The organism is Pseudoalteromonas sp. SG43-1 (assembly GCF_014164415.1).
Taxonomy (GTDB): domain Bacteria; phylum Pseudomonadota; class Gammaproteobacteria; order Enterobacterales; family Alteromonadaceae; genus Pseudoalteromonas; species Pseudoalteromonas distincta.
Genome location: NZ_JACJFD010000004.1, coordinates 114808 through 172478, shown reverse-complemented (window position 1 = coordinate 172478; position 57671 = coordinate 114808). Strand labels below are relative to the sequence as shown.

Annotated in this window: 43 protein-coding genes and 1 riboswitch (1 of these 44 running past the window's edge); of the genes, 17 read left to right on the top strand and 26 right to left on the bottom strand. The window is 39.4% G+C overall.

Annotated features, from left to right (window positions below; all coding sequences use genetic code 11):
• The 8 genes from H5159_RS05605 to H5159_RS05570 all read left to right on the top strand — a co-directional run.
• Positions 1–523: the 3' portion of an alkene reductase gene (locus tag H5159_RS05605; RefSeq protein WP_182779915.1), read on the top strand. The gene continues 521 nt to the left of window position 1, outside the view; the window shows 523 of its 1044 coding nt (coding positions 522–1044); the start codon falls outside the window, past its left edge; it ends in the stop codon at positions 521–523.
• A 202-nt stretch (positions 524–725) separates the two neighbouring features.
• Positions 726–3095: a TonB-dependent receptor domain-containing protein gene (locus H5159_RS05600; protein WP_182779912.1), complete on the top strand. Its 2370-nt coding sequence runs from the start codon at positions 726–728 to the stop codon at positions 3093–3095.
• 162 nt (positions 3096–3257) lie between these two features.
• The gene (gene recC, locus H5159_RS05595; protein WP_182779911.1) at positions 3258–6557 is read left to right on the top strand and encodes an exodeoxyribonuclease V subunit gamma; all 3300 of its coding nucleotides are present in this window, start codon (positions 3258–3260) and stop codon (positions 6555–6557) included.
• A complete protein-coding gene (recB, locus tag H5159_RS05590; RefSeq protein WP_182779909.1) occupies positions 6544–10122 on the top strand; it encodes an exodeoxyribonuclease V subunit beta in 3579 nt (1192 codons plus the stop codon). Before recC ends, recB begins: the two co-directional genes overlap by 14 nt.
• Positions 10119–12167 (top strand): exodeoxyribonuclease V subunit alpha, encoded by a 2049-nt coding sequence (gene recD / locus H5159_RS05585; protein ID WP_182768916.1) that lies wholly within the window; start codon positions 10119–10121, stop codon positions 12165–12167. Before recB ends, recD begins: the two co-directional genes overlap by 4 nt.
• A gap of 430 nt (positions 12168–12597) precedes the next feature.
• On the top strand, positions 12598–13923 hold the full coding sequence (locus tag H5159_RS21180) for a PAS domain-containing methyl-accepting chemotaxis protein (RefSeq protein WP_182694117.1): 1326 nt from the start codon (positions 12598–12600) through the stop codon (positions 13921–13923).
• 286 nt (positions 13924–14209) lie between these two features.
• Positions 14210–15280 (top strand): hypothetical protein, encoded by a 1071-nt coding sequence (locus tag H5159_RS05575; protein WP_182779907.1) that lies wholly within the window; start codon positions 14210–14212, stop codon positions 15278–15280.
• Positions 15281–15544: 264 nt separating this feature from the next.
• Entirely contained in the window at positions 15545–16606 is a 1062-nt protein-coding gene (locus tag H5159_RS05570; protein ID WP_182779905.1) for a hypothetical protein, read from the top strand.
• 82 nt (positions 16607–16688) lie between these two features.
• On the opposite strand, the gene ttcA is transcribed toward H5159_RS05570, so the two are convergent.
• From ttcA to ccoN, 11 genes are all read right to left on the bottom strand, one after another.
• The gene (gene ttcA, locus H5159_RS05565; protein ID WP_002963067.1) at positions 16689–17603 is read right to left on the bottom strand and encodes a tRNA 2-thiocytidine(32) synthetase TtcA; all 915 of its coding nucleotides are present in this window, start codon (positions 17601–17603) and stop codon (positions 16689–16691) included.
• 153 nt (positions 17604–17756) lie between these two features.
• The gene (gene uspE, locus H5159_RS05560) at positions 17757–18689 is read right to left on the bottom strand and encodes a universal stress protein UspE (RefSeq protein ID WP_182716156.1); all 933 of its coding nucleotides are present in this window, start codon (positions 18687–18689) and stop codon (positions 17757–17759) included.
• 103 nt (positions 18690–18792) lie between these two features.
• The gene (locus H5159_RS05555) at positions 18793–19530 is read right to left on the bottom strand and encodes an FNR family transcription factor (protein ID WP_002963069.1); all 738 of its coding nucleotides are present in this window, start codon (positions 19528–19530) and stop codon (positions 18793–18795) included.
• A gap of 70 nt (positions 19531–19600) precedes the next feature.
• Positions 19601–20272, bottom strand: a complete 672-nt coding sequence (locus tag H5159_RS05550) for a sulfite exporter TauE/SafE family protein (protein WP_039490095.1) — start codon at positions 20270–20272, stop codon at positions 19601–19603.
• Positions 20265–20432, bottom strand: a complete 168-nt coding sequence (gene ccoS, locus H5159_RS05545; protein WP_002963071.1) for a cbb3-type cytochrome oxidase assembly protein CcoS — start codon at positions 20430–20432, stop codon at positions 20265–20267. Before ccoS ends, H5159_RS05550 begins: the two co-directional genes overlap by 8 nt.
• Positions 20429–22804 carry a heavy metal translocating P-type ATPase gene (locus tag H5159_RS05540; RefSeq protein ID WP_182779903.1) on the bottom strand — a complete coding sequence of 792 codons (2376 nt, stop codon included), beginning with the start codon at positions 22802–22804 and terminating at the stop codon, positions 20429–20431. Before H5159_RS05540 ends, ccoS begins: the two co-directional genes overlap by 4 nt.
• Before the next feature lie 8 nt (positions 22805–22812).
• Positions 22813–23304 carry a FixH family protein gene (locus H5159_RS05535; protein WP_002963075.1) on the bottom strand — a complete coding sequence of 164 codons (492 nt, stop codon included), beginning with the start codon at positions 23302–23304 and terminating at the stop codon, positions 22813–22815.
• A gap of 149 nt (positions 23305–23453) precedes the next feature.
• Positions 23454–24488: a cytochrome-c oxidase, cbb3-type subunit III gene (ccoP, locus tag H5159_RS05530; RefSeq protein ID WP_138488889.1), complete on the bottom strand. Its 1035-nt coding sequence runs from the start codon at positions 24486–24488 to the stop codon at positions 23454–23456.
• A complete protein-coding gene (locus tag H5159_RS05525) occupies positions 24485–24670 on the bottom strand; it encodes a CcoQ/FixQ family Cbb3-type cytochrome c oxidase assembly chaperone (protein WP_024597380.1) in 186 nt (61 codons plus the stop codon). The genes ccoP and H5159_RS05525 overlap by 4 nt, the downstream gene beginning before the upstream one ends.
• A gap of 6 nt (positions 24671–24676) precedes the next feature.
• A complete protein-coding gene (gene ccoO, locus H5159_RS05520; protein ID WP_165723947.1) occupies positions 24677–25351 on the bottom strand; it encodes a cytochrome-c oxidase, cbb3-type subunit II in 675 nt (224 codons plus the stop codon).
• A gap of 12 nt (positions 25352–25363) precedes the next feature.
• Complete coding sequence (gene ccoN, locus H5159_RS05515) at positions 25364–26797, bottom strand: cytochrome-c oxidase, cbb3-type subunit I (protein WP_002961515.1); 1434 nt, start codon at positions 26795–26797, stop codon at positions 25364–25366.
• A gap of 340 nt (positions 26798–27137) precedes the next feature.
• Here ccoN and H5159_RS05510 point away from each other — a divergent pair, with 340 nt between their 5' ends.
• From H5159_RS05510 to H5159_RS05500, 3 genes are all read left to right on the top strand, one after another.
• On the top strand, positions 27138–27563 hold the full coding sequence (locus H5159_RS05510; protein WP_039490088.1) for a hypothetical protein: 426 nt from the start codon (positions 27138–27140) through the stop codon (positions 27561–27563).
• A gap of 622 nt (positions 27564–28185) precedes the next feature.
• Positions 28186–30768 carry a TonB-dependent receptor gene (locus H5159_RS05505; protein ID WP_182768921.1) on the top strand — a complete coding sequence of 861 codons (2583 nt, stop codon included), beginning with the start codon at positions 28186–28188 and terminating at the stop codon, positions 30766–30768.
• A gap of 104 nt (positions 30769–30872) precedes the next feature.
• The gene (locus tag H5159_RS05500; RefSeq protein ID WP_182725174.1) at positions 30873–32225 is read left to right on the top strand and encodes a hypothetical protein; all 1353 of its coding nucleotides are present in this window, start codon (positions 30873–30875) and stop codon (positions 32223–32225) included.
• A gap of 50 nt (positions 32226–32275) precedes the next feature.
• On the opposite strand, the gene H5159_RS05495 is transcribed toward H5159_RS05500, so the two are convergent.
• The 8 genes from H5159_RS05495 to H5159_RS05460 all read right to left on the bottom strand — a co-directional run bounded on the left by H5159_RS05495 (position 32276) and on the right by H5159_RS05460 (position 41168).
• Positions 32276–32530 carry a DUF3862 domain-containing protein gene (locus tag H5159_RS05495; RefSeq protein WP_182779901.1) on the bottom strand — a complete coding sequence of 85 codons (255 nt, stop codon included), beginning with the start codon at positions 32528–32530 and terminating at the stop codon, positions 32276–32278.
• Positions 32531–32549: 19 nt separating this feature from the next.
• Positions 32550–33386 (bottom strand): peptidoglycan binding protein CsiV, encoded by an 837-nt coding sequence (locus tag H5159_RS05490; protein ID WP_182779900.1) that lies wholly within the window; start codon positions 33384–33386, stop codon positions 32550–32552.
• The gene (mfd, locus tag H5159_RS05485) at positions 33386–36859 is read right to left on the bottom strand and encodes a transcription-repair coupling factor (RefSeq protein ID WP_182749084.1); all 3474 of its coding nucleotides are present in this window, start codon (positions 36857–36859) and stop codon (positions 33386–33388) included. The genes H5159_RS05490 and mfd overlap by 1 nt, the downstream gene beginning before the upstream one ends.
• 59 nt (positions 36860–36918) lie before the next feature.
• Positions 36919–37812 carry a carbon-nitrogen hydrolase gene (locus tag H5159_RS05480; RefSeq protein ID WP_024597239.1) on the bottom strand — a complete coding sequence of 298 codons (894 nt, stop codon included), beginning with the start codon at positions 37810–37812 and terminating at the stop codon, positions 36919–36921.
• Positions 37809–38864 (bottom strand): agmatine/peptidylarginine deiminase, encoded by a 1056-nt coding sequence (locus tag H5159_RS05475; RefSeq protein WP_182720766.1) that lies wholly within the window; start codon positions 38862–38864, stop codon positions 37809–37811. The genes H5159_RS05480 and H5159_RS05475 overlap by 4 nt, the downstream gene beginning before the upstream one ends.
• Positions 38865–38921: 57 nt before the next feature.
• On the bottom strand, positions 38922–39530 hold the full coding sequence (locus tag H5159_RS05470; RefSeq protein ID WP_002961502.1) for a PilZ domain-containing protein: 609 nt from the start codon (positions 39528–39530) through the stop codon (positions 38922–38924).
• 220 nt (positions 39531–39750) lie between these two features.
• Positions 39751–40518, bottom strand: a complete 768-nt coding sequence (locus tag H5159_RS05465) for a haloacid dehalogenase type II (RefSeq protein WP_182725170.1) — start codon at positions 40516–40518, stop codon at positions 39751–39753.
• Positions 40518–41168: a peroxiredoxin-like family protein gene (locus tag H5159_RS05460; protein ID WP_182779898.1), complete on the bottom strand. Its 651-nt coding sequence runs from the start codon at positions 41166–41168 to the stop codon at positions 40518–40520. Before H5159_RS05460 ends, H5159_RS05465 begins: the two co-directional genes overlap by 1 nt.
• 122 nt (positions 41169–41290) lie before the next feature.
• Here H5159_RS05460 and H5159_RS05455 point away from each other — a divergent pair, with 122 nt between their 5' ends.
• Complete coding sequence (locus H5159_RS05455; protein WP_002961497.1) at positions 41291–42178, top strand: LysR family transcriptional regulator; 888 nt, start codon at positions 41291–41293, stop codon at positions 42176–42178.
• On the opposite strand, the gene H5159_RS05450 is transcribed toward H5159_RS05455, so the two are convergent.
• Positions 42158–42673 (bottom strand): DUF2937 family protein, encoded by a 516-nt coding sequence (locus H5159_RS05450; RefSeq protein ID WP_165723945.1) that lies wholly within the window; start codon positions 42671–42673, stop codon positions 42158–42160. The two genes, H5159_RS05455 and H5159_RS05450, sit on opposite strands and share 21 nt — an antisense overlap.
• Before the next feature lie 272 nt (positions 42674–42945).
• Here H5159_RS05450 and H5159_RS05445 point away from each other — a divergent pair, with 272 nt between their 5' ends.
• The 4 genes from H5159_RS05445 (at position 42946) to H5159_RS05430 (ending at position 49698) form a co-directional block, all read left to right on the top strand.
• Positions 42946–43512 (top strand): RNA polymerase sigma factor, encoded by a 567-nt coding sequence (locus tag H5159_RS05445; RefSeq protein WP_024597233.1) that lies wholly within the window; start codon positions 42946–42948, stop codon positions 43510–43512.
• Positions 43509–44588, top strand: coding sequence for a FecR family protein (locus H5159_RS05440; protein WP_024603563.1), 1080 nt, complete (start codon positions 43509–43511; stop codon positions 44586–44588). Before H5159_RS05445 ends, H5159_RS05440 begins: the two co-directional genes overlap by 4 nt.
• Before the next feature lie 9 nt (positions 44589–44597).
• Positions 44598–47633, top strand: coding sequence for a TonB-dependent siderophore receptor (locus tag H5159_RS05435; protein WP_182695105.1), 3036 nt, complete (start codon positions 44598–44600; stop codon positions 47631–47633).
• Between the two features lie 192 nt (positions 47634–47825).
• Positions 47826–47909: riboswitch (cyclic di-GMP riboswitch) on the top strand.
• A gap of 52 nt (positions 47910–47961) precedes the next feature.
• Entirely contained in the window at positions 47962–49698 is a 1737-nt protein-coding gene (locus H5159_RS05430) for a hypothetical protein (RefSeq protein ID WP_182671746.1), read from the top strand.
• Positions 49699–49744: 46 nt separating this feature from the next.
• Here the strand turns inward: H5159_RS05430 and H5159_RS05425 are convergent, their stop codons facing one another.
• The 6 genes from H5159_RS05425 to H5159_RS05400 form a co-directional block, all read right to left on the bottom strand.
• Positions 49745–50188, bottom strand: coding sequence for a PA2169 family four-helix-bundle protein (locus H5159_RS05425; RefSeq protein ID WP_182779896.1), 444 nt, complete (start codon positions 50186–50188; stop codon positions 49745–49747).
• 177 nt (positions 50189–50365) lie between these two features.
• Positions 50366–51304, bottom strand: a complete 939-nt coding sequence (locus H5159_RS05420; RefSeq protein ID WP_002961484.1) for a LysR family transcriptional regulator — start codon at positions 51302–51304, stop codon at positions 50366–50368.
• Between the two features lie 19 nt (positions 51305–51323).
• Complete coding sequence (gene aceK / locus H5159_RS05415; RefSeq protein ID WP_182779894.1) at positions 51324–53042, bottom strand: bifunctional isocitrate dehydrogenase kinase/phosphatase; 1719 nt, start codon at positions 53040–53042, stop codon at positions 51324–51326.
• Positions 53043–53145: 103 nt separating this feature from the next.
• Positions 53146–53625: a DUF4124 domain-containing protein gene (locus tag H5159_RS05410; protein ID WP_182779892.1), complete on the bottom strand. Its 480-nt coding sequence runs from the start codon at positions 53623–53625 to the stop codon at positions 53146–53148.
• An 86-nt stretch (positions 53626–53711) separates the two neighbouring features.
• Complete coding sequence (locus H5159_RS05405) at positions 53712–55208, bottom strand: DUF3413 domain-containing protein (RefSeq protein ID WP_024596962.1); 1497 nt, start codon at positions 55206–55208, stop codon at positions 53712–53714.
• Positions 55209–55213: 5 nt separating this feature from the next.
• Positions 55214–55426: a DUF1414 domain-containing protein gene (locus H5159_RS05400; RefSeq protein ID WP_002961475.1), complete on the bottom strand. Its 213-nt coding sequence runs from the start codon at positions 55424–55426 to the stop codon at positions 55214–55216.
• Positions 55427–55488: 62 nt separating this feature from the next.
• On the opposite strand from H5159_RS05400, the gene yejK reads away from it, so the two are divergent.
• On the top strand, positions 55489–56505 hold the full coding sequence (gene yejK / locus H5159_RS05395; protein ID WP_182779890.1) for a nucleoid-associated protein YejK: 1017 nt from the start codon (positions 55489–55491) through the stop codon (positions 56503–56505).
• Positions 56506–57671 lie beyond the last annotated feature (1166 nt).

Genomic DNA, 57671 nt, shown 5'->3' with positions numbered 1-57671 from the left:
TGCTAACGGGTATTTGATTGACCAGTTTTTACATTACGCTGCAAATACACGCAGCGACGAATACGGTCAAATGCCTGAAAATATGTCGCGTTTTGCACTAGAAGTAACCGATGCAGTTATCGCCGCTGTAGGTAATGAGCGTACTGCTTTACGTGTTACACCGGGTGCTTATTTTAATATGAGCGAAGATAACCGTGATAAAGCGGTATTTGATTACTTATTACCAGAGCTTGAGAAGAGAGATTTAGCATACTTACACGGCGGTATTTTTGACGACAGTACAGCGTTTGAGTCGCTTGAAGGTAAAACGACGTCTGAATTTTTACGTGCAGGCTACAAAGGTACATTAGTAGGCGTAGGCAGCTATACTTTTGAGTCAGCAAAAGAAGCAATTAACGATGCTAAGTTTGATTTAATCGCTATTGGTCGCCCACTTATCGCAAACCCAGATTACATTAGCAAAATTGCAAACGGTGAAGAGTTAGTACCTTACAGCGATGAAATGCTAGCTGAATTAAAATAAATTACTATTTGTAATGAGTTCTAGAAAATAATTAAGGCACCCAAAGCTAAACCTTTGGGTGTCTTTTTTTGTACATATTCTCGCCATAAATCTTCCATATTTGTTTAACCTTTATGTAAATAAAGTTCATCCTCGTTGTCATGTTTAAAATCCATACTGTGCTCGTTTTCATATTACATAATTAAAACTAAACGGGACAACAATGTACGCTTTAAAAAACAAATCGCTATTGAGCATGGCTATTGCCATGGCGGTATCAACATCTACTTATGCTAACGACAACACCATAGAAGAAGTAACCGTTGTAGCTAAACCAACGAGCTACGCTAACAATGTTATTGAGCCTGCAATGCTTGAGCAGCAAAGTTCGGTATCGAGCATATTATCGGTTATTGATAACTTACCAGGTATTAGCATAAACGAAGGTGATGCATTTGGTGGCGACGATTGGTCTACTACAATCACTATGCGTGGTTTTAGTATTGATGGAAACCAACAACAATTAGGTATGACCGTTGATGGCATTCCCAATGGTGGCTCTAATTACGGCGGTGGTGCTAAAGCTAACCGTTACTTGGAGAGTGAAAATTTAGCAACGGTAGAAGTAGGTCAAGGTACCTCTGATATTAAGTCGGCTTCACTTGAAGCACTAGGCGGGACATTTAACTTTGTAAGTAAAGACCCAAGCCTTGAAAAAGGCACTACCTTTGCTTATACATCAGGCAGCCACGATGCCACGCGTTATTATATTAAACACGAAACAGGCACTGTTTTTAATAACACACAAGCGTACGTAAGTTACTCGCAAACAGATACAAGCCGCTGGATTGGTTCAGGCAGTAATGGGGGCAAAGACAACCAACACGCTGAGCTTAAGTTTGTATCTAATTTTGACGATTTAACACTTACTGGTCGTTTATCTTACGATGATGTAAGCGAGACAAACTATAACAGCGTAAGCCTTGAGCAGTTTGAACAAACTCCAGACTGGGATCAGCTAACATGGAATTGGACGGGAGTTCCGCACTTTGACCAAATGTTTGCAGAAGGTTGGGGAACGCTTCGTGAAAATACCTTAGGCTATTTAAAATTTGAATACGCTATTTCACCAACTTCATTATTAACTGTGAGCCCTTATTATCATAAAAATTCAGGTCGCGGCGATTGGATCCCACCTTATTTAACAACACCTGTTGATGAAAATGGTGACCCAACAACCGAGGGTGGCACTAATGCAGGCTCTTATGGTTTTGCTGATAGTGAAGGCAACCCGCTTGCACCCAATGCCGATTGTACGCAAAGTTTGAGCTGGCCATGGGAGTCGGGTCCTGGTTTAAATCCTGCGTGTTACGATGCAACAGCAACGCCGGTTATGTCTTACCGCCATACGCATTACAACAAAGATCGTTTAGGTGTAACGGCAAATTACCAAGCTACATTTGGTGATCACGATATCGAAGCGGGCTTTTGGTATGAGCAAAGCGAGCGTGACGAGTCGCGTGATTGGCACAAAGTAATTGACGCGCGTATTTATCATCACTTTGATAGCACGCCTTACTGGACACAATACAAAAACACTTTTGATACCGATACATTCAAATGGTACTTACAAGACTCGATTAATTTTGGTGACTTAACATTAAATATTGGTGCAAAACAGTATTTAGTTGAATTACAAAAGTATGACCACTTTGCTAACGAAAGATCAGATAAAGTAGATAGCGACTCAGACGTGTTATTTAGCGGTGGCGTATTGTATCAACTAAATAACAGCACAGAATTATTTGCTAGTTACAGCGAGAATTTTTCAGCAATAAAAGACGGTGTGCTTGAGCGAGATAGCTCAACACTTACAAACATAGAGCCAGAAACTGCCGACAACATCGACTTTGGTGTACGTTACCAAGCCGACAGATTAACCCTTACAGCAACGGCTTACAGTGTTAAGTTTGATAACCGCATTACCTTTATTGCCCCTGGTAGTGGCACAGACGGCATTGATTACACCATTGGTACAAATGGCTCGTACGTAAATGTAGGGGGTATTGACTCAAATGGGCTTGAGCTTGCAGCAAGCTATATGTTAACACCAAGCTGGAGCGTGTACTCGTCGTATACTAATAGCAGTTCTGAGTATTCATCCGATGATCCAAATGCATACGATTCACAGGGTGTAATATTAAGAGATGAAAGTGGTAATGAGGTAGCACCGAGCTTTAGAAAAGGCGACAGCATAATAGATTCATCAGAAGATTTATTTGTGGTATCTACCGATTACTTTAGCGATGGCTTTCGTGTTGGTTTATCGGCTAAATACACTGGTGAGCGCTTAGGTGCATGGCAAGACGAAGACACTCGCACGCGTAATAAAGTAGACGGCTACACCGTACTTGATTTTAATGCAGGTTATTCAACTGACGTAGATGCAGGTCCGTTTAAAGCCATTGACGTATCGTTTGTTGTTTATAACGTTACTGACAAAAGCTACTTAGCAGGTGGTACTGGTAACGGCGCTACTTATTACATTGGCGCGCCACGCACCGCAGCAGTTACATTTACCGCTGACTTTTAATTAAGTTTTAGTAATTGAATTAAAATAAAGCCCATCACTGATGGGCTTTTTGACTGTTTAATGACTAACGTATTGATTTATTAGAACCAAATTCAGTGAATAGCTACCCCTAATATTGAAAATATCTTACACTGGTTTTATCTCAAGCAAGGCCAGTGTTATATGCTAAATATTATTCAATCAAACCGGATGGAAGCCCTGCAAGCGCAGTTCCACCAGCTGTTAAAAATAAACCCATTGCAAAGCCCGTTCGACAAAGAAGTGGTGCTAGTGCAATCGCCGGGTATGTCGCAGTGGTTAAAAATAGGTTTGAGCGAAAACTTAGGGGTCGCAGCGCAGGTAGATTTTCCGCTGCCGTCGAGCTTTATTTGGCAGTTGTATCAGCAATTACTGCCAAATGTCCCTAAAGAGTCGGCATTTAATAAGCCCAACCTTGCTTGGAAACTGTTTGCAATTTTACCAACCTGCATTGATGAACCGCTTTATTTGCCGCTAAAAACCTATTTAGAGGGCGATATTGACGGGCAAAAAACCTTTGCGCTATGCGAAAAAATAGCCGATGTGTACGACCAATATTTAATGTACCGACCGCACTGGATAGCCACATGGGATAGCGGCAAAGATGAGCTTGATGACGTAGATGTAGCCATTGCCCCATGGCAACCTGATTTATGGCGACGCATTGTAAAGCTAAGCCAAGAACTTGGGCAAAGCCAATTTCATCGCGCTAACATGCAAGGGCAATTACTTGCAGCACTTGAGACCATGGACAATAGCTTACTGCCACAACGCATTAGTTTATTTGGTATATCGGCGATTGCCAGCTCCCAGCTTGAGGTGTTTGAAGCACTGAGTAAAAAAACAGAGGTTATATTATTCTTTTTTAACCCAAGTGAGCACTACTGGGGCGATATCATAGATGAAAAAACAGCAGCTAAAATAAGCGCTAAATACGCCAAAATGCCGCTGGTGGAAGCGCAACAAAAAAAACAAACCAATCCAGATGAAGAATACTACTTTATTGGTAATCCGTTGTTATCGTCGTGGGGTAAATTAGGCCGCGACTATTTTGAACAACTTGTACAGTTAGATGCCCGTTGGATTGATGGTTTTATTGATGTGTTTGACGACACCTTACTAGGGCAAGTACAAAGCGAGATTTATCAGCTTGCGTTTAAAGGCGAATCGCTGACCGATAACAAAGAGTGGTTTATAAACGACGAAGGTAAGTTACCAATCAGCGCAACCGACACCAGTATTACGCTCAGCGATTGCCATACACCGCTCAGAGAAGTTGAGCGCTTGCACGACTACTTACTTAACTTATTTAATCAAAACCCAACGCTTACTCCCAAAGACATAATTGTCATGATGCCCGATGTAGGCACTTACAGCCCTTATATTGAAGCTGTATTTGGCGGGGCGCAAGGCAGCCGTTTTATTCCGTACGCATTAGCCGATTTAGCCATAGAGGAAGAAAAGCCCGTGCTTAGTTCATTTGCGAGTTTAGCTAACTTACCGTTTTCGCGCTTTGGTGTGTCGGATATTCTCGATTTATTACAAGTGACGCAAATAGCCGAAAAGTTTGGGCTTGAAGCGCACGAATACGAGCAAATTCAATATTGGCTTGAACGTGTAGGGGTAAAATGGGGTATAAACGCAGCGCATAAAAGCAGCTTTGATTTACCCGCTATCGATTTAAATACCTGGCAACATGGGCTCAACCGTTTACTGCTTGGTATAGCCATGCGCGACGAACAATGCCCGTTTAACGGTATTTACAGCGCTGATGAAGTAGAAGGCATGGCGCTTGATACGCTCAACAAGCTCGTGCATTTTATTGATGTACTGCAAAGCTTTAAAGAGCAGCTAACGCCCGATGATACGCTCACTAATAAAGCGCATATTTTAAGCGAGCTATTAAACGCCATATACGAAAGTGAAAGCGACGACAGCTGGGATTTATTAGTACTTCAAAACGTGCTCGAAGAGTTACAAAAACACCACGACAACGGCGATTACAGTAAAGCAGTTTCGCAGCGTATTGTTAGTTATTTAATTAAACAAGGCATTCAAGAAAAAGGCGTAGGGCAGCGATTTTTGGTCGGGCAAGTAAACTTTTGTACGCTTATGCCCATGCGCGCCGTACCATTTAAAGTGGTATGCATGCTGGGCTTAAACGATGCCGACTACCCGCGTAACGTACAACCCATTGGTTTTGACTTAGTGCCTTATTCTAAAAAGCAAAAAGGTGACCGATCACGTAAATTAGATGACCGCTACTTATTTTTAGAAGCGCTACTGAGTGCCCGCGACAACCTATACATGAGTTACATTGGTCGCTCGTGTTTTGATAACCAACCGCGCATGCCATCAACCCTTGTAAGCGAGCTGTTAGAATATATTGGGCGCAGCTTTGTATTAAACGATAAAAGCGAAAAAACGCTGCCCGCATGTTTAATCAATCAGCAGCATTTACAGCCCTTTAATAGCCATTATTATTTAGCCGATGAGCAAGCCAATACTGTGCTGAGTAACCACAGTTACAACCCAATTTGGCTGCCAAGTGAGTCAATTAAACCAGAGCCAGTTATTGCACTTGATGTGACTGTGCCAGATCAGCTAGATCTCGATGTGTTTATTAGAAGTGTGTGCAGCGCACAAGAGAGCTTTTATCAACAAACATTAGGTTTACGCCTGCCACAATTTAACGAAGTGGCAAAAGACGAAGAGCCATTTAGTTTAGATGCGCTGCGCCGTTATTTTTACCTTGATGAAATACTTAAAGCCAACATAAACGAGCAACCACTGAGTACCGAGCAAATACTGCAGCGAGGTGAGTTACCTCAAGCCAATGTAGGCAGCCTCATATTTGAGAGTATGGAGCACCGAGTTGACGCGCTTGCAGGGCAAGTAAAAGAGCAGATTAAAGGCGGAAAAAGTGAGCCGATAGAAGTTTTGCTTACCATTGAAGGCACCAAAATAGAGGGCTGGCTCAATCATGTGTATTTGCAAAAACAAGTGTTTTACCGCAGTGCGAGTATTAAAGCGAAAGATTTAATTAAAGGCTTTATTTATCACCTCGCAGCGCAAAGTATGGATCAACAAGTAGAAACATTGTTACTTGGGCTCGATAAGCAAATTACCTTTGCGCCAATTAATAAAGCTGATGCCGATGCATTGTTACTTGATTGGTTTGAGTTATACAAAGCGCTGCGCGCGGAGCCTGTGCCGTTCTTTCCGGTAAGTGGTTATGAATACGTTAAAAGCGGCGGCGATATAACAAAAGCAATGAGCAAATTTAGCCCGCAATACATAGGGCGAGGCGAGGGCGAAAATCCGTATATTCGCTTAACGGTGCAATCGCTAAACGACTGCCAAGAAGAATTTATAAAATGGAGTGATAAATTGCTCACGCCTTTATTTGAACACGCAAAGGAGAGTGACCATGCAAGCGCTTAATCCTCTTACTATGCCGCTCATTGGTCAAAGCTTAATAGAAGCCAGTGCGGGTACTGGTAAAACTTATACAATTACGGGGCTGTATTTACGTTACTTACTAGGTATGCAAATAGAGGGTGAGTTAAATACGCCGCTCAGTGTTGAGCAAATTTTGGTAGTAACCTTTACCGACGCCGCCACACAAGAAATTAAAGACCGCGTGCGCAGCCGAATTATTGCTGCGCGCGATGCACTACTTGGGCAAGACCCAAACGACGAACTCATTGAAGGCGTAATTGCCAAAATTGATGATAAACACCGCGCCTTTGATTTACTCGATGCAGCTGCTAAATCAATGGACGAAGCCGCTATTTTTACTATTCATGGCTTTTGTCAGCGGATGCTAAAACAACATGCGTTTGAGTCGGGAGTGGCGTTTAATCTCGAATTTATTTTAGATGAGCGCGACATACTGCTCGAAACCATTAAAGATTTTTGGCGTGCGTTTGTATACCCACTTAATAAAGAAGGCACCGATGCTATTTTAGATGTATTTGCCGCACCCGAGGCTTTATTCGCTCAAGTGGCGAGCATTTTAAACAAAGCTAATGCGCACATTACGCCACAAATAAATTTAGACGATGTGTGGAAAGCCCGTGACGAGTACATAACCCGTGTGCCTGCATTTAAAAAAGCGGTGTTAGAGCAAGAGTTTATCGGTGCTATTAAAAGCTCGGGTTTAAGCGGGTCTAAAACGCCAGCACGAAAAGGTAGCCTTGGTGCGCTTGAAGCATTTTGTTTAGGCGGCGATTTGTTTTTTGAATTTGGCACTAGCAAGTATTCGTTTGAAGTGTGGAGTACAGAAAACTTAAGCGATGTGAGCAATTATAAAAAAAATCAGCCATTATTTGTGCATCCATTACTGAGTCAGTTTGACGAGCTTGCCGCCCTTAACAACACCATAAACCAAGGGCTCAAAATAGCGGTTGTACAACATGCAGCACGCTGGGTAAAAGCCGCAATAGTTAAGCGTAAACAAGAGCAAAGCGTTATCACCCCAGATGACTTACTTACCAATTTACATAGTGCGCTTAATAACGAGCAAGGCGACGTACTAGCGCAAAAAATTGCGCAGTTGTTCCCGGTTGCCATGATTGATGAATTCCAAGATACCGATCCGATTCAGTACGGTATTTTTAGTAAAATTTATGGGCAACAAAATACCACGCTTGCCATGATAGGCGACCCCAAGCAGGCTATTTATGGCTTTAGGGGCGCAGATATTTTTACGTACATTGGCGCAAAAGAAGCTGTACAGACTGATCAGCAATTTACGCTGGGTACTAACTTTCGCTCAAGCACTGATATAGTAAATAGCGTTAATAGTTTATTTGGCAAACACGCTAACAGCTTTATTTATAACGACGCTATACCGTTTAACGCAGTAGCTGCTAAAGGTAAAAAAGCGGAAGACTCTTTTTTAATTGATGGCAAACCCGCGACCGCATTCGAATTTAATGTATTTGTGGATGAAGCCGCCGATGAAAAAAACAAACCAACCAACAAAGGTGTAGGGCAAGCACATTTAGCCACTCACTTTGCTAATAAAATAGTGACCCTGCTTGAAAAAGCAAAACAAGGGGATGCGTGTATTGGCAGTACCCCTGTCAGCGCTGCCGATATTTGTATATTAGTGCGCGACCGTGTTGAAGCGCAAATAATGAAAAAAGCGCTAGGTGATGCCAAAATTTCCAGCGTGTATTTATCGCGCGAGAGCGTTTTTAGCCAAGAGCTTAGCCATCACCTACTTAACTTTTTAACAGCGCTGCATGGACAATATGATGAGTCATTGCTGCGCGGTGTTTTAGCTGGTCCGCTATTTTGTTTAAGTTATAACGAAATACATGCACTCGCTGATGATGAAAATCAATGGCAAGACTACTTAAACTTTTTTGCACAACTTAGCCACATTTGGAACAAGCAAGGCGCTATGGCCATGCTTGAGCGCTTAATGAGCCATAACCAGCTTAGCGCTAAATGGCAAGGGTTAGGATATAACGTTGAGCGTTGGCTGACGGACTTTAGGCACTTGGGCGAAATACTTCAGCAAAAACAAATAGAGCTTGAAGGCACGCTGCGTTTACTGCGATGGTTTGCACAAAAGGTAAGCAAACAAGACGGTGAAACAGTACAGGTACGCCTAGAAAGTGACGCCAACTTAGTTAAAATTGTCACTATGCATGCCTCAAAGGGGCTTGAATACCCTTTGGTATTTATGCCGTTTGCCAGTGGCTATCGCGAAACAAAAGAAGCGCTTTATCATAATAATGGCAAGCTAGTTTACGATTTAAGTAAAGACGAAGATGCCCTTCAAAAAGCAGAACAAGAACGCCTAGCTGAAGATTTACGCCTGCTTTATGTAGCACTTACTCGCGCCGTACATTTTTGTGCGCTTGGTGTTTATAACATAGGGCAAGGACAAAGTAGCCGCTTGGCTATGCAAAGTAGTGCACTTGGGCATGTTTTATTTGCAGGGCTTGAACTTGCCAGTAGCCAAACATGGCGCACGCATTTAAGTGAGTTTTGCGACGCTAACAGCGCGATGAGCTATCAGCAATTTACCCCACAAACATTATTAGAGCAGGGAACACTTTGTTTTAATAACAGTGAAAGTGCGCAGCAAACGTTAAGTGTTAATAAAGTAACAGCAAATATTGAACGTAACTGGCGAGCAACCAGCTTTAGTGCGTTGAGCTTTAAAAAGCACAGCGACCAATTAGCCCCAGGGCGAAGTGATGAAGATCACGAAAAAGACGAGTTTGCAGTGCAAGAGGACGAACTACCATCACCTTATAGTTTTCCTAAAGGGGCAAAGCCTGGTAGCTGTTTACACGAAATATTTGAACAAATAGATTTTACTAGCCCAATAGTTCACCCAACTAATACCGAGCAAAACTTATCTGAAGTAGTTAAGCGCAGCCTTGAAAAGTACCACATAGGTGATCAATGGCGAGAAGTGGCTGAAAAGTGGGTACTTGATGTTCTTGCGTGCCCCCTAGATAACAGTTCTTTAGAAAAAAGCCTTCTTTCATTGGGTGTGCTTACACCCAAAGATTGCCTAGTCGAAATGGAATTTAATTTACCTCTTGAGAGCTTAAGTGCACCAAAGCTAAACGAAATGCTGGTTAAACATTTTGGTTTTACACAAAGTAAGCTTGAATTTTCGCACGTAAAGGGTTTGTTAAAAGGCTTTGTCGATTTAATATTTTGCTACCAAGGCAAATATTATATTTTAGATTATAAGTCTAATTATTTAGGTAGCACGCCAGCTGATTACGAGAGCGATATGCTTGAGCAAGCGATGAGCAGTCATCAGTATCATTTACAGTATTTAATCTACACGGTAGCGCTGCATCGTTTATTAAAACAACGTATAGCTGATTACTCAATAGAAACTCATTTAGGCGGCGTGTATTACACGTTTTTACGTGGGATGCCGGCAGGGCAAGGCGTGTACTTTAAAAAGCTAACTGAAGAACAAGTGATTATTTTAGATGGCTTATTTAGCCAAGGAGCCATGCTATGAGCGATTTAAATGAGCAACCTGGCTTGTTTGACGATATAGACGAGACACTTAATAATGAAGCCGTAGAGCCTCTTACTTCAAAAAATGTAGCACAAGATGTCCCATTAGAGGACATTGTGTTAAATAATACTATTATCGAAGTCCCGTTACTTGAGTATTTATTAGCACAAAACCGACTACGTGTGGTTGATGTTAAACTCGCAGAATTACTGTGTGCTAATGACATTGAGCAAACACATAATGAGCTGTTTTATATTATTTTATTACTGTGCTTATCGCAGCAAAGCCAGCATAGCTGCCTAACTTTAAATGAGGTTGACTGGAGCAATCCTTTTAACTTGCGCAAAAGCGACTTTAATAAACTAGATGGCAATGTACCCAGTACGCTAAGCCCGTTTAGTGATGACTTTAATGTACATACAGCGCTCAGTTATTTACAAAACCATGAAAGCGTGGGCGAAAATAAACCACTGCAACTGTTTAAAGAGCGACTTTATTTTGCGCGCCTTGCCGGTTATGAGCAAACACTCGCAGATAGACTATTAAGCATGAGCGAGCGAAAGCTCAATATTAATAATAAAATATTGGCAGAACTTTTAAATACCTATTTTCCTGCTGATTCTGCAATTGAAACTGATTGGCAAAAAGTGGCGTGTGCGATTGCTGCCACCAAAGGCTTTAGCGTGATCACGGGTGGTCCAGGTACCGGTAAAACTACCACAGTGACTAAGTTGTTGGCTATTTTGCAGTCACTTTATAAAACCGCGCCGCTTAGCATTAAGCTGGTGGCCCCTACAGGTAAAGCCGCTGCACGTTTAAGTGAGTCTATTTTAGGCGCTAAAAATAAGCTCACAACGATTCCTGATGATATAAAAACGCTGATACCGCAAAACGCTCAAACTATTCATCGCTTATTAGGCGTAAAACCGTTTACTAATAAATTCAGACATAACAAAAGCAATCCACTGCATTTAGATGTGCTGATTATTGACGAAGCCAGTATGGTCGATTTATCGCTGATGGCTAAATTAATAGAAGCACTGCCTGCGCATGCGAGATTAATACTCCTAGGTGACAAAGACCAGCTTGCCTCGGTAGATACTGGCAGCGTAATGAGCGATTTATGCCAAGGTTTAACACTTGGGCAAACGCCACGCTACTCGCAAGCACGTTGTGATGAGCTAAATAGCTTATGTTTTAATAATGAGCCTAAGCTCGTAGCGCAAAGCGTGAGTGAATTTAAACTCGCAGATTGCGTTGCCTTTTTACAGCACAGTTATCGATTTGATGCACAAAGCGGCATTGGTCAACTCGCACTTGCGGTAAACACAAATAACACCGGTATTTTAAATTACGTTGAGCAAGAAAGTACCGAAGGGCGTTTTAACGATGTAATTTTAGATTACGACTTTGTAGCGAAACCAATTGAAAAGCTTGTTAAAAGTGCAGCAAGTCATTATGCAAAATACCTTAACTTAATTGCCCAAGGTGCAGATGTTGCACAGGTGCATGCTGCTTTTGCTAGTTATCAGCTTTTAGCTGCGGTACGAGAGGGCGATTACGGTGTGCATAGCTTAAATCAGCGAATAGAGCGCGTATTGCAACAGCAAGGTTTAATAACAGTTAGCCCTAATACTCATCATTATACAGGCATGCCCATTATGGTGAGCCAAAACGATTACCAGCTTAAGTTATTTAACGGCGATATTGGTATTTTAATGCCCGATGAAAGCAATCAGCTCAAAGCCATATTTATTGACGAGCAAGGTAATCAACGAGCATTTTCGCCAGCACGACTCCCTGCACACGATAAAGTATACGTAATGACTATTCATAAATCACAAGGTTCAGAGTTTAGTTACACCGCTATGGTACTGCCACCGCTAAAACAAGCGCGCATGGGTATTAACAGGCAATTAGTGTATACGGGAATAACCCGCGCTAAAAATAAGTTTGAGCTGGTGGCTGACAAAAAAGTACTGCAACTTGCAATGAATAAAAGCGTATCAAGAGCATCAGGTTTATATGAAAGGTTACAATTTTAAGCTTAGTTTGAATTTTGATTAATAATTTAGCTTCAAACTGCTTGTTATTTATCGCCTTATTATAAATGTCTTCTATACTAAAATTAATTTTATATTGAATGTATTTGGGCGTGTTGATCTTTGGTGGGTGAATTTGCGGCAGTGTGTTTGGTTTTTAGGCAAGGCAGAGCCTAAGTAGTGTGGTATTTCCCATAAATAGGCGATAACGTAGTATAAATACCAAACATACGCTGCCCTTTGGGTTCTTTCTAGGGACGATTAACTCTTTGTTGCCTACATGGATGTAGGTAAGGGGCGTGAGCAGGACGCGGAAGCTTTGCTCGGTTTTTACTTAGCCCACTAGGTTACAAACCTCGCGCCGTGATTTAATCGCCCCTAGATTGAACAAATTTCAATCCACAAAGGTCAACACGCCCAATTAAGGATATTAATGTTTTTTTCTAAAAATAAGCAAAATGAAATAGCCTCTTTAAAAGCAGAACTCTATCCGTTACAACAAGTGTGGGAAGGGCTTTACCGAGAGATGTTAGTTGTTAATATTCTTTATGATGGGCGTATTTCGCACGCCAATGATAGGTTTTTAGAAAACTTAGGCTACAACGAAGACGATCTTACTAATAACTCTTTTGATGATTTTATTACTGAGTCATCTCGTCAATCTTCAGAATTTAAAAGCCTACAGCAAGCTATAAAAAAAGAAGGACATTGGGGCGGTGCATTACAAATTGCGCGCGGTGATGGTAAAGCTGAATGGTTACGTTTAATAGTACATCCTGTAAAAGGGGAGCAAGATCAGTTGCTCTACTTTTCTATATTCGGGAGTGTGCTTACAAAAACAATTACGGCTTCCCGCGAGCAAAGCGACACTATCAAAGCGATATATCGCTCTATGGCAGTAATTGAATTTGATTTAGAAGGCCATGTTTTAAAAGCAAATGAGCAGTTTTTATCAGCAATGGGTTATCAAGAAAGTGAATTAATAGGAAAACACCATCGCACATTTTGTGAAGCTTCAGAGTATAATTCCCAAGAGTATCAACAGTTTTGGGCTAAATTAAGAGAAGGACAGTTTATAGCGGAGCGCTTTAAGCGTGTTGATAAATACGGCAATGTTGTATGGTTAGAAGCGTCATATAACCCAATCTCAAATGACGCAAATGAGCTTTATAAAGTGATGAAGTTTGCCACAGTTATTACTGAACAAGTAAATCAAGAGATTGCGATATCTCAGGCTGCCGAAATTGCTTATAGCACCTCAACCCAAACTGATAAAAAAGCAGAGCAAGGCGCGAGCGTTATACAAGATACGGTTACAGTAATGACCGAGCTTGCTATTAACATGGAGCAAGCTGCAAGTGAAATTTCAGCGCTTGATCAGCAGTCGCAACAAATATCGAGTATTGTACAAAGTATTAGTAGTATTGCAGAGCAAACCAATTTGTTAGCATTAAATGCCGCAATTGAAGCGGCTAGAGCTGGCGAGCAAGGTCGAGGCTTTGCTGTGGTTGCAGACGAGGTTCGACTGCTTGCATCGCGTACATCAAAAGCAACAGAAGAAATAGTAGAAGTAGTACAGCGTAACCAATCACAAACCCAAAATACGGTGGCTGTAATAGAAAAAGGTAAAGAAAAAGCAGAGCAAGGTTTAGCACTATCTAAAGAGTCGGGTGATGTGATGCAGGAAATTCAGCAAGGCGCACAAGAAGTTGTAAATGCGATTGGGCAATTTACCAGTGAACTCAAAGCTAACGGCTAGATTAGTTACGTCCTTATTCTAAAGCGGGCACCTTTACCGGTACCCGCTCAACCTAACCCCCCTCAATATTACTCTCGAAACATCCCTGATAATTTTAAATTTAACAACTATTCTTTATTAACCCATTAAATAACAAGTAATAAGTTTCTTCACCCCTATAAATGATAATAAATTGTTGCATTTTTGTTCTTTGTTCCTAATACTGATGAACGCCAAGGCTGACAAGCCCTAGTATGAATACCTTAAATGATAATAAAATATTACGTACACAACATTAAGGAATTGTATGAACAACACTAAGCGCACACACACATTAATTAAACCAAGTCACCTAATTGGTGCTGGGCTTGCTATGCTAATGAGCTTTTCTGCTGCGAGTAAAGACTACAAAATTATATTAATTCACGGGTTACAAACTTCGCAAATAACCAATAAGCCGGGTAGTGATGTAATTAATGACGGTGAAACATATTGGCAATCGTACTGGAATAATCGTGCAGATGAGCGAATTGATTGGCCTGCTTATGAGCGAATTGAAGGTAAAATTGCTACCGATTGGGTGTGGCCAAAGTTAAAGCAAATTTCACGCTCTAATTTATGCAGTGATGGCTGTGTATTTGTAACACATTCAACAGGCGACTTAGTTGCACGCCATATTATTGATAACCAAGAAAACTGGTTAGAAAACGCAGGCTTACAGCCGCTTAATATTGTTGCGACGTTTGATTTAGCAGGCGCGGGTGGTGGAAGTGAGCTTGCAGATGTAGCCGTTAGTGCTTTAACTGGCGCATCATGGAACTTTGCGGTCGATGCAGCACTCAAATGGTGGCTAGGGAGCGATGTAACCGAAGCTGTTGGTGTATTACACGATTTAAAAGTGAATAATGCCCGTAAAATATCGCCATTTCCTGATGCACGTACACCTAGATTACGCTTTGTGGCAGATGGTAATGCGTATTTAGGTTTAACAGGTGGATTTTTAAAAGGTAATGATGATTCGGTTGTAGCATCGCACTCTTCATGTGGTGCAAGTTCGGCTGGCTCGTTTGGAAGTTGTAGCAGCAGTATTGATACAGATGGCCATTTAAAATCGCAAGGTGATGCTGTTAGTAGCTTTATGCCAAATCATTATCCAATGATGATGAGTGACAGTTATAGCCATAACGAAATACATAACGCGCAGCGTAAAGGTAATGTCACAATAGCCATGAATAACGTAAATGTTGAAGGTAATAACGTAGGGTTTAATACGTTTGATAAAACTACAGGTAGTTGGTTTTGGAAAAAACAATATCGTTATATTAGGGATTCAAATAATTTAAGTGCATCAGCACTTATTTATAATGTGATTCCATAACATAGAAGGCGTGTAGTTATACCAATCTGCATAAATCTTTGATCAATTTAACGAATTAAATTCCACTATAACGTCGTTAAAAATTTTTTATTTACGACTGCATGGATGCAGGAGGTAGAGCAATGCAGGGAGCAATTGCCGAGAACAACTAGATACAAAAATTTTTGCCTAGTTCTAGCGTAATTTTCTTAACGTTAAATAGACCCATATATAAGCAGATTGGTATTAAAAACTATACGCCTTATAAAAGATTGAAATATAAAAATGAAAAAATTTTATGTCGTTGCTTTAATTATTAGCACTATTTTATTCTCGCTATGGTTTACTGGTAAAAATGATGCTCATAAAGTTGCTGAGCCAATAAAACCACAGATTAAACACAGCGCGAACGCACCTGACTTATCGCCTGTAAAAGTGATCCCTATAGATGTGCCTAAAGCTAAAAAACCACAATCAAAAAAGCAAATTGCGTTTAATGAAGACCTAACAAAAGCAGCGCAGCAAGTGGTGATGCAATACGAAAGTGCACTTAAGTTTCCTCCTTATTCCCAACCTTTGAGTCCTTTAGATGAAGATCGATTAAAGCCAAATCAGTTTTATCCTGTGTCGAGCCCCATAGGTGAAAGCGGCGATGCTTTAACGGTAAGCCTCAAACAATATCGTTTTGTATATCCAGAAGAAATAACAATAAAGGTAAGCGCTCAAGGGCTTGGTAAAGTGGTCATTGAACTTGCAAATACTGATACAAAGGAAGTATTAAATACCCATACGGGCAATGCGCGTGAAGGTGAGGCAATTATTACATTTAAAGAAGATGAAGATTACCCTCGTAGTTTGCAAGTGTATGTGCAGGGCGATGTTGACGGCAAAAAAGTACCCGTAGTTGCGCAAATTCAATATATGCCGCCAAGTGCTACTTTGACAGGTTTTGAAATAGCTTATGCTCAAAATGAAAACATGATTATGCCAGCTAATTTAACGGTGATAAAAAGTGGTTTGTATCGTATTAGGGCGAATTTATATAGTGGTGATACACCACTTGCTCATTTGGTATCTAAGGAACGCTTAACACAAGGGAGCCAAACCGTAGACTTAAAAGCTCATTGGTCAGTATTACCTAAGGGCGTTACCGATATGCGCTTAAGTGACTTTGTAATAGAAAGAATGTCGCCAAGCCCAGGTGAGCGTAACAGCTTTGGGAATAGTGAAATAAGCCATTTTGATATAAACGATTTCTCGTACGACAGTTTACAGCAGTTGCCGTATCAGACTAATGCACAAGAAAAGTTAAGTTTAGAGTTTTTACAAGGCCTAGCTGAGAGTTAAAAAGACAACGTAAGGCTGAATTGGTAAATTTAAGGGGGTTGTACATAAATACAACCCCCTTAAATTTGTTAGCCTAGATATGTTAGCTTAAATTTATAGTAACTACACTTGGCGCTTCTTGTTCATCAAGCTCATTAGTAACAGGCACTTTAGGAATGTCTGGCTTATCAAGAGCTATATCGCCACCATCAATGACTTCACCGGTTTGTAAGTTTTTAAAATCAAACAAATCAGCATCAGCTAAGTGTGAAGGCACGACGTTTTGCATTGCTGTAAAAATACTCTCAATACGGCCTGGGTGCTCAGCATCCCATTTAGCGAGCATTGCTTTTGTATGTTTACGCTGTAGGTTTTCTTGCGAACCACATAGGTTACACGGAATAATTGGATAACCTTGTGCAAATGCGTATTGGCTTATATCGCTTTCTTTGCAGTATGCAAGTGGGCGAATAACCATATGCTCGCCGTTATCACTCATTAATTTAGCCGGCATACTTTTTAGTTTTCCACCGTAAAACATATTTAAAAACAACGTTTCAATCATGTCGTCACGATGGTGGCCAAGGGCTATTTTAGTTGCGCCTAACTCATTTGCTGTGCGGTATAAAATACCACGACGCAGTCGTGAGCAAAGTGAACAGGTTGTTTTACCTTCAGGAATAATGTCAGTAACAATGCTGTAGGTATCTTCTTCTACAATTTTGTATTCTACATTTAATTTATCAAGATACTGGGGTAAAACGTGCTCAGGAAACCCTGGTTGTTTTTGATCTAGGTTTACAACAACGAGATCAAACTTTATAGGTGCTACACGTTTTAAATGTTGAAGCATTTCAAGCATTGTGTAGCTGTCTTTGCCACCTGATAAACACACCATTATACGGTCACCTTCTTCAATCATATTGAAGTCCATAACGGCTTGACCAGTTTGGCGACGTAAACGCTTTTGTAGCTTATTTAAGTTAAATTGAGCTTTAGCTTGATCTGAGTGTGACAATTACGCCCCCTAGTAAAACAATACAGCAAAGTTATTTGCTAAAAATAAAGGGGCGTATTATACCCAAACCACCTGAATATGCGAGTTTAGGATGTAATTAAACACGGTATTTTTAGCAAGTAATATCCAGTTTGTTACTTGCTAAATTTTTAATTAATCTAGTTTCTTTGCCATCGGGCTTACGTAACCATCGGGCTTAAGTGCTAGTACATCGCAGTCAAGGCTATCAATTACATGCTCTGCTGTATTACCTACTAAAGCGGCACTTAAGCCTGTACGACCAACGGTACCAATAACAACTAATTCGCTATTTAACCGCTTAGCTACATCAGGGATTACATCCTCTGGTAGGCCTTCTTCAATAAAACATTGCTCTTGGCTTAAATTAAACTCAGCAGCAAGTGCATTGGTTGATTCAATGTGGTGTTTTTTAACTGATTCGTTATAAAGTCCAGGGTTAAACTCAGGAATTTCAATTGCTATATTTATGGGCGTTGCAGGATAAGCATTAACTAAATTAAGTTTTGCGTTGGCAAGTTCACATAAAAATTGTGCGTCTTTAATTACCCGTTTATTAAGTGCTACATGTTCTTCGTTTTCACTAACCGCATTCACAGCAGCTAAAATATTACCGTTTTCTGGCCATGCCATTTCTTTAACAAACAACACCGGGGCAGGGCATTTTCGTACTAAATGCCAGTCGGTAGGGGTGAAAATAACGGATTTAAGTGCACCATGTTGATGTGTGCCTTTAATTACTAAATCGTACTTTTGATCAATTACAGTATCGATTATGGCTTCATAAGGACGGTTATGCCAAACCACTTGGGTGTCAATATTTATATCTTTGTAAGGTGAAACCAAATCTTTAAGCCATAGCTGGCGATCTTTTAGTACGGCATCACGCATTGCTTCGCGTTCATCGCCAGATAGCATCGTTGTCATTTCATAAGAGAAGTCGTAAACCGTCATAAAGGCGGTAATACTTGCGCCAGATTTTTTGGCTAAGTCTATTGAACGTGATAAACCGTGTTGATCGTCTTTGGTAGGGTCAATAACCGCAATAATGCGTTTAATAGTGTTCATATGCTACTCCATTTGCCTAGCGGGTGTACAATTAGTGTAACGCAAATATAAAACAGTTAAAGGGGTAGCATATAAATTGTTGTTCTAAATCAAACTATTTAATTTAGCGAGGCTTAACGATTGCTGCCGTTTTAGCTAAGGCATCATTATCTAAAATTGTAATAAATTTACCTTCTACTTTTATTAAGTCGGCTTTTTGAAAACGGCTTAATAAACGGCTAATGGTCTCTACGGTAAGGCCTAAGTAGTTACCTATTTCACCGCGAGTCATGGTAAATCTAAATTCTTTGCGTGAAAAACCACGTTCACCAAAACGCTCTGATAAGTTATAAATAAAACTAGCTAAGCGTTCTTCTGCTGATTTTTTATTGAGTAATAACAGCATTTCTTGATCGTATGTAATTTCGCTGCTCATCAAGCGCATTATTTGTTGACGAAGTTTTGGTAATTTACCAGCAAGTTCGTCAAGGGTATCGAATGGTATTTCGCACACCATTGACGTTTCAAGTGCTTGTGAAAAACTCTGGTGCGCCATTTTACTTATCGCGTCAAAGCCTACTAAGTCACCCGCTAAATGAAACCCGGTTATTTGCTCATCACCTTGCTCTGATAATGTGTACGATTTAAATGAGCCAGAGCGTACAGCATAAATAGCCTGTAAAGGTGCGCCTGATTCGAATAGATAATCGCCTTTATGGAGTGGTTTTTTTCGCTCAATAATTTCGTCTAGCTTATCCATTTCTTGGCCATTGAGAGAAAATGGCAAGCACAATTGACTAATACTGCAGTTATTACAGCTAATAGCACAATTACCTTTAGCGCGACTTTGAGAGAAATCCATAATTTAATCCGTTTAAATTTTTATACACACGACTGCAAAATAACCATAAAAGGTTAATACTGCGAATAGGTTATTGTATCAGCTTGTCAGTTGCAATTATCAATAAGTAGATACCATACCAGATTATAACACTGCCCAATACAATTCGGGTCCAAGGGTGGTTAATAATACTATTTAGTTTTTGTGCGGTAACGCCTAACGTGATCATTGCGGGGAAAGTACCCAAAGCAAAACAAAGCATCACTAAAGCACCGTCTAGGGCACTTGGGCTAGTCATCGCCCATGTAAGTGCTGAGTAAACAAGTCCACATGGAAGCCATCCCCACAAAGCACCGTAACCTAGAGCTTTAAAAGGGGAGTTAATAGGCATTAAGTATTTATTTAGCTTAACAATGTGTTGCCACACTAAGGTTTTACCAATTTTTTCTAACCATTGCAACGTAGGACCCAGGCGCATTATATACACGCCGACTAGGAGCATAAAAATAGCTGCAATGAATGAAAGTGCTAAAGAAAAAGATGTGTTTTGCCTAGCAAATTGGCTGCTAATACCAGCAACAAGTGCACCTGCTGCCATGTAGCTCAGTGCACGCCCGGTATTATAGGCAAATGAATAGGTAAATGTTTTGCGTTTATCACTTGCCAGTTGTAATGAGCTTGCAATACCGCCGCACATGGCAATGCAATGACCGCTACCTATTAGCCCCATTAAAAATGCGCTGGTGTAAAGAGGATCAATCATTACTTTTGTTATGTTGCTCTTTGTCGTCTTCAAACAAAATACTATGACCTTGCTTATTTAAATCAGAAAACTGCTCACTTTTTACGGCCCAAAAGAAAACGCCTATAGCAATAATGACAAACAAAATGGCAATGGGGATCAAAATGTAAATTATGCTCATAACTTTAATAGCCTTAGTGAATTACTGATCACAATAATTGAGCTGGCAGACATGCCAATAACAGCCATCCACGGAGCGACTAAGCCCAGCGCTGCCAATGGTAATATGGACGCATTATACAATAAAGACAGCGCAAGGTTTTGCTTAATAATTCGTCTGGTTTGTTTTGCCACATTGAGTAAATGATCAATTGAAGCTAAATCGCTATTAAGGAGCACTACATCGGCGCTATTTTTTGATATGTCAGCACCGGTTTCCATTGCAATGGATAAATGCGCACTGGCAAATACAGGGCTGTCGTTTATGCCATCGCCGACCATTGCTACAACTTCGTTTTGTGACGCCCATTGTTCAACAGCTGTTTGTTTATCTTGTGGCGAACACCCAGATTGCACACTTTCAAGGTTGAGTTGCTTAGCTACTTTTTGCCCAGCATCTGATGCGTCACCGGTTAACATATGACACGTTAAATTTTGCGATTGAAGTGAGCCTATAAGCTTTTGAGCATCCTTTTTTACTTTATCAATAAAGTAAAAACGAGCAACAAGCTGCTTATTTATATACAAGCTTGCTTGTGCATTTGATTTTTTGCTATCAAACCAACCACTTTTACCAATAGCATAATGATTGTTTGCATCTTGTGCGCTAATTCCCAGACCTGGATGTACTTTAACGTTATCAAAATTGTGGTGAGCAGGGATAATTTCATCAAATGCGCTGGCGATAGGGTGCTCAGAATAACGCTCTAACATAGCTGCCATATCTAGCACTTGCGCTTTTGTGTATTGCTTATCGAGTATATCTACTTCATCAAGGCTAAATTTACCTTGAGTAAGTGTGCCTGTTTTATCAAAGGCAAATAACGTAATTTGTGAGAGTGTTTCGAGCACATGCGCTTGTTTTATTAATACGCCTTTACGGGTCAAGGTTGCAACCGCGCATGTAAGTGCGGTTGGTATGGCTAAACTCAGGGCACATGGGCAGGTAGCAACTAAAACCGAAATGGTGATCCAAAATGCGTGTTCAGGGTCAATTTGGTACCAGCCAATAGCTGTAAGTGAAGCAAATATAAGCAGGCACGCTATAAACCATTGCGCAACTTTATCTGTAATTTCAACCAGTTTAGGGCGTTTAGTTAATGCGTTGTGTTGCAAGCGGATAATTTGATTTAAAAGGGTATTTTGGCCAATTTTATTAATTTTTATTTCAATAACGCCGTCGTGGTTAACGCAACCGGCGTAGACATTGTGGCCGATAAATTTTGTAACGGGTTGGTGTTCGCCCGTCATCATTGATTCATCAACCGTAGTTTTACCCTTTATAAGCTCGCCGTCGGCAGGGATTGTTTCACCCGCTTTAATGAGTACTACGTCATTAAGTTTTAGTTTTTTGGCTGCAATTATAAGTTCTTCACCACTGTCGTTAATGGTGCGGGCTGTTAATGGCAATAATTTTTGTAAGTTGGCAGTAAATTCGCTCGCTTTTAAACGCGCTCTAAATTCAAGGTACTTACCTAATAAAAGTAAAAAGGTAAACATGCACACAGATTCAAAATATACTTCGCCGACTTGCATAAATGTGGCGTAACAACTTGCGCCAAACGCACCAAAAATAGCCAGCGATACGGGTAAATCCATATTGAGCTGTTTTGCTTTTAAGCCATTCATGGCGTTGGTTAAAAAGGGCAGTGCGCTATATAAAATAACCGGAGAGGCAAGTACTAAGCTGATCCATCTAAAATACTGCTCAAAATTGCTGTCCATCCCTGAGAACATGCCAAAGTACATGGCAAACGCAAACATCATAACTTGCATGGTCATTAAGCCTGCAACACCTAAGCGGCGAATATAGGCTTTGGCAGTTTGTTGCTTTTGTTGAGCTTCAATATCTGATTGAAATGGGTAGGCTTTATAACCAATTTTGGCTAAGGAAGTAATAATTTCGCTCAATGGGGTGCTGGTTTTATCCCATTGGATCATCGCGCGGTTGGTGGATGTATTTACATCAACCCGTTTTACAGTCTTTAAGTTTAAGAGTTGTTTTTCGATAAGCCATGCACACGCTGCGCAGGTTATACCTTCAACACTCAACAATACCTCTGAGATATTGTCGTTAGTAGCTATAAATTCGTCTTGAATATCTTCGTTGTCATAACTTTTTATAAATGCGAGTTGCTCAGGTACCAGTTGCTCAACCTTGCCTGCGCGAACAGTTCGGTATTTATAATAATCAGTCATACCTTGATCAACAATATTTTGCGCAACTGCTTGGCAGCCAATGCAACACATTGGCTGGGCTATATCGTAAATTATAACGTTTGCGCTAAATCCGTTTGGCACACTTTCAAGGCAATGAAAGCAAGAGTGAGACATAGTGATGATTACTTATAGTTAGGAGTAACTAAAACGGTTTCAGCCGTCGGTAGAACAATGTTTTCTTTGAGTTTCCAGCTGCCATCAATTGGCTCAATAAATACAGAGTATGCACCTGGTGTATACTTATCAAGTAATGCAGTAAATTCTTGATTGGCATTAGGTGTAAGTGTGGCCTCAAAGTCATGCGCTTTAATAGTACGGTGGTAAAACGAAAGTTTTAAAACATGCACGTTGCTACTGTCACCTTTTGTAAACTTAAAGCTTACACGCTCGTTGGTTACATTTAATTCGCCATGTAAGTAAAGTGCTTTTGCTTTTTCAAACTTAGTCAGTTCTAAGTTTATTGCTTTGCCTTTTTTGTAGTAGTCGTCAACAACCATATCTGGGCCGTTACCTATTGCCGTAATAAATAAGCTAATACAGCCAATAATGGCAACTAACGGAAAAAAGATTAAAAACCAAGGCCAAAAATTTTTATACCACGGAGTAGGTTGCATAGTGTCTCTAAAATTAGTTTAGGAAGCGTTATTTTATAGGAATTATACGTAAAAGACTAAAAAAAAGCCTCCGACTGGAGGCTTTTTTGATCTGGATTAATCTATTGAATTAAATAAATTAATTTATAAACATTTTATTAACCGCGTGCTTATTTATCTTGCGATAAACTGTAAACGTAGGCTGTTAATAAGTGAATTTTATCTTCACCTAAAATGTCTTTCCAAGCAGGCATTACACCAGCACGGCCGTGATTAAGTGTTTCTTCAACAGCACGTTGAGAACCACCGTATAACCAAATGTTATCAGTCAGGTTAGGCGCGCCAAATGGTAGGTTATGTGCAACCGACCCTTTACCGTCAGCACCGTGACATGCTGCACACATTGCAAACTTAGCTTTACCTGCGGCAGCATCTTTTTGGTTAACAGTACGACCAGAAAGGCTCAACACATGTGCAGTCATTTCTTTAACGCCTTGCTCACCAAGAGCATCGCCCCAAGCTGGCATTGCAGCTATACGACCATTAAGCAGTGTTTCTCTAATTTTGTCTGGTGTACCGCCATATAACCAATCTTTATCAGTTAGGTTAGGGAAGCCTGTTCCACCACGTGCATCAGAGCCGTGACATTGCGCACAGTTTTGTGAGAATAAACGCTGACCAATTTCGATGGCTAATTGACCATCTGTTTGTTCATGTTTGTCACCATTTTCAAGAGCAACTTGCTGCGCTGCGTCACCTTCAAACTTAGAATTAACTAAATCTAAAACCGGCACTTGTGCAAGTCGATTAAAAATAGGACCAAAGCGTTCTTCTGCAGCTTCATACTCTTTATCAAGTTTAACAAAACGACCTTCTGCTTTGGCCTCTGCAACTGCTTTTTTAGATTCAGCTAAAGACGTAATACCTTGGTTAGAGCTAGTCCATTTACCAAAACCTTCCCAGTTACCTAAACCTGGGAAAGCTGCAAGGTAATATACTGACCAAATAAAAGTTGCGAAAAACATGTAAGTCCACCATTTTGGTAGTGGATTATTTAGCTCTTCAATGCCGTCAAATTCATGTCCACAGCTTTCACCTTCTTTTACGCCAGCATAGTTTTTTAAGTTCCAAACTAATAGGCCAAAGATGATGCATAAGCATGCAAGGGTTAATACAATAACCCAAATACTCCAAAAGCTAGTCATTTTTCAGACTCCTTTTCCTCGTTAGAGAGTGTGTTGTTATGTTTTTTTTCATCTTCAAAAATGGCATTAGCAGCGCTGTCAAAACGATTTTTGCTACGCTTGCTGTATGCCCATACAACAATCACAATAAACAATACTAAAATTACCAGAGTCAAAATGCCTCTGTATGTTCCGTAATCCATAATAATTTACTTCAAGTGGGTACCAAGTTGCTGTAAATACGCGATTAGAGCTTGGATTTCTGTTGCGCCTTCGCCGTTATTCATAGCGTTAACTTTTTCAACATCAGCTTTAAGTTCTTCGTCGCTGCCATAACCTAGGCCCGGGTGTTTAGGGTTTTCTGGGTTAATAGCAAAAGTATCACGGAAAATTTGTAGTTTTTTCAGAGTCAGGCTTGTATCTACCCTATCCTCTGCTAACCAAGGAAAACCCGGCATATTCGACTCAGGAACCACAGCACGTGGGTCAACTAAGTGAGCATAATGCCAATCGTCCGAGTAACGTTTACCAACGCGAGCAAGGTCAGGACCAGTACGTTTAGAACCCCATTGGAAAGGGTGATCCCATACTGATTCGCCTGCTACAGAGTAGTGACCGTAACGCTCAACTTCATCACGAAAAGGGCGGATCATTTGTGAGTGACAGTTATAACAACCTTCACGTACATATATGTCACGGCCTTCCATTTCTAAAGCATTAAGAGGGCGTAGGCCTTCTACTGGTTTAGTTGTGTCGTCTTGGAACATTAGCGGAGTAATTTCAACTAATGCACCAAAGCTGATAGCAAAAACAGTCAGAATAGCCATAAGGCCAACGTTCTTTTCTACTATTTCATGTTTGTTTTGTGAATTTTTATTGCTCATCATCTCACTCCGTTATGCTAATTGTGCTTGCGCGTCTAACTTCAGAGATTCTTTCTCAGCTGAAATTGTACGGAAAACGTTATAAGCCATAACTAACATGCCTGTTACGATGAATACACCGCCTACAAAACGCATAATGTAGAAAGGATGCGACGCTTCTAAAGACTGCACAAAGCTGTACATTAATGTACCGTCGGCATTTACCGCACGCCACATAAGACCTTGCATTACACCAGAGATCCACATTGCAACAATGTATAAAACAACACCTACAGTGTGTAACCAGAAGTGGGTATTAACTAATTTAACGCTATACATACGACCTTGCGCAAATAACGCAGGAATTAAGTGGTAAATAGCACCAATTGAAATCATAGCAACCCAACCTAGTGCACCTGAGTGTACGTGGCCGATTGTCCAATCTGTGTAGTGAGATAACGCATTTACAGATTTAATTGCCATCATAGGGCCTTCGAACGTAGACATACCGTAGAAAGACAATGAAACAACTAAGAAGCGTAGTACTGGATCAGTACGCAGTTTATGCCATGCGCCTGATAGGGTCATAATACCGTTAATCATACCACCCCAAGACGGTACGAATAGGATAATAGACATAACCATACCTAAACTTTGCGTCCAATCAGGAAGCGCAGTGTAGTGAAGGTGGTGAGGACCTGCCCAAATATATAATGAAATTAATGCCCAAAAGTGAACTACCGATAAACGGTATGAGTAAACTGGGCGACCTGCTTGTTTAGGTACAAAGTAATACATCATACCCAAGAAACCAGCAGTTAATAGGAAACCTACAGCGTTATGACCGTACCACCACTGAACCATAGCATCTACCGCACCTGCGTAGATTGAGTATGATTTAGTTAACGACACAGGCACTGCCATGCTGTTTACAATGTGTAGTACTGCAACAGTAATAATAAAGCCAGCATAGAACCAGTTAGCAACATAAATGTGCGACACTTTACGCTTGATTAAAGTACCAAAGAATACAATAGCGTAAACAATCCAAACCACAGCGATTAAAATATCGATTGGCCATTCAAGTTCTGCGTATTCTTTTGAGCTAGTAATACCAAGTGGTAATGTAATTACTGCTAATACAATAACTAGCTGCCAGCCCCAAAATGAAAAGGCGGCGAGTTTGTCTGAGAAAAGACGCGTTTGGCAAGTACGTTGTACGACGTAATAAGACGTCGCAAACAGTGCACTAGTACCAAATGCGAAAATTACTGCGTTCGTGTGTAACGGACGTAGTCGAGAGTAAGTTAACCATGGTGTATCAAAGTTAAGTGCTGGCCAAGCTAATTGGGCAGCAATCAGAACCCCAATACTCATGCCAACGATGCCCCAAATCACTGTCATAATAGCGAATTGGCGTACAACCTTATAGTTATACTCAGTTTGTGATGCTACTGTTTGGCTCATTTTCTGGCTTCCGCTGCAATAAATGCGTTTAGAAATGAATTACCCACTATTAAAAGTGGGGCCTACTATTTTTCTCAAGCGTGTTACCTAAAACTTTCAATACATGAAAACTTCAGAAAAAAAACTTGAGAAACCCTTATTTTTTGCGGGTGAAATGATAAATTTTTTGGCCTAAAAAAGATAGGTCAATTACATAAAATTATGACATCAATCAAACTTTGTGAGCTTGTTGTTTATTTTTTGATACAGTTTGTGCCTAATTTGGCCTAATAGTAACACTCGCACTTGTTATTTACAGTCACGATTATTAGTATTTGCTTTTCTTTAGTGCGAAATTGTTATGCTTATATATAGGTTAAGTTTATTCACTGTGGTGTTTTTTTTATTAACAGCGTGTGATTTTTCTAAAAATACAGATGAAAAATTTCTTAAAAATGCCCAGTGCGAAGCCAATTTGCCTTGTACTTTTTCAAATGATGTTAAAGTATGGTTAAGCGAGAAAACCCTTTCCCCCGAAACTCCATTTACTATCTTTAGTGACTTACCTGCAAACGTTACAATTGAAGATGCCAAGCTTAAAGGCATCACTATGTACATGGGTTACATTCCCCAAAAATTTAAAAAACATAATGATCTTTGGCAAAGTAATACTATGGTTGGTATTTGTTCAGAGCAAAATATGCTTTGGAATTTAGAACTAACCGTTAAAGATAATGCCACCTCTGTAATACAAACACTCAATTACTCTTTTTACGTAACGTATTAAAGTTGCGACTACAAACTCTTGTATACAGCTTACATTTTTGATGTGAGTTCGTTTTCATATACATACGATTATTTGAGTGACAAGATCAATAAAATTGCCTTTTTAGGTTTTAATACTGACAAAACTTCAATAGTGAATAAGTGCTCTCAAAAAGTTCAACTTTAATTACGACTGAATAAAAAAATCTAATCAAAAAACCTTCCAAAGAGGCTAAATAAGACTATTTAAGCATCAAGTATGCATAAATATGGTTATTAATTAACATTTAGTTTTGCGGTTTTAATAATGTGCTGTGATTAAGTTGTTAATTTGTCTGTTTTTGGTACGTAGCTCAGTTAATTACATTTGATTACAAAGTGAATCACTTTGGTTTCAGGTGTGTTTCTAATGTTTCCTTGCCTTTTCAAGGTATTGTTTTTAAAGTGTATTTATTAATTAACACTGAAACATAATGTAACCTATGTACCTACTATGGTTATTCCATTTTATTTCTTGATATAAATTGAGCTGCCATTAAGTTTTCGTTCAGTTAAAAGCGCCTAAGTTGCCCACCTGACTCACTATTCTAATAAAAAGTGAGCATTACCAATAAAGGTAAATTTCCAACAAGTAGGGTTCTTTCATGAAAAAATCAACTCTTGGTTTAGCTGTAATCGCAGCATTTCCAATGTTCTCAAGTGTGCAAGTTCTTGCTGCTGAAGACTCAGCACAAGCAATCGAAAAAATTCAAGTAACGGGTTCTCGCATTAAGCGCGCAGATATGGAAACCGCTAGCCCAGTTACTATTATCGGTGCTGACGATATTGCTGCTTCAGGCGCAGTATCAGTAGATTCTGTACTACAAAAAATGACCGCTACAGGCGGCGCAATGACAAACCCAGGTATCAATAATGGTTCTGGTGGTAATGCATCAATTGATTTACGTGGTTTAGGTTCACAACGTACTTTAGTACTTGTAAACGGCCGCCGTATGATCAACTCAGGTACAGGCGCAGCTTCTACAGTTGATTTAAATACTATCCCAGTATCTATGATCAAGCATATTGAAGTGCTTAAAGATGGCGCATCTGCTGTTTATGGTACTGATGCTGTTGCGGGTGTTGTAAATATTATCTTAAAAGATAACTTTGAAGGCTTAGACCTTAATGTTAAATCAGCAATCACTACTGAAGGTGATGCAGATGAAACGTCTTTTGATATTACAATGGGTGGTAACTTCGGTCGTGGTAACGTTGTAATCGGTTTGCAGTACACAGACCGTGGCGATGCTTCTCAGGCTGATCGTAGCTTTTCTGATTGTCCATTAACTGAAGATGGCGATGGCAGTGCTCCGTACTGTTCTGGTTCTTCTTATACTCCTAATGGTCATGTTTGGTCAGGTGATGAATCTTTACAAGGTCAAGCTGATAATGGTTGGCACGACTTTGGTACTAGTGATGCTTACAACTATTCGCAATCTAGCTACTTATACACGCCAATGCGTCGTTTAAACCTTACAGGTATTGGTAGTTTTGATTTAACTGATGAAACGCGTTTATACTCTGAGTTTACATACTCAAAACGTTGGTCAGAGCAGCAACTAGCACCTCAACCAGTATGGTTCGACTTTGACTACGCTGAGTGGATGGGTGATTCTTTAATCGACCAAAATATTAATTACGGTGATGAAGTTTCTTACGGCCGTCGTATGGTTGACACTGGTACACGTGATTCATCTCAAGTAGTTGATACAGTTCGTTCTGTTATCGGTGCTGCAGGTTATTTAGATAACGGTTTAGAGTGGGATACATCAGTAATTTTTGGTCGTAATGACTCAGTAGATCGCTTAAGCAACCTTCACAATATGGGTTCAATTCAAAGCGAAATTGAAGCTGGTAACTTTAACCCACTTTCACAAGCTTCATGGTCAAGCAGTAGCTTTAGTGATTATGTTTACACTGAGCAAAACTCAGGCGGCAGTCAATTATTTATGATTACAGCTGCGCTTTCTGGTGAGTTAATGGAAGTACCTGCGGGCTTTGTAGGTTTTGCTGCAGGTCTTGAACGCCGTGAAGAAAAAGCGTGGTACACACCAGATTCGATCACTTCACAAGGTCTTGCAAATGATCCACGCGTTGATGCAACAAGCGGTCGTTTTGATGTAAACGAAGCATACCTTGAGCTGGCTATTCCTTTAGTTGCAGATGCTTATCTTGCACAAAATGTAGAATTAAGCGCTGCGATCCGTGCTTTTGATTACAGCACATTTGGTTCTGATGAAACGTGGAAACTTGGTTTAACTTGGCGTGTAAACGACGAATTAATGCTTCGTGGTGTTCGTTCTACAGCTTTCCGTGCTCCTACAGTTGCTGAGCTATACTCAGGTGATTCTCCATCTTATGAGCAAGTTAGCTTCACCGGTGCACAAGATCAGGCTGAAGTAACCGTTGGTGGTAATGACCAATTAACACCTGAATTAGCTGATACAGTTACCGTTGGTGTAGTTTACGAACCAGAATGGTTTGAAGGTTTCTCAATGACGTTAGATTACTACGACATTGAAATCGAAAACGCTATTGCTACAGTAAACAACCAATACATTGTGGATTCATGTCTTGCAACAGATGGCTCTTTAGCGAATCAATCAACAGCACTTTGTAGTTCAGCAAATATCGATTTTAACCAAAGCACAGGTCGTATCGCGTTTAATAACCAACTACAAAACGTAGGTTATGAGCAAACAAAAGGTTATGACTTAAACTTAAATTACAAATTTGATTTAGCTGGCCTTGCTTGGAATACGTCATTAGATGTTACTTACCTTGACGAGTACACTGTTGATGTTATTGAATCAAGCATTGATTACGCTGGTTTAATTACTTCTGGTATAGGTGGTTATGCTGACGTAAAAGCAAACTTCGAGCTAGATGTTAAAGGTGATGCTTGGTCTGCTAACTACAAAGCACGTTACATTGCAGGAATGGATAGCTACAGCTGTTTAGGTAAAGAATCTACATGTTATGCTCCAACAACACCATCTGTTGTTTACCATGATGTGAGCGGTTCTTACTTTATCAGTGACATGGTTTCGTTAACTGCAGGTGTAAATAACTTATTCGATAAGCAACCACCATACTACTCAGGTAACAACGATTCTAATACTGACCCGTACACATATGATGTACTTGGCCGTCGTGTATTTGCTGGTGTAAACGTTAAATTTTAACTAGCACATTAATCTTATTAAGGCTCAGTATTTACTGAGCCTTTTTTATTGAACAAAATAAAGGAGACAAGTACACTAAAACGATATTTTAGAAGGAGAACTAATTGTTAAAACAAGATGAAAACTTATCTTTTGTCATTGAACCAGAACTAACTCCTCGTTCTGAACAGCGCATAGATCTGTATTTTTCTATCCCTAATGAAATGGGGATCAATCCGCAAACACTTACCGAAGAATCTTACTTTAATAACCACTTTAAATCACACCTAGCGTATAACGCTAACAATATACACTTGCCTTTAGTGCGAAGCCGTTTTGTTAGTAAAAACAAAGGTGAGCAACAAGATTACCGGCAAAACCTTAATTTATTTTGTTACCAAGTACGTTTAGCCCTTGATGCCGATATAAAAGACGCGTTAAAAATTGATGAAGCCGAAGACTTTTATAAACGTGCTAAAGAGGTATATGAGCAAAGCGAAGGGCTTTTAAAAAAGCTGCGTCGCTACACACCAGATGACGAAAAACTACTGCCATTTTTTACCAATGCTGATAACTATTTAAGTTGGCATGTTGAGCAATCTTTTTTAAAGCTTTTAGATGAAGGCCCACGTAGTAGCGATTATGCAAAAGAGCGTAACGATTTACTGCAGTTTTGTAAAAGCGAAAATACGTATCGAGCAGAGAAAAGCTACAACTCTGAAACAACCATGCAAGACGCAAATCGAATAACAAATAAAATGCGCTTGTTACAACGCTTAATTGAGCACGGCGTAATATTACAGCGTCAAACGCGGTTTCTTAACAGCTACCTTAAGCGATTAGTGAAAGGCACTGTAACAGCTGTTATCATGGCATTTGTGATGGTTGTAATACTCAATGCTCGCTCAACGTTTACTGAAGTCACCGCGACACTTATTTTAATTTTAGGTGTTATATACGGGCTACGTGAAATATTTAAAGAAGATATTACACGTATGATTTGGCGAGCCATTGTACAAGGGCGACCTAAGTGGCGATTTAGTTTTAAAAATAGTATTACCAAAGACAAAGTAGCGAGTCAGCTAATTTGGCTTGAATACATGCGCTTTAAAAAAATACCTAAAGAAGTGAAATCTATTTTTTCAAAACGTCGTCAACAAAATAAACAAGCTGCGCAGTGGTTACACTTTGCAAGTGAGACACGTGTTAGTGCGAAAGAATTTTTGCCCGGCTACGATACACTACAGCACACGCTACAATTTAATCTTGCACCATTTGCACGTTATTTAAAACGTGGTGAAGGGAAGCTATATCATTTAGACAGTAATAAAATTTCTAAGCAGGCTGTAGAAAGGCGTTATCAATTAAACATGGTACTTGTTCTAACTGAGGAAGATAAAACACTCTATCAACGCTATAAAATAACGTTAAATCGCAGTAAAATCGTTAATATTGAGCTTATCTACTCCAAAAAATGAGTTTTATTAATTTAAAAAGGGGCTGATACAATCAGCCCCTAATATTTGGTCTATTTATTAGCTAAGCCATGTTTGCTATATAAAGTTACTTTGTCTGATACTAGTGTGATCTCGATATTTTTTGCTTCATCGCCCCATATACAGTTCGTATGCAGTGTTTTTTCAACACAGTTATCAGCACTGCCTAAAATAGTTTCAACTTCAGTCTTATCCATGCCTACTTTAATTTTTTCATAATTTTCAAGACTTACCTTAGAACAAGCCGCAAGGCTTAATGTAGCTGCGATGATAAGGAATTTTTTCATTGTTATATCCTACTTAATATTAATGTTTGAATTTTCTGATCTGGACAATCATGCCCATTCGTGGATGGTCAAAGTAATGTACTTCACCACTAATTACACGTCTAAACTGAGAAAAACGGGCTGACTCTATATCGCCGTTTTCTAGCTTTTGGCTAATATCAAAATCAGCTGTTATGTATAAATAATGTCGTAAATGTATTTTAAATAAACCGTCTAGTTCCCATTCTGCTTTTGATTGATCTGGGTCGTTAAATAGCGCCGGTTGTGAATTCAATAAACTTACAAAATCAGGGTTTGAATAGCTAGGTGTTACATTGGGTACATTTTTAAGATGCTTACCCGCTATTAAATGCATGCTTGGGGCGCGTGACTTGCTTGCACCTTCAAAGCGCCAGCCAGTATGTAGAATAGGTGTTAAGCCTTTGCGGTCTAGCTGCCTATACTGCGCTTTAAATTGCAGCTGTTGCGGCGCTAATAAATAAGTTTGCTGCATATCATCTTTAGCGGGTGCTAAAGGCGTTACAGGTAGCTCATCGTAGCTTTGTAGGTAGTCGATACTGTTGTCACATACACCCGATTGCGGGTTTGAATTAACTAATGAATCAGTAAAAGTGCGTTTTTGAAAACGCTCATCGCCATCTATGCAGGCCTGCATTGCTTGTTCAGTGTAAAGAGGGGTCAGTAAGTCTAGCGTATTTTTATCTTCAATAGCTTTGTGCTTAAGGCTAAAGTCTTCTTGTAAATACGGGGCAGGGCGCTGTTTAAATACAAGCACCTCAACCTCAAACCAGCGTTCTGCAAATGCAGTGCTGCTAAATAAGCAGCATAAAACAATAAGCGATTTTTTTAGCAACATTAATGGCTAACCTTTTTTTCGAAATCTGCAATCATTGCAGTGACCATTTTTAAGCGTTCGCGGGCATTTGCCTCACTAATTGCAAAGCGCAGTTTATTTGCGCCATCCATTTTGTACACCTTAGGCGCACTTTGTATCAAGCCAATGATGAAGCTAGGGTTAACCTTGGTATCTTGGCTAAACTCAAAGTAACCACCTTTTGGATTTGCCTCAATTTTAGTTATACCTAAATTACTAGCCTTCATTTTTAATAATTGTAGGCTAAATAGGTTTTTAGCAGCATCAGGTAATAAACCAAAGCGGTCTATTAGTTCTACCTGTAGTTCATCCATATCATCAAGGTTAGCACAACTTGCAATGCGCTTATACATACCCAAGCGTGCATTAACATCGTGTATGTAGTCATCAGGTAATAATGCAGCCAGCTTTAAATCTACTTCGGTTTGTTTTTGAAGTAGGTTTTCAAGCGTTGGCTCTTTACCTTCGCGCAGCGCATTTACGGCCTGCTCGAGCATTTCCATATACAAACTAAACCCGATGGTTTGCATTTGGCCTGATTGATCATCGCCAAGTAGCTCACCCGCACCACGAATTTCTAAATCGTGTGTAGCGAGGGCAAAGCCTGCACCTAAGTCCTCTAATGATTCAATTGCTTGTAAGCGTTTACTCGCATCTTTAGAAAGCGCTTTAGGATCACCTGTTAGTAAGTAGGCATATGCTTGATGGTGGCTTCGACCAACTCGTCCACGTAATTGGTGTAACTGGGCAAGGCCAAGTTTATCTGCTCTGTCCATAATTATGGTATTAGCCGTAGGCACATCAATACCGGTTTCGATAATCGTGGTACATACCAGCACGTTGTATTTTTGATGATAAAAGTCAGTCATTATTTGCTCAAGCTCTTGCTCGCGCATTTGGCCATGGGCTGTTGTCACACTGGCTTCAGGTACCCATTCACTAATTTCTTGTGCAACACGCTCGATAGTTTCTACGTTGTTATGTAAAAAGTAAACTTGGCCACCGCGTTTAATTTCTCGCAGTACCGCTTCGCGTATTAGTTCTACATCGCGTTGGCGTACAAAAGTTTTTACCGCTAAACGTTTAGCCGGTGGCGTTGCGATTATCGATAAATCGCGCATGCCGCTCATAGCCATGTTGAGTGTACGAGGTATTGGCGTTGCAGTCAGTGTGAGTATGTCTACATCGGCGCGCAGTGCTTTAATTTTCTCTTTTTGGCGAACACCAAAGCGATGCTCTTCATCAACAATTAACAAGCCTAAATCGTTAAATTTAATGTCTTGTTGAATAAGTTTATGCGTGCCAATAACTATATCGAGCTTACCATTGGCCATTTTTTCAAGTGTGTCTTTTTGCTCTTTAGTGGAGTTAAAGCGCGAAAGCACACCTACTTCAATAGGAAAATCAGCAAAACGGTCTTTAAAGTTTTCATAGTGTTGTTGAGCGAGCAAGGTGGTGGGCACTAAAATGGCTACCTGCTTATCATCGTTAACTGCTACAAAAGCAGCGCGCATGGCCACTTCTGTTTTACCAAAGCCTACGTCACCACACACTAAACGATCCATCGCTTGTTTTGATTGCATATCACCTAATACGGCTTCTATGGCGTTGCGCTGATCGTCAGTTTCTTCAAACGGAAAGCTATCGCTAAATTGTCGATATGCGGGGGCATCTAGAGTAAATTTATTACCAGGTTTTGCTTGGCGCTGAGCATAAATGTCGAGTAATTCTGCGGCTACATCGCGAACTTTTTCAGCAGCACGTTTTTTTGCTTTTTCCCATGCATCTGAGCCAAGCTTATGCAGTGGGGCGCTGGCTTCTTCACCGCCAGAGTAACGACTCAGCATATGCAATGCAGATACTGGCACGTACAATTTAGCTTCACTTGCGTAAGTAATCGTAACAAACTCAGTAACTACACCTGCAGCATCAATTGTTTGCAACCCCTGATAACGGCCAACACCGTGATCAAGATGCACAACAGGTTGACCTTCTTTAAGCTCGGCTAAATTACGAATTAGCGCATCTTGGCTGGCTTCGTACTTGTGCTTGCGGCGTCTGCGCTGAGATACTTTTATGCCAAGCAGTTCTTGCTCGGTAATAATAGAAAGGCTTGGTTTAGTGCCAAGTACTACACTTTGCTCGAGCGGGCTTACTATTAAGCCTACGTCACTTGCACTTTTTATAAATTGTTCGAGTGTTTCAAATTCTTTAAATTTTAAACCGCTTGGTTTTAAAATGCTCAGCAATGATTCGCGACGACCGTCCGATTCAACACTGAGTAATATGCGGCCTTTTTTCTTTTTTTGCTCTGCTACATAATTTATAAACGCGCCATAAGGTTCATGCTGTTTATGATCAATTCGAATGGCTGGCAGCTCGCTAACGCTTAAGTTTTTATTACCCGCTTTAGTGCCAAGCTTTGCAAGGGATAATCTAATACGTGCAAAATTGCCTAAATTAGAAAACAGCTCTTCAATAGGCTGATAAAGCGCATTGGGTTCAAGTAATGGACGAAGTGGGTCAACTCTGCGGTTTTCATAGCGTACATTTACATCGTGCCAAAAGTTATCTGCCGCGTGCTCTAAATCACCCAGCTGCATAACGGTTGTTGTATCTGGCAGGTAGTCAAAAATAGTCGCGAGCTTTTCAAAAAACAACGGCATGTAGTATTCAATACCTGCAGGCCAGTTACCTTTGCTTACTTGCATGTATACTGAATCTTGCTGCGAGCTTGCGCCAAATTTTTCACGGTAGCTTATTCTAAAGCGTTCTATATCAGCGTCGTTAGTAGGAAATTCATGCGCTGGAAGTAGCTCAATTTTATCTACTTTTTCATCAGAGCGCTGTGTTTCTACATCAAATAAGCGAATGGTATCGAGTTCGTCATCAAAAAAGTCGAGTCTGAATGGGTGTGGGCTACCCATTGGGTATAAGTCAACGATAGAGCCGCGTATAGCGTATTCGCCGTGCTCCATTACTTGTTGAACATTTAAATAACCGGCTTGCTCTAAATTGTCACGAAAGTTATGAGTGTCTAGTTTGTCGCCTACTTTAAAGTTTATTGTTGAACCGTAAATAAATGAGGCCGGGGCTGTGCGCAACATTAAAGTAGATACAGGCACAATTAACACACTTTGTTGTTCTTTTTTTAAGGTGTTTAAAGTGGCCAAACGGGCTGAAATAATATCTTGATGGGGAGAAAAATGATCGTATGGCAGAGTTTCCCAATCAGGAAATACCATGACTGGGTTATCGGGTAATAAATATTCTAATTCTGTTTCAAGGCGCAGTGCACTTGGTGTATCAGGCGTAACAATTAAGACTAAGTTATCTTGTTGTTTAACGCCTTCAGCAATAGCAATACTTAAACCACTTCCGCTTAGCTGGCCCCATTGAATTTTATCTTTATGAGATTTTACCCAAGGCAAGGCTGCCCATTGCTCAAACGCCATTTATTACTCCATTTATAGTTGGCTCTTAGCAAGTAAGAGCCATCTTGAGTTAAGGTTACTTAGTCTCGGTATATTTTTGTTAGGTCTTTATAGTGATCAATTCGTCTATCACGTAAGAAAGGCCAAATACGTCTTACGTTTTCTGAGCGTTTTTGATCAATTTCTACTACTAAAATTTGCTCATCAGTATTATTAGCCTCTGCTAATAGTTCACCTTGTGGGCCTGCAATAAACGAATTGCCCCAAAACGAAATACCATCGCTTTGCGCACTAGGGTCACTTTCATGGCCAACGCGGTTACAGCTAATTACCGGCACGCCATTGGCAACAGCATGGGCACGCTGGCTAATAACCCACGCATCTTTTTGACGAGTTTGCTCAGCAATGTCGTCGTTAGGATCCCAACCGATAGCGGTTGGGTAAATTAATACCTCAGCGCCAGCCATTGCCATCAAACGTGCAGCTTCAGGAAACCATTGATCCCAACATACTAGCACGCCTAATTTACCCACCGAGGTTTGAATAGGCTCAAAACCGATATCACCTGGGGTAAAGTAAAATTTTTCGTAAAAACCTGGATCATCAGGAATATGCATTTTGCGGTATTTACCTGCAATACTGCCGTCTTGCTCTAATACAACTGCAGTATTGTGATAAAGGCCCGTAGCGCGTTTTTCAAATAAAGACGCGACAATAACAATGCTTAGCTCTTTAGCAAGCTCACCTAAGGCATTACTGCTAGGGCCTGGAATGGTTTCGGCTAAATCAAATACGTCAACATTTTCGGTTTGGCAAAAATAGAGGCTTCGGTGCAGCTCTTGGAGTACAACCAGTTTTGCACCTTTTTGAGCGGCTTCACGAATGGCACTTATTGATTTTGCCATATTGTCCTTTGCGTTATCGGTATTGCTTTGTTGCACTAACGCAACGGTTAATTTTGCAGGGCTTGTCATTGTGCTGCTCCAGCTAAAAATCCACGAGGTAATTGCATTGTAATACAGTGCAGGCTGCCAAATTGTTCAATAATTGGTTGGCAATTTACGCCAATAATAGTGTGTTGTGGGTATGCTTTTTGAACTTGCGCAAGAGCACGTTCATCATTGGCATCATTATACGTTGGCACAAGCACAGCATTATTAATAATTAAGTAGTTAGCGTAGGTAGCCGGTAAGCGTGTTTGCTCATCGTCATAAGCGGCTTTTGGCCACGGTAACTCAATTAAGTTATATGGGGTGTTATCGGCAGTTTTAAAGGTTTTTAGTTGTTTTTCCATCGCATCAAGTGCGCTAAAATGCTCATCAGTTTTATCGTCACACTGCACATATACAAGGGTATTATTTGGTGCAAAACGCACTAAGGTATCAATGTGGCTGTCGGTGTCATCGCCCGCTAAATAGCCATGTTCAACCCATAAAAAACTCGTCGCGCCTAAGTGCTCTTTCAAAAGTGCTTCAATATCATTTGGGTTTAAATCAGGGTTACGGTTTTTATTAAGCAAACACTCACTGGTTGTTAGCAACACACCGTGCTCGTTTATTTCAATACCGCCACCTTCAAGTACCATATCGAGCGCTTGATATTGGTTGTTTGTGCTACTTAGCTCTTTTACCAAAGTACGATTAATTTGATTGTCTAATGTGCTTTCAAACTTATTGCCCCAACCATTAAAAGTAAAATCATATACTTTTAATTGTTCTGTTGAATCAATAGCGGCGCAAGTAAGCGGACCATGATCGCGCGCCCAGGTATCGTTAGTAGGCGTTACTACAAAATGAACACGATTAAGAGAGACGTTAGCACTATTTAGTAATGCTGTAATATGCACTTTTAAGGCACTGTTATGCGCCACAATAACAAGCTGTTGCTGCGTTGTTATGTGTTTAGCAAGTTCAATATATACAGGTTCTACACGCGTTAAGTTGTCGGCCCAATCGGTGTCTTTGTGAGGCCATGTAAGCATAACAGCGTCTTGCTCGGCCCATTCTGGTAAAAGTCTAAAGTTCATGAATTTTATATACTAATTAAGATGGCGCTAGTTTAGCATTTTACATAAAGATGTCAGCTAATTATCACTGTTTAGGTCGCCTTGGTTTTGATCAAGTTCTTGACGTTTTTTAAGTTGGCGGGTTTGAGCATGTAAACTCGCTCTAACAATAAGTTCTTGGTCAGTGGTTCTAATTGCGGTAAAGAGCATAGTGTATTGGTAGTGTTCGCTATCTTGTTTTTCTACTGCCACAACTTCGGTGTAACAATAAACCGCAGAGGCCTCGTGGTGCAAAAACAGTTTGGTTCTAAATGCTTGGCCAATTGAGTGTACTTCAGGTGATGTAAAACGAATACCGCCACCGCCGTAGCTATCACATTGTATTGCGTTATCTTGGGCTTGTTCTGAGGCCAAAATATGGCTCATTATTAAATCTATTTTACGTGACTGCGCTTGTAAAAAAGTAGCTAGCTCTTGTGCTATATCGCCTAAGTTACGCAGTGGGCGTAACGAGCTTTGTTCAAGCTCACTTACTTCATTTGCTAATCTAAATAGTGGGGGAATGTCGTCTTCAAGCTCAAGCTGCGATTTAGGAACTTGTCCGTTTGATACGGGGAATAAATTTACTCTTATACTTTCATTAATTTGAAAGTACTGCTCAAACTCACCTAATCTTTCACTATTCATTATGTTCTCCACCACGTATTTATTTAATAGTAGCGTTGTGAGTACTAAATTGCTAGCAGATAAAATAACGCATAGCGGTCTAAATGCTTTGTTTACATTCGATTTTTAGCATACTGATTATGAAAATAAATACACTAAGACATATTTAGGGTTAGTTATAAAAAAGCGGCCAATGTCATCCTAACATTGGCCGCTTGGGTATTGATTCATCAGCGTGTACTTATTTAAGTAGAGCGGCTAATTCATGTAAATCTTTCACAACGTGATCTGGTTTTTTAGCTAATGGGTAAAGTGCTTTACCTGGGCGTGCTATAAAAGTGGTTTGTAAGCCAGCTTCTTTTGCACCAGCAACATCCCAACCATGGGCTGCAACCATCATTGCTTCATTTGGTGCTACGTTTAGCTTTTTAAGTACCCACTCATACGCACGTAAGTCTGGTTTGTAAATTTTAATATCTTCAATGCTGTAACGCGCATCAAAGTAAGACATTAAACCAGCGCTTTCAAACTGTGCCTTTACACCTTTGTTAGAAGAATTTGTAAGGCTTACTAACTTATAGCCCTGTGCTTTGAGTTTTGCCAGTCCTTCTTTAACATCGCTGTGTGGAGGAAGCGTTAAAAGAGGCGTAACAATAGCTGTTTTAGCTTGTTCACTTGTAATATCAATGTTGTTGTTTTGAGCAACCATAAGAAGTGACGCCACACCGATTTGCCCAAAGTCGTGATAACTACCGCTTACTGTATCTACTAATGAATGATGCAGCATGGTTGAAAACCACAGTGGTAATAAATCTTCACGTCCGCCTAGCGCTTTACCAATAGAGGTACGCATTGACGTTAAATCAAGTAGGGTTTCGTTTACATCGAAAATAAGCACTTTAGGTTTTGCTTGTTCATTTGGTTCATCAGCGACTGCATAACCAGATACAAGGCTTGTGCCCACAAGTAGTGAAAGAGTAAGTGTTTTTAACGATTTTAAAATAGACATTAATTATTCTCCGATTCAAGTGCTGTCATAACATCAATAGGTTCTGCGCGTAGGGTGTAATCTTCGCTTAAAAATGCGTATGTAATTACACCTTCTTGGTTTATCACATAGGTGGCCGGTAGCGGTAATTTAAAGCTTTTATCGCCGTAGTAGTGTTCAAAATCAATACCAAATTGTGTGTATAACGCTTGAATACGCTCATCAAGTGTAAACAATAAACCAAATTGCTCAGCTACTTTATTGCTCACATCGCAAAGCACGTCAAATTCAAGGTCGTTTTTTTGTGCAGTTGAGAGAGTTTCATCAGGTAGTTGTGGTGATATTGCGACTAACTGAGCACTTTGAGTTTTAAATTGTGGTAAGTAGTTGTTAAGTGCTTTTAGCTCTAAATTACAATATGGGCACCAGCCACCACGGTAAAAACTAATAATTACCGGCCCTTTTTTTAGTAAATCTGCAAGCTCAATGTTTTCGCCGTTATGGTTGGCTAAGCTAAAGTTTTCTACTTTTTGACCAATTTGCAATGCATTGTCTTTAATATGCTGTGCAATTAGCTCTTCGTTTGTAGTGTTCATTAGTGCCAAAACGTCAGCCGGCAATTTGGCATCCTTTTGTACGTTATAGGCATCTATTTGCGCTTTTAAACTCATGATTGAACCTCAATAATTAGACTATTTGCAATTATAGTGTTTTATATATTTAAATAAACATTGCAATACTGAAAGCTTCATTCGAAAATATTAAACATTGAAAAGTGCACAATGGCATCTTTATGTATAATTTAAGCGACCTAGAAACATTTATAGCTGTAGTTGAAAATAAGGGCGTGCTTGCTGCTGCCCGCGAGCAGCGTTTATCGCCTGCAACGGTGAGCCATCGCTTAAGTAAACTAGAGCGTGAGCTTGCTACAGTACTTGTTTTTAGAGATAGCAGGCGAGTACGGTTATCTCCCGCAGGTGAAATATTTTATACGCGTGTGGGGGCTATAATAGAAGCTCTACACGATGCTGAACATAGTATTGGCGCGCGTAGCTCATCGGTGAGTGGTTTACTACGCGTGACCATGCCGCCTTGGGTTTTTTCAAAATACGTAATGCCTAAACTCAATGAGTTTGAGCAAGCTTACCCTGAACTAAAGCTTGATTTTTTAATAACGGATCATTTTGTAAATGTAGTTGATGACGCGCAAGATGTTGCAATTAGGGTGGGAAAATTAAATGACTCAGGATTACTTTCTCGTAAAATCGTAAACAATAGTCGCATACTTTGTGCAGCCCCTAGCTATATAGAAAAGTACGGCATGCCTGAAAATTTAACGCAATTGAGTGAGCATTATTGGGTTTGCCTGCCGTGGCAACGCCAGTTAAAGCTTTTTGACGAACACAAAAAAATACATACTTTTAATGCTAAAACTCGTTTTACTATTTCAAACTCTGATAATATGACACAAGCTGCCATTGCAGGTCATGGTATTGCTATTAAATCAAAAATAGCGATTAATGAAGATCTTAAAAACGGTATTTTGGTTGAAGTTATGCCAGGGGTAATGGCACAAGATGATGCACCGGTTTGGTTTTTACGTCCGCAAAATAGTTTAACAACCCGCAAAACCGATGTATTTTATGATTTTATGAAATCACTATTTTTGAGCTGCGAATAAGCGTTTAAATGAGCGTTTTACTCCAATTAAAAACAAATAACCAGTAAGCTCTGCAAGCAAGGCAACAATTATGGCTGCAACAATGGCGGCTATAATAGAGTCTTTTTTCAAAATGATTTGACCTTCAAAGCGTTGCCATACTTGTTGCTTTATATCGCTCATGCCACTGATCATAGTAAATATATACGGAGATTTCTCAAACCTATTTACGGCTATCTGTAAATCTTGCTGTCGCTCGTAAAGAGTACTGATATTACTTGCCCCTTTGTTCACAATTTCATCATCAATATTTTGATAGTGTTTTATTAGCTTAGTTAAATCATTATTGAAATACTTAGCTGCATCGCTTTTAAAAGGCGCAACGGCATTATTAGCTTCAATTAACTGGGCTGATAATGCTTGGCCAAAGTCACTTACAAATGCAGGTATTTGCACTCCAAGTAGTAAACCGAATGCAAAGAAACTAAGTCGTATATAATCTAAAAGTTTACTCATTTATCTTCCTATGCATTTAAATAACCCAGAATTAACATTTGAGCTTGTTTTTATGTCAAAAACTCGTAATCTATTGGGCGTGTTAACCTTTGTGGATTGAACCCAAAGGGCAGCGCATGTATGGTATTTATGCTGCGTTATCACCTATTTATGGGGAGTAACCACACTACATAGGCTCTGCCTTGCCTAAATACCAAACGTACTGCTGAAAATTCAACCACGAAAGGCCAACACGCCCTAATAATAAAAATAACAACAGGTGGATGTTAAGGATGACGAAAAAAGTAAAGTTCACGTCAACATTTGTTGATATTTCTAAACAGCTCAAACGTTTTGTATCGCGCATTGTTCAACCCGACGATGTAGAAGATATTGTGCAAGAAACTTTTGTAAAAAGCTATGAAGCTGATTTAAAACAAGACATCCAGTTTACCCGCAGTTATATGCTAAAAACAGCAAAACATCTAGCACTCAACCATATAGCTAAGTGGGACAATAAATTTAATGATTCGTTAGAAAACGATAACGAATTGCCCGTATTACTCAAATCAATGAAGCTCGAAGACGAATACACATCTAAAGAGCGTTTTTTACTTTTTTGTAGAGCTACTGAGCAACTAAGCTCATCGATTCGTAAATGCTTTATATTAAAAAAAGTTTACGGTATGAGCCAAAAAGAGATAGCAGACCAAATGCAGTTAAGCCAAAGCACTGTTGAAAAACACATTGCCAAAGGATTGTTACAAACCATGTTATACATGCGTGAACATGAGCAAAGCCCTCAAACGAACCTTAAAGCTCAAGCACATCCTATATCAGTTAAGAGGGTCGCAGAATGAGTAATGTTCATCAATTTAATTCAAAAGATTTAATCTTAGAAAAGTCATGTGATTGGATAAGCGCGATTGATCGTGGTTTAACTGATGATGAAAAAGAGCAATTTAAATTATGGATGATGCAAAGCACCGCACATCAAGACTCTATATACGAGCTTGCTCAGCTTTGGGATGAGCTTTCAGTATTAAACGAATTAAGTCATTTATTTCCTCAGCGCAACAATACTAAAACATCAAAAAACAAGTGGATGTTTTCTTACTCAATTGCAGCGAGTTTGTTTGCAGCGTTAATGGTATGCAGCTACTTATTAATTAACTTAGAAAATGGCTACAACCAAGAGCTTGCTAAAGTTAATTACACTAAAATTTACAAAACAAAAGTAGGCGAGCAAGCAACGTATGTATTGCCAGACGGCACCATAGTGCAGCTTAATACTAATAGCTTACTAGAAGTTGCTTATAGTAAAGGCCGCAGGCAGTTATTACTTAGTCGTGGAGAAGGGCGCTTTAATGTAGCAAAAGATGCCACGCGTCCGTTTAGTGTTATGGCTGGTGATAAAAGTTTTACCGCGTTAGGCACGGTATTTAATGTCCAACGCAATACTTCATCAGATTTAGAACTGGTGGTTACTGAAGGCAAAGTGATGATCACTGATCCAAGTGTAGCGGTTGATGCAAATGACTTTAAAGATTATCAACTTGCAGATAATAGCACGAAAAAAATTCGTCAAATTAATGCCAATATTGTTACCTCAGGCGAAAAAGCAGTTATTGAGCAAAGTGTTACAAAACCAATTACGCAGCTTTCAATGAACGACGTACAACGCGATTTGGCATGGCAAAACGGGATGCTTATTTTTAATGGAGAAGAGCTAAGCGATGCTTTAAATGAAGTAAGCCGCTATACAGCCACACGTTTTGAGCTTTCATCAGCTGAGCTTGCCAGTATTAAAGTGGCTGGAGTATTTAAAGCCGGTGACGTTGAAGGTTTACTAGAAAGTTTACAAACTAACTTTTCGATTGATCATGAGCGTTTAGGTGAGCATGTAGTAACGCTAAAACACCATACAGAATCATAAGTAGACGTTATGCAAATCAAACTAATGTTAGGTAAAGTTACATCAATAAAGATTGAACGTAAAAAAAACATTAAAAAAAAGAAACAAACCCATAGAGGATTTTTGTTTGTCAGCTGTTTATATAAGTTGCGCAGTAACCAAACGCATTTATTGAGTGGATTTAGTGTGCTTGCACCGGCTATTTTTAGTTTAAGTGTACAAGCAGCAACACAAACCACTGGGCAAATGGTGCAATTTGATATAAAAGCGCAGCGAGCAGACAAAGCCTTAATTGAATATGCTAAACAAACAGAGCAAACCGTGGTGTTTTCTTATGAGTTGGCAAAGCAGTATGACGCAAATTCAGTTTATGGATTTTACACTCAGCTAGATGCTCTAGAGGCATTATTAGGTGGGACTGAGCTCGATGCGGTTGTTGATCAAAATGGTTTACTGAGTATAAAACTCAAACAAATCAACAGGAATGATAACAACATGATGAAGCTTTCAGCGGTCAGTGCAGCAGTATTACCAGCTTTACTTGCAGTAAATTCGCAAGGTGTAAACGCAGCAGAAGAAGTCGCTCAAGAAAAAATTGAAAAAATTGCTATTGTCGGTAGCCGTGTAGCAGGACGTTCAGTTGAAGATTTACCCGTTCCAGTAGATATCCTAAGTGCAGAAGCGCTTGAAAATACGGGCCAAACAGAAGTTGGTCGTATGCTACAGTCTATCGCCCCTTCATTTAACTTTTCAAGCTCTGCAATTAGTGATGGTACAGATGCTTTAAGACCTGCGACACTTCGCGGTTTGGGCCCCGATCAAACATTGGTGTTAATTAACGGCAAACGTCGTCATCAAGCAAGTATTATTCATATTAATGGCTCTGTTGGGCGTGGTACCGCAGGTACTGACATGAATGCAATTCCAGCTTCTGCAATTAAACGCATTGAAGTATTACGTGATGGCGCTGCTGCTCAGTATGGTTCTGATGCAATTGCAGGTGTTATTAATATTGTGCTCAAGGATGGTAGCGAAGGTGGTAAAGCGGCTATTAACTACGGTCAATATTCTGAAGGCGATGGCGAAACCATTAACCTTGATTTTAATAAAGGCTTTGCGCTAGGTGATGACGGTTATTTAAATACAACTATTAATTACCGTGACCGTGCACCGACTAACCGTGCCGGTTTACATGGCTCTTGTCAGTTTTATGGTTGTACAGAACTAAGTGACGGCACTTTACTTGCTGGCGATCCGCGTGAGCTGACAGCCGATCGTGATACCTTTAGAATTGGTGATGCTGACTCTCAGCAGTTTGGTTTAACAATTAATACCGGTTACGAGTTAGGTGATGGCGAGCTTTACGGCTTTATTACTTACTCAACACGTGAAAATGAGTCGGCTGCATTTTTCCGTCATAATGCAAATGCAGGTGGTAACCCAGTACTACAAGATAACGATGCGACGATTCCGCTAGGTTTCTTACCAAAAATCAACACAACTATCGATGATATCTCGTACAACTTTGGTTATAAAACTGAATTTGATAACGATGCAAGCCTTGATTTATCTTACACCTATGGCGAGAACAGTATTGATTACACTACAAGTGACACTATCAATGCCTCATACGCTAACTTTTTACGTTATGACCAAGGTTTAAGTGCAGCTGATATTCGTACAACTATTCCACGTGAAGCGTACGCTTACGGCATGGAATTATCATTGCAAACAATCAATATTGATTTTACACAAAACTTTGATGATTATTCGTTAGCGATGGGTGCTGAAATACGTACTGACGAATACCGTATTTTAGAAGGTAATGAATATGCGTACCGCGATTACGACACATTAAATGGTGTAAGTATTTACAGCGGTTTAAGTGGCGGTGTTGGCTCTGAAGATGCATCGGGTGGTTCACAAGGTTTTGGTGGTTCATCACCTGCGTCTTCAGTGGATGAGTCACGTGATGTAATTTCATTTTACGTAGATGCAGAATCTTATGTAATTGAAGATGTGATTTTATCTGGAGCACTTCGCTACGATAACTACAAAGGTTTTGGCGATACAGTAAACTTTAAACTTGCTGGTAACTGGTCTATTACCGACGATATTTCATTACGTGGTGCATTAAGCTCAGGATTTAGAGCGCCTTCAATGCAGCAGCTTTACTTTAATAACGTAAGCACACAATTTGTTGTTGATACTAATGGGAATTTAGTTGCAGAAGAAGTTGGTACATTTAGAAATGATTCAACACTTGCGCAAAGTTTAGGTATTCCAAAACTTAAAGAAGAAAAATCACAAAACCGTAGTTTAGGTATTGTGTATAACGTTACCGATAATATTAATGTAACCGTTGATTACTACTCGATTGATATTGACGACCGTATTGTAATTAGTGATCGCTTAGGTAAAGGGTTATCTACAAGCCTTGATGCAGCACTAAATAGTGCAGGTGCTGGCGTAGGGCAGTTTTTCTTAAATGGTGCTGATACAGAAACTCGTGGTGTTGATTTTGTAGCAACGTGGAACACTGAAGGTTTAGGCGGCACGCTTGATTTTACACTTGCAGCTAACTTTACCAAAACAGATGTTGTATCGTTGTTCTCTCCTGCTGGCTCAAGCCTTGAGACAGTAAAAGTAGAAGATATATTCTCAGCTGAAGACATCTCTATTATAGAAGAGTGGCAACCAGAGGACCGTATTAACTTAAGTGCGCTTTATCAACGTGATGATTGGACTGTTAACCTGTCACTTAATCGTTTTGGTGAATACACAGTAGAAGATGGCGGTCGTCAAACGTATGGTGCAGAAATTTTAACTGACGTTAAAGTTAACTACTTCGTTACTGAAGATTTATCAGTAAATATTGGTGCAAATAACTTGTTCGATGTTTACCCAGATAAAAATGAAATAGGTAACTCTCGCTCAGGTACTATTGTGGATGCTAGTGGCAACACAGTAATAAGTAGCTCAGGTGTGTTTGACTACTCACGTCGTTCGGCTCCATTTGGATTTAACGGTGCTTACTACTACGTAGGTGCAGAATACCGTTTTTAATTAATAACCTCCCTTTTGTTATTTAACTCAAAGGGCCGTAAGGCCCTTTTTTTGGTTTTGTAACTTACTAATATAGAAGTGAATTGCTTTTTACTAATGATTTATGGTTTTCTTTAGTTGACATTAAGTACTAAAGGGTTAGAATTTCACTTGTTCTGATTGTTTTTTAAACATATCGGATAAGTTTATTAACATTAATTTCGGCAAATTCACTGAAAGGTGAAGACGCAAAGTCTCCGGTCTAAGGGCTCAGCCTATGATAGCGGGACCGCCTCATACATATATATTGTGTGCAGTAAAGCGTCATGCCATCTCACTTGGAGATCGTATGAGTATGATGAAGATCAAATTAATACTTACCCTTTTACTAATATTTTCGTTTAGTATTAAAACTGTTTTTGCTGATACCGCTATAAAGTTTAACGGCGTCAATAGCTTTGCTAGCTTTGATGTTTGGCAGCCCACCGGTCCATTCAAAATTGTAGTGTGGCTTGGGGAAACACCCAATGACCCTTCCAAGAAAACCTATTTACTTTCTAACTCAAATACAAAAGAATTTTTACTATTTAATCAGTCAAGTATACAAATGAAATTTGGAGACAAATACCCCGGCGTCTGGAATAAGTTAAACTTTTATCAAACACGTTTTTTAGAAGTTACAGTAAAAAATGGAGAGCTAATAGCTTCAGACGGATTAAAAAGTGTTTCAGTTAAAAAAGACTTTATTGTTCCTACTGATGTATCATTTAATTGGTTATTTAGGAGGTCAAATAAATTTTCTGAGGGAGCTCTTCAGGGACTAGGCTTAATAGACCTGAATAACATTGAAAATAGCCGTAATTTTGGCATAAGTGACAGAGGGGAGCCGCAACTTATCTCCGCAAACCAGGACTCATTCTTTGAATTACATAACATTACATCTGCTGATTTAATAAGCGGTTTAGACGTTCCTAACCCTAAAGTTTCTGATGTAGATAATGTTTCAAGTTTAGCTGAACTGATATTTGCAAAGTATCCGGGCAATCCAATGATTAATAATGAGTCTAATACAGGCAATGAATATGCTTGGAATGGGTATTATTGGTTACGTACTTATCTGCATTTCTATAATGTAACCAATAAGCTCAAGTATTTAGATATGGCTATTGAGTTAGCTAACAAAATGCTTAGTGATACGGATTTGGTGAGAAGTACAAATGGATTTTCAGCAACAAATAGCTATAAGCGGGCACCTAAATTATTCTTAAATGAAAGAGATGAAATTGCCCCCGGCTGGGAAAGATCACTCTCTGATTCGAGTATAACTGTTTTGACGGATGGTATGATTTTAAACGGTGTTATGCGTATAGTTGATATAATAAAAACTCAAAAATTATCTGATTATTATAACTTTGCGGACATTTCTATATTAGCCGCCCAAAAGATAGTAGACAGCCATGACAGCTCGTATAGCGTTAGTAAAAACTCTTCGATTAAAGGAAGTTTTTACTACGTGAACCTTTATAACGATAACTATGGTGATTCTGGTTTATATAGTAATCCTTTAGCCCATAATCATAACCTGACAATGGCAACAGCGATGCTGTATTTAGATAAATGGAGTGATAGACCTGATTTTTATAAATCAAAAATAATGGGTATTATAGATTTTTTTACTGAAAATTTAGAGTACCAAGATGATGGCACGTGTACATGGAATTATAATTGGGATCGTCGAGGTCCATCATACGAGAAATATGAAGATATTAATCATGGACATATTGATGTTGGCTTATTTGTTGTAGCTGATGAAGAGGGGTATTTTAACAACTTAGATATTATGAATTGCTTAGCTAAAACAGCGGTTGAACGCATTGCCATTGGTCCAGGTCCTATTCCACAATTTGTAACCGGAGAAGGTATTAGCAGTAAAGGTGAACAAATTGCATTCTCATATGATTGGCGTGAATTATCTAAGTTTGAACCTTCAATCATAAATCGTTCAAATAATATTATGAGGCATGCAGTGAGCAACATCACTTGGTTCAGGCAATATGCAGCTTTAGCTATGACCTTAGAAAATTAATTTAAATATGGCTTAGTTGAAATAACTAAGCCATATTATAATTGACTTAATTTTTTTGCATACGGCTCATTTCTGCATGGCAGCTTTGCATTGTTAATAATGTTTTAGCCAGTGCAGCTTCGCAGTCAGCTGGTTGCGGTTTATCCATTGCTGCTTTAATTTCTTCAAGGGTTTTATCTTCTACCTCTTCAAGCTCTTTTACATACGTGCTGTCGTTGTGTGAGGTGAAAGTAGTCAATAGGGCTGTGTACGCACGTCGTGCTTCAACTGCGAAAGATGAGCCATCTTCGCGTTCGCCTTTTTCATTAATTGCATATGGCTGCAAGCGCTCAACACTCACTTTTCGGGCATCTATCATACGCTGAAAAAGTGCACCAATAGCAGGGTCTTCAACTTTTTCCTGCGCTTTTTGATAAAAATCGATGCCGCTGTTCATAACTTGAATGATGTCAGTAATATGATTTACTTCTGATCCTTGATGGGTGTTCATAATGACCTCTTTAATTAAATGAATGTATAGTTCAATTTAATAAAAGCAATGTATGTTCCACGTTTTAATAGTTATGTAGTTATTTGATTTTATTGGTTTAATTTTGTTTCAGCAGGGTGCTAAGTTAACAGGCAGAAAATTAACCTAGCAATTTTTACATTATATTGTGTAATAAAGTTATTTTAGCTCTTCAGCTACTTCAGCTACTTTTTGACGTAACCAAATGTGACTCGCATCGCGATGCAACAGTGGGCTCCAAATCATATCAAGCTCAAAAGGAGGAATTGGAAATGGTGGCTCTAAAATTTTAAGCCCCGGATCATCCAAATATATGTTCGCGGCTTTTGAAGGAAGGGTCGCAATCAAATTTTTCTCTTTAGCTAAATGAATAGCTACATGGTAGTTACGCGTAAAAGTGGCAATATTACGATGCTTACCAAAGTGGGCAAGTGCTTCGTCAACCCAGCCAAGTTTTTGCACATCTTTAGGGTCCATGCCTACACCTACACCAAAACCTGTTTTGCTTACCCATATATGGCGCGCTTTTAAATAGCTGTCGAGGCTAAAGTTTTCAATTATAGGATTATCGGCTTTTACTAAGCAGCAAAAACTATCTTTCCAAATACGTTTATGATGAAAAGACTGAGGTAAGTTTTCAAAACGGTTGATTGCCATATCTACTTTACCGTTTTCTACATCATGAAAGGTGACATCACTTGGTGTGAGTATATCTAAAGTAGTATCGGGGGCTTCTTCGTGCAATTTACTTAAAAGCTTTGGTGCTAATGTACTTGCAGCGTAATCACTGGCCATTATTCTAAACACACGCTTACTTTGGCTTGCCTCAAATTCTCGATTAGGTGCTAGAGTTTCTTCAAGGGTCATTAAAATGCCACGAATAACGGGTTGTAACTCCAAAGCACGCTCGGTAGGTACCATACCATCGCTGGTACGAACTAAAATAGGGTCGTTAAATAAGTTACGAAGACGTTTAAGGCCATTACTCATTGCAGGTTGCGTTATACTCAATTGATTAGCAGCGCGTGTTACGTTGCATTCTCGAAGCAATGTATCGAGGTAAACGAGTAAATTTAAATCTATTTTACTTATATTCATTGTGTGTGTCCTTTAGCGCTTACCAGTGGTGAATAAAGCGCTGTGCTGTCGGGTATGGGTAAATATGACTTACCTGACCATTTTTTATATTTTGTTGTGCCTGCTTCCAAAAGCTAACATCTATAAGCTCAGGATGAGTGCTGAGTAAAAACTTTTTATACATAGGGTTTGGCATTACAAATGTACAAAGTTGCTCAGGAAATACGTCCTGTGGTGCAACAGAGTAACTTTGTTCATCCATTAAATAGTCGTCATAGCTCTTTGCTTTTGGTAATGATCTAAAGTTCATATCGGTTAGATATTGGACTTCATCGTAATCGTAAAAAATAATACGTTTGTGCTTACTTACACCAAAGTTTTTTAATAGCATATCACCAGGAAATATATTAACAGCAATCATTTCTTTTAGGGCTTGCCCATATTCTTCAATCGCGTCGGCAGCACTTTCTTCATCAGCATTTTCTAAAAACAAGTTAAGAGGTGTCATTCGCCGTTCAATATACAAATGCTTGATGATCAACCAATCGCCCTCAATTATCATTGATGAGCCAATTGTTTTATGTAATTGCGCAAGTAAATTACTATCAAAACGCGCTAAAGGAAATACGACGTTAGAATACTCTATGGTATCGGCCATTCTGCCAACACGATCATGATTTTTTACCAGTTGATAACGCTTTAATACGGTATCACGGCCAAAGGGTTTACTCTCACCAAATTTGTCTTTTATTACTTTAAAAACATAGCCAAATGAGGGGAGGGTAAATACCATCATCACCATACCGGGAGTCCCCGGTGCAATTGTAAACTCATCACTAGAGTGAGATAAATGATTTAAAAACTCTCGGTAAAACTCAGTTTTACCCTGCTTATGAAAACCCACTGCGTTATAGAGCTCAGCAAGTGTTTTGTTTGGCATAAGTTGATTTAAAAACCGAACAAGTGCTGAAGGTGCGTGAGTCTCTACCATAAAGTAGGCGCGGGCAAAGCCAAAAATAACACGCATTTGAGATGACTTAGTTAAAAGTGCATCTAAATATAATCCGTTATCTTCATCGTGTAATACGGCGATTATAAAGGGCTGAACCCCACTTTTTGAAACAACACGACCAACAATATAGGCTGCTTTATTTCGATAAAAAGGCGTATGTAAAATATCAAAGCGCATTTGCCAAGGTTGGTGATGTGTATCGGGGGCTTGTTTATAAAAAGCTTTAACAAGGAGGCGGATATCACGCTCTAAATTTACAAATGGGGCTTTAAAATCAAAATGATTAATAATGCGTTTTATTGTTGGTTTGAGGCCATCAACTACAGGAAAGTAAGTTCTATATTCTGCTTCTACAGGCACTGAAGGAGCATCTTTTAAGGTTGCTTCTACAAATATAAAGTCATTATGAAAATAGCGCCTATGGTACAGCCGGCAAAATACAGAGTTATAAAAAGTTTCGGCGAGCTCTGCTTGGGGATGAAAACATAAAAAATGCTGGTATATCTTTTTAACTTCAAGCCATAGGCTTTCATCGAGTTGTTCGGTTGGGGTTTCTTTTTTTAGCGCTTGCGTGGTTTCGTTAACACGATCATCATAATAACTGATACGCAAACGGCTGATATCATTAATTGCTTGCCAATCTTTTTTTGCAAAGGCAAGAGGGGCTTTGGCTGTTGTTTTTTGAAATAACTGATAGTGCCTTTTAAAACCCGTTAAAATTAATTCAGCAATATGGCGAGGTTGCATTTGCACTCCTTAAAAGTCCCTAGAGTTTATACTCTATTGTGTTAAGGGTATGTTATTTTAAGTTTAAAACCAAGATAAATGTTACTTACTAACTAAGAGTAACTTATTGGAATTGAGCTATCTTTTTTTCGAGAATTTTAATTTGTTTAGTCACAGCCGATACGTTTTTCTTATATGTTTTATTAATTATTTTTAGTTTATTAGTAATGTCTTTAGTAATACGCTTTTTATCATCAATGGCTAAGATATGATTTAACCGCTCTTGTTGTTTGTATTCAGCACGCTCTTTATTACGATCAAGTATTGTTAGTTTATGGTTATTACTGCGAAGCTCTGCCTGTAAGCCAGATAGAAGCCTTTCACGCTCAAGTTCGTTTAGTTGTTTAGTGTAGTCAACCTTAGGACCAGAATACTGATTACCCGTTGTGTTAACTTTATAAGTCGTTGCTTCGTCGTCACAGGGGAGTTGAGAAAAGACAGTGCCTTTTTCTGTTACACACTTGTAGTAAGTGGTATCGCTAAAGCTAAAAAAACTGATAAGTAAAAAGCTAGAATGGAGAATATAACGAGAAGTTTTAAACATACATGTCATCCTTGGTTTTTATATCTAACAACAATATAAAACTATAACCTAGCTTGGTGGTATATCAAGCTAGGTTAGGATAACTGTTATTGGGTAAAGGTTTTGAGCTTTTTAATACTCTGTACTAAAAATGGTATATCTAAACCTTGTTCAATAGAAAAACCTTCAGCGGCAGAGATGTTTTTAAAGTTACCATCTGAATCTATTAAGGTAATCCTATCTTTTTTATAGGCTATAACAACACCCTGAGAGTAGTTCACGCCCATATCGTCTTTTTTCTTGTATAGATTAACGCCTAGCATTGTTTGCTTGGCAATAGCTTTGCAATTTAAATATTGCCCAACGCTTGTTGCAATTAAATCGCTAGGTTGAATTAGCCCATCTACTTTAGAAATACGTTTGTCAGAGCTGTATAAAGTTGAGGTGGTTACTACTTCTTGCTTGTTATTGGCAAGACTAAAAGCAAAAACCTGTGTTTCATCATCTCGAACAGTAGGGGTATCACTCGCTTTAATTACTCGAATAGCACTAGAGCTATGTGCTTGATCATTAATAAAGCTTAGTTCTTCAATGCCAGTTACTTCAATGCTACGGCGCTGACTTTGCCAAACTGGGAGTGTCTGCTCGGTTAAAATTGCTGCTTTATAAAAAGCGGGTAAACCATACACTAAGCTAAATAACGTATCGTCATGATTTGTTGGCTGTAAAAACTGCTCTGTTTTGTGCATGTTTTTATTCTCGGCAACAAACTTTTCGAGTTGTTGTTGAGTTTCAAATACAAATATATCTACATTGGCTTGTGTGTAGTCCTCGCATTTTTCAAGCGGGCTTGGCATTTGATAACTAATATTTTGGTTATTAATTTTTACGTTGTGTGCTTGCTCGTAGCTTTCTATATCTAGCAGATCATTTTTAGCTAACAAGCTTTTAGCGGTAGTAGGGTATGAAAGTGGCAAAACATTATCTTGTTTTGTTACATCAAAGTTTAAATTGGCGTCAGCCCAAATATGAATACTGTGGCTAAGCGAAAAACACACGATTAAAAAAGAAATTGCGTAACGTGCAAATTTATATTGCTTTAAACGCTCAAGGTGGTGCCATGTGTAATTACTAACAAGTAGCTGAAAGCCTAAAATAACAACAACAATACCACTGGCTAAAATGGTTGTTAAAGCAGGAGAGCTTGTTAAACGATGCCACAACAATGAAATGATCTCAGGTAAGGCAGATATACTTAGGTGATAACCTAAATTAACATACACATAAGCATCAAGAGTAAGCAATGATGCGCCTACAGTGGCTATTACAGCGGCCATGCCACGAATGTGTCGTGGGTAGGGGAATATTAAACTAAGCGGAAATACCGTCAGCACAAACGCTAAAAAGGCTATAAAACTAGTGTGGCTTAGCCAAGTAACTAGCATATAGGTAATGCCTAAAAAGCTTGTAGGTGGCGAGTCTGCAAATAAATAGCTTAAGCTAATAAGTAGGGCTAAGCCGATATTGGCAAAGGTAAACCAATGCCCCCAACTTAGCAGCTGACTCGCTTTTGATGAAAATTGATTGTGCTGCGATAAATTCATAAATTTTATTTAACCGACTGCGCGAGCGCTTTTGCAAAGTTCTCGGTTACAGCTTGTCTTTTCCCTGTTGGTACATGCTCTTTTAAGATATGCGTGATAGAATTTCCTAAACACATAAGACTTAAATCAACCGGCGCATTGTGTTTAGTTAGCACATCAATAAGCTGATCGACGATTTGTTCTACTTCTTCATTAGAGTATTTTGATAAGATTGGCATTAGTTGGTTCAATAAAATAGTTATATTCTCGTATTTTAACACTAGAGGCGTGAAAAACAAAGATGACAACAGACGTTAAAAAATTAGTCGTTCACTATGTAGACAAAAAAGACGACGATACGCAAATTCACCTTCGAAATGATGAGATGGTAATTAACGATAAAGTAGCCGTTTTTATCGAACAATTACATCATGCATACAATGGTAAACCTGGTAAAGGTTATTGTGCTTTCAGTGGTGACAAAAACAGTGTTGTAGCATCTGCAATGCAAAGTTACCGTAATGATGAGTTAGGCTTTTGGCATATGACCGAGCAAGCCTCAACGGTTTTAAAAGAAGAGCTTGATAAGTATGCATTTAGTGAAACAGGCTATTTAGTATTTTGTCATTACCAATACGTTGCAACTGATTACATGCTAATTACGATGATTAACATCAAAGAGCATTATTCTATGACCTCAGAGCTTGATTTAGCCGCTTCTCGTCATTTAGACATATCACGCATGCAACTTGCTGCTCGTATCGATTTAACAGCGTGGGATACACAAGCTGACGACAACCGTTATATTTCATTTATCAAAGGGCGAGCTGGACGTAAAGTTGCCGACTTTTTCTTAGACTTTTTAGGTTGTGAAGAGGGTATTGATTCAAAACAGCAAAGCCAAGTAATGCTTAGCGCAGTAGAGGATTATTTATCTGAGCAACAATTTGATAAATCAGAAAAAGACGATTTACGTAAACAAGTTTTTGACTACTGTAATGACTGTGTGACAACTGGTGAAGATGCCAGCGTAAGCGAGCTATCTGCAACGCTTACAAAAGGCGATGACAGCCCGTTTGATAGTTTTTGTAAAGAACAAAGCTATGACTTAGAAGAAACTTTCCCTGTTGATAAGAAAACCGTAACCAGCATGGTTAAGTTCTCAGGTCTTGGTGGTGGTGTGAGTGTAAGCTTTGAACGTAAACACTTAGGTGAGCGCGTAACTTATAACGAGGCAACTGACACGCTTGTAATTAAAGGTATTCCGCCAAACTTAAAAGATCAGTTACAACGTTTTATGGAAAGTGAAAGCGAGTAAATTTCACAAGTAAAAAGCTGATTTAAGAGCGCGGTATTTATATCGCGCTTTTTTGTATCGGTATATAAATTCGTTGCATCGGAAAAAAAAACTTAAATATTTATTTCACATAGAGAAGTGAAAGAGGAGTAAATGAGAAAACACAAGTCATGCTTTATTGACAGGCTTAGCCTTATTACTACCTCTAAAAGCGCAGCATCTCTTAACCTCTTTGTGAAAAAATTACTTTTTACGGGCTTTGTGCCCGTCACGCCAACAAGTTGTGCGTCTACAGGTTAATTTTATTCACGGTGTTAAATTTGGCTGTAGTAGTGAAGCTTGCTTACGCGAGAAGCAACGCTTCTGTTTATTTAATTTCTTTGCTAATAAAACCACTTAAAGATCTATTGCACAAAGAGAAGAGAAAGAGAAGTAAATGAGAAAACACAAGTCGTGCTTTATTAACAAGACTTAGCCTTTTTACTACCTCTAAAAGCTCAGCGTCTCTTAACCTCTTTGTGAATAAGTCGCTTATTATGGGCTTTGTGCCCGTCACGCCAACAAGTTGTGTGTCTACAGGTTAATTTTATTCACGGTGTTAAATTTCGGCTGTAGTAGTGAAGCTTGATTACGCGAGAAGCAACGCTTCTGTTTATTTAATTTCTTTGCTAATAAAACCACTTAAAGATTTATTTCACAAAGAGAAGAGAAAGAGGAGTAAATGAGAAAACACAAGTCGTGCTTTATTAACAAGACTTAGCCTTTTTACTACCTCTAAAAGCGCAGCGTCTCTTAACCTCTTTGTGAAAAAATTACTTTTACGGGCTTTGTGCCCGTCACGCCAACAAGTTGTGCGTCTACAGGTTAATTTTATTCACGGTGTTAAATTTCGGCTGTAGTCGTGAAGCTTGCTTACGCGAGAAGCAACGCTTCTGTTTATTTAATTTCTTTGCTAACAAAACCACTAAAAGATTTATTTCACATAGAGAAGTGAAAGAGGAGTAAATGAGAAACACAAGCGATGGTTTGCTAGCGGGGCTTATTTAAGTTAGCAAGACTTAGACTTAGACTTATTACTACCTCTAAAAGCGCAGCGTCTCTTTACCTCTTTGTGAAAAAATTACTTTTTACGGGCGTGAAGTCATTTTTCTGATTATTCAAATCATATAAACAAAAAAGCCCCGCTA

Bases quoted from the DNA above. Each gene is read 5' to 3' on its own strand.
- H5159_RS05525 (WP_024597380.1), bottom strand. From the start codon at position 24,670: ATGGATTACGGAACATACAGAGGCATTTTGACTCTGGTAATTTTAGTA.
- H5159_RS05575 (WP_182779907.1), top strand. From the start codon at position 14,210: ATGAACAACACTAAGCGCACACACACATTAATTAAACCAAGTCACCTA.
- H5159_RS05510 (WP_039490088.1), top strand. From the start codon at position 27,138: ATGCTTATATATAGGTTAAGTTTATTCACTGTGGTGTTTTTTTTATTA.
- H5159_RS05435 (WP_182695105.1), top strand. From the start codon at position 44,598: ATGCAAATCAAACTAATGTTAGGTAAAGTTACATCAATAAAGATTGAA.
- H5159_RS05555 (WP_002963069.1), bottom strand. From the start codon at position 19,530: ATGGATTTCTCTCAAAGTCGCGCTAAAGGTAATTGTGCTATTAGCTGT.
- ccoS (WP_002963071.1), bottom strand. From the start codon at position 20,432: ATGAGCATAATTTACATTTTGATCCCCATTGCCATTTTGTTTGTCATT.
- H5159_RS05570 (WP_182779905.1), top strand. From the start codon at position 15,545: ATGAAAAAATTTTATGTCGTTGCTTTAATTATTAGCACTATTTTATTC.
- H5159_RS05505 (WP_182768921.1), top strand. From the start codon at position 28,186: ATGAAAAAATCAACTCTTGGTTTAGCTGTAATCGCAGCATTTCCAATG.
- ccoO (WP_165723947.1), bottom strand. From the start codon at position 25,351: ATGAGCAATAAAAATTCACAAAACAAACATGAAATAGTAGAAAAGAAC.
- H5159_RS05470 (WP_002961502.1), bottom strand. From the start codon at position 39,530: ATGAATAGTGAAAGATTAGGTGAGTTTGAGCAGTACTTTCAAATTAAT.
- H5159_RS05495 (WP_182779901.1), bottom strand. From the start codon at position 32,530: ATGAAAAAATTCCTTATCATCGCAGCTACATTAAGCCTTGCGGCTTGT.
- H5159_RS05430 (WP_182671746.1), top strand. From the start codon at position 47,962: ATGAGTATGATGAAGATCAAATTAATACTTACCCTTTTACTAATATTT.
- aceK (WP_182779894.1), bottom strand. From the start codon at position 53,042: ATGCAACCTCGCCATATTGCTGAATTAATTTTAACGGGTTTTAAAAGG.
- H5159_RS05420 (WP_002961484.1), bottom strand. From the start codon at position 51,304: ATGAATATAAGTAAAATAGATTTAAATTTACTCGTTTACCTCGATACA.
- H5159_RS05550 (WP_039490095.1), bottom strand. From the start codon at position 20,272: ATGATTGATCCTCTTTACACCAGCGCATTTTTAATGGGGCTAATAGGT.
- H5159_RS05455 (WP_002961497.1), top strand. From the start codon at position 41,291: ATGTATAATTTAAGCGACCTAGAAACATTTATAGCTGTAGTTGAAAAT.
- H5159_RS05400 (WP_002961475.1), bottom strand. From the start codon at position 55,426: ATGCCAATCTTATCAAAATACTCTAATGAAGAAGTAGAACAAATCGTC.
- recB (WP_182779909.1), top strand. From the start codon at position 6,544: ATGCAAGCGCTTAATCCTCTTACTATGCCGCTCATTGGTCAAAGCTTA.
- recD (WP_182768916.1), top strand. From the start codon at position 10,119: ATGAGCGATTTAAATGAGCAACCTGGCTTGTTTGACGATATAGACGAG.
- yejK (WP_182779890.1), top strand. From the start codon at position 55,489: ATGACAACAGACGTTAAAAAATTAGTCGTTCACTATGTAGACAAAAAA.
- ccoP (WP_138488889.1), bottom strand. From the start codon at position 24,488: ATGACTAGCTTTTGGAGTATTTGGGTTATTGTATTAACCCTTGCATGC.
- H5159_RS05425 (WP_182779896.1), bottom strand. From the start codon at position 50,188: ATGAACACCCATCAAGGATCAGAAGTAAATCATATTACTGACATCATT.
- mfd (WP_182749084.1), bottom strand. From the start codon at position 36,859: ATGGCGTTTGAGCAATGGGCAGCCTTGCCTTGGGTAAAATCTCATAAA.
- H5159_RS05535 (WP_002963075.1), bottom strand. From the start codon at position 23,304: ATGCAACCTACTCCGTGGTATAAAAATTTTTGGCCTTGGTTTTTAATC.
- H5159_RS05440 (WP_024603563.1), top strand. From the start codon at position 43,509: ATGAGTAATGTTCATCAATTTAATTCAAAAGATTTAATCTTAGAAAAG.
- H5159_RS05600 (WP_182779912.1), top strand. From the start codon at position 726: ATGTACGCTTTAAAAAACAAATCGCTATTGAGCATGGCTATTGCCATG.
- H5159_RS05445 (WP_024597233.1), top strand. From the start codon at position 42,946: ATGACGAAAAAAGTAAAGTTCACGTCAACATTTGTTGATATTTCTAAA.
- H5159_RS05540 (WP_182779903.1), bottom strand. From the start codon at position 22,804: ATGTCTCACTCTTGCTTTCATTGCCTTGAAAGTGTGCCAAACGGATTT.
- uspE (WP_182716156.1), bottom strand. From the start codon at position 18,689: ATGAACACTATTAAACGCATTATTGCGGTTATTGACCCTACCAAAGAC.
- H5159_RS05460 (WP_182779898.1), bottom strand. From the start codon at position 41,168: ATGAGTTTAAAAGCGCAAATAGATGCCTATAACGTACAAAAGGATGCC.
- H5159_RS05405 (WP_024596962.1), bottom strand. From the start codon at position 55,208: ATGAATTTATCGCAGCACAATCAATTTTCATCAAAAGCGAGTCAGCTG.
- H5159_RS05490 (WP_182779900.1), bottom strand. From the start codon at position 33,386: ATGTTGCTAAAAAAATCGCTTATTGTTTTATGCTGCTTATTTAGCAGC.
- H5159_RS05465 (WP_182725170.1), bottom strand. From the start codon at position 40,518: ATGTCTATTTTAAAATCGTTAAAAACACTTACTCTTTCACTACTTGTG.
- H5159_RS05480 (WP_024597239.1), bottom strand. From the start codon at position 37,812: ATGACAAGCCCTGCAAAATTAACCGTTGCGTTAGTGCAACAAAGCAAT.
- ccoN (WP_002961515.1), bottom strand. From the start codon at position 26,797: ATGAGCCAAACAGTAGCATCACAAACTGAGTATAACTATAAGGTTGTA.
- H5159_RS21180 (WP_182694117.1), top strand. From the start codon at position 12,598: ATGTTTTTTTCTAAAAATAAGCAAAATGAAATAGCCTCTTTAAAAGCA.
- recC (WP_182779911.1), top strand. From the start codon at position 3,258: ATGCTAAATATTATTCAATCAAACCGGATGGAAGCCCTGCAAGCGCAG.
- H5159_RS05475 (WP_182720766.1), bottom strand. From the start codon at position 38,864: ATGAACTTTAGACTTTTACCAGAATGGGCCGAGCAAGACGCTGTTATG.
- H5159_RS05450 (WP_165723945.1), bottom strand. From the start codon at position 42,673: ATGAGTAAACTTTTAGATTATATACGACTTAGTTTCTTTGCATTCGGT.
- H5159_RS05410 (WP_182779892.1), bottom strand. From the start codon at position 53,625: ATGTTTAAAACTTCTCGTTATATTCTCCATTCTAGCTTTTTACTTATC.